The sequence below is a fragment of the Streptomyces sp. NPDC060027 genome (assembly GCF_042737005.1).
Lineage (GTDB): Bacteria > Actinomycetota > Actinomycetes > Streptomycetales > Streptomycetaceae > Streptomyces.
Map to the genome: position 1 here is coordinate 1 of NZ_JBHWVI010000018.1, position 54,885 is coordinate 54,885.

Annotated in this window: 52 protein-coding genes and 4 pseudogenes (1 of these 56 only partly in view); 29 read left to right on the top strand and 27 right to left on the bottom strand. The window is 71.0% G+C overall.

The genetic code is table 11. The features are described from left to right. Positions 1-372: 372 nt before the first annotated feature. The 3 genes from ACFWBT_RS07135 to ACFWBT_RS07145 form a co-directional block, all read right to left on the bottom strand. Entirely contained in the window at positions 373-798 is a 426-nt protein-coding gene (locus tag ACFWBT_RS07135; protein ID WP_385696958.1) for a GNAT family N-acetyltransferase, read from the bottom strand. Between the two features lie 442 nt (positions 799-1,240). Continuing rightward, positions 1,241-2,830 (bottom strand): D-alanyl-D-alanine carboxypeptidase/D-alanyl-D-alanine-endopeptidase, encoded by a 1,590-nt coding sequence (gene dacB, locus ACFWBT_RS07140; protein ID WP_385696959.1) that lies wholly within the window; start codon positions 2,828-2,830, stop codon positions 1,241-1,243. Between the two features lie 410 nt (positions 2,831-3,240). After that, the gene (locus ACFWBT_RS07145) at positions 3,241-7,893 is read right to left on the bottom strand and encodes a HEAT repeat domain-containing protein (protein ID WP_385696960.1); all 4,653 of its coding nucleotides are present in this window, start codon (positions 7,891-7,893) and stop codon (positions 3,241-3,243) included. Positions 7,894-8,407: 514 nt separating this feature from the next. Between ACFWBT_RS07145 and ACFWBT_RS07150 the strand changes: the two genes are divergently transcribed. Then, positions 8,408-9,286, top strand: a complete 879-nt coding sequence (locus ACFWBT_RS07150) for an ABC transporter substrate-binding protein (RefSeq protein ID WP_385696962.1) — start codon at positions 8,408-8,410, stop codon at positions 9,284-9,286. A gap of 55 nt (positions 9,287-9,341) precedes the next feature. Here ACFWBT_RS07150 and ACFWBT_RS07155 read toward each other — a convergent pair whose 3' ends face one another. Continuing rightward, on the bottom strand, positions 9,342-12,122 hold the full coding sequence (locus tag ACFWBT_RS07155) for a SpoIIE family protein phosphatase (protein WP_385696964.1): 2,781 nt from the start codon (positions 12,120-12,122) through the stop codon (positions 9,342-9,344). Positions 12,123-12,309: 187 nt separating this feature from the next. Further along, complete coding sequence (locus tag ACFWBT_RS07160) at positions 12,310-13,215, bottom strand: hypothetical protein (RefSeq protein WP_385696966.1); 906 nt, start codon at positions 13,213-13,215, stop codon at positions 12,310-12,312. A 250-nt stretch (positions 13,216-13,465) separates the two neighbouring features. Between ACFWBT_RS07160 and ACFWBT_RS07165 the strand changes: the two genes are divergently transcribed. Both ACFWBT_RS07165 and ACFWBT_RS07170 read left to right on the top strand, forming a co-directional pair. Then, positions 13,466-13,846, top strand: coding sequence for a hypothetical protein (locus ACFWBT_RS07165; RefSeq protein ID WP_385696968.1), 381 nt, complete (start codon positions 13,466-13,468; stop codon positions 13,844-13,846). Positions 13,847-13,946: 100 nt separating this feature from the next. Then, a complete protein-coding gene (locus ACFWBT_RS07170; RefSeq protein ID WP_385696970.1) occupies positions 13,947-14,204 on the top strand; it encodes a hypothetical protein in 258 nt (85 codons plus the stop codon). Positions 14,205-14,239: 35 nt separating this feature from the next. Here the strand turns inward: ACFWBT_RS07170 and ACFWBT_RS07175 are convergent, their stop codons facing one another. Both ACFWBT_RS07175 and ACFWBT_RS07180 read right to left on the bottom strand, forming a co-directional pair. Then, entirely contained in the window at positions 14,240-14,983 is a 744-nt protein-coding gene (locus ACFWBT_RS07175; RefSeq protein ID WP_385696971.1) for a hypothetical protein, read from the bottom strand. A 212-nt stretch (positions 14,984-15,195) separates the two neighbouring features. After that, entirely contained in the window at positions 15,196-15,768 is a 573-nt protein-coding gene (locus tag ACFWBT_RS07180) for a GNAT family N-acetyltransferase (protein ID WP_385696973.1), read from the bottom strand. A gap of 187 nt (positions 15,769-15,955) precedes the next feature. Here ACFWBT_RS07180 and ACFWBT_RS07185 point away from each other — a divergent pair, with 187 nt between their 5' ends. Then, positions 15,956-16,513 (top strand): pyridoxamine 5'-phosphate oxidase family protein, encoded by a 558-nt coding sequence (locus tag ACFWBT_RS07185; RefSeq protein WP_385696974.1) that lies wholly within the window; start codon positions 15,956-15,958, stop codon positions 16,511-16,513. Between the two features lie 66 nt (positions 16,514-16,579). On the opposite strand, the gene ACFWBT_RS07190 is transcribed toward ACFWBT_RS07185, so the two are convergent. The 3 genes from ACFWBT_RS07190 to ACFWBT_RS07200 form a co-directional block, all read right to left on the bottom strand. Next, positions 16,580-17,524: a hypothetical protein gene (locus ACFWBT_RS07190; protein WP_385696976.1), complete on the bottom strand. Its 945-nt coding sequence runs from the start codon at positions 17,522-17,524 to the stop codon at positions 16,580-16,582. After that, positions 17,521-18,084, bottom strand: a complete 564-nt coding sequence (locus ACFWBT_RS07195) for an RNA polymerase sigma factor (protein WP_385696978.1) — start codon at positions 18,082-18,084, stop codon at positions 17,521-17,523. Before ACFWBT_RS07195 ends, ACFWBT_RS07190 begins: the two co-directional genes overlap by 4 nt. Positions 18,085-18,343: 259 nt before the next feature. Next, positions 18,344-19,258, bottom strand: a complete 915-nt coding sequence (locus ACFWBT_RS07200; RefSeq protein ID WP_385696980.1) for a MerR family transcriptional regulator — start codon at positions 19,256-19,258, stop codon at positions 18,344-18,346. A 103-nt stretch (positions 19,259-19,361) separates the two neighbouring features. On the opposite strand from ACFWBT_RS07200, the gene ACFWBT_RS07205 reads away from it, so the two are divergent. Together ACFWBT_RS07205 and ACFWBT_RS07210 are read left to right on the top strand one after the other, a co-directional pair. Continuing rightward, on the top strand, positions 19,362-20,882 hold the full coding sequence (locus ACFWBT_RS07205) for an alpha/beta fold hydrolase (protein WP_385696982.1): 1,521 nt from the start codon (positions 19,362-19,364) through the stop codon (positions 20,880-20,882). Between the two features lie 34 nt (positions 20,883-20,916). Beyond that, positions 20,917-21,177: pseudogene (locus ACFWBT_RS07210) on the top strand (HAD family hydrolase); the annotation flags it as partial. Here ACFWBT_RS07210 and ACFWBT_RS07215 read toward each other — a convergent pair. The 3 genes from ACFWBT_RS07215 to ACFWBT_RS07225 all read right to left on the bottom strand — a co-directional run bounded on the left by ACFWBT_RS07215 (position 21,167) and on the right by ACFWBT_RS07225 (position 24,063). Further along, positions 21,167-21,748 (bottom strand): GNAT family N-acetyltransferase, encoded by a 582-nt coding sequence (locus ACFWBT_RS07215; RefSeq protein ID WP_385696984.1) that lies wholly within the window; start codon positions 21,746-21,748, stop codon positions 21,167-21,169. The pseudogene ACFWBT_RS07210 and the gene ACFWBT_RS07215 sit on opposite strands and share 11 nt — an antisense overlap. A 122-nt stretch (positions 21,749-21,870) precedes the next feature. Further along, a complete protein-coding gene (locus tag ACFWBT_RS07220) occupies positions 21,871-23,010 on the bottom strand; it encodes a winged helix DNA-binding domain-containing protein (protein WP_385696986.1) in 1,140 nt (379 codons plus the stop codon). A 237-nt stretch (positions 23,011-23,247) separates the two neighbouring features. After that, positions 23,248-24,063 carry a DUF427 domain-containing protein gene (locus ACFWBT_RS07225; RefSeq protein ID WP_385696988.1) on the bottom strand — a complete coding sequence of 272 codons (816 nt, stop codon included), beginning with the start codon at positions 24,061-24,063 and terminating at the stop codon, positions 23,248-23,250. A gap of 419 nt (positions 24,064-24,482) precedes the next feature. Here ACFWBT_RS07225 and ACFWBT_RS07230 point away from each other — a divergent pair, with 419 nt between their 5' ends. Together ACFWBT_RS07230 and ACFWBT_RS07235 are read left to right on the top strand one after the other, a co-directional pair. Continuing rightward, positions 24,483-25,523, top strand: a complete 1,041-nt coding sequence (locus ACFWBT_RS07230; protein WP_385696990.1) for an MDR family NADP-dependent oxidoreductase — start codon at positions 24,483-24,485, stop codon at positions 25,521-25,523. A gap of 88 nt (positions 25,524-25,611) precedes the next feature. After that, positions 25,612-25,980 carry a MerR family transcriptional regulator gene (locus ACFWBT_RS07235; RefSeq protein ID WP_385696992.1) on the top strand — a complete coding sequence of 123 codons (369 nt, stop codon included), beginning with the start codon at positions 25,612-25,614 and terminating at the stop codon, positions 25,978-25,980. 90 nt (positions 25,981-26,070) lie between these two features. Here ACFWBT_RS07235 and ACFWBT_RS07240 read toward each other — a convergent pair whose 3' ends face one another. Together ACFWBT_RS07240 and ACFWBT_RS07245 are read right to left on the bottom strand one after the other, a co-directional pair. Continuing rightward, a complete protein-coding gene (locus ACFWBT_RS07240) occupies positions 26,071-26,922 on the bottom strand; it encodes an aldo/keto reductase (RefSeq protein WP_385696994.1) in 852 nt (283 codons plus the stop codon). Positions 26,923-27,149: 227 nt separating this feature from the next. Then, positions 27,150-27,292 (bottom strand): annotated as a pseudogene (locus ACFWBT_RS07245) (aldo/keto reductase); the annotation flags it as partial. A 254-nt stretch (positions 27,293-27,546) separates the two neighbouring features. Here ACFWBT_RS07245 and ACFWBT_RS07250 point away from each other — a divergent pair. From ACFWBT_RS07250 to ACFWBT_RS07270, 5 genes are all read left to right on the top strand, one after another. Then, positions 27,547-28,473, top strand: coding sequence for a helix-turn-helix transcriptional regulator (locus ACFWBT_RS07250; protein ID WP_385696996.1), 927 nt, complete (start codon positions 27,547-27,549; stop codon positions 28,471-28,473). Between the two features lie 618 nt (positions 28,474-29,091). Next, positions 29,092-29,598: a toxin gene (locus ACFWBT_RS07255; RefSeq protein ID WP_385696998.1), complete on the top strand. Its 507-nt coding sequence runs from the start codon at positions 29,092-29,094 to the stop codon at positions 29,596-29,598. A gap of 127 nt (positions 29,599-29,725) precedes the next feature. Further along, positions 29,726-30,904, top strand: coding sequence for an MAB_1171c family putative transporter (locus ACFWBT_RS07260; protein WP_385697000.1), 1,179 nt, complete (start codon positions 29,726-29,728; stop codon positions 30,902-30,904). A gap of 105 nt (positions 30,905-31,009) precedes the next feature. Continuing rightward, the gene (locus ACFWBT_RS07265; RefSeq protein ID WP_385697001.1) at positions 31,010-32,308 is read left to right on the top strand and encodes a hypothetical protein; all 1,299 of its coding nucleotides are present in this window, start codon (positions 31,010-31,012) and stop codon (positions 32,306-32,308) included. 447 nt (positions 32,309-32,755) lie between these two features. Continuing rightward, a complete protein-coding gene (locus ACFWBT_RS07270; protein WP_385697002.1) occupies positions 32,756-34,156 on the top strand; it encodes an FAD-dependent oxidoreductase in 1,401 nt (466 codons plus the stop codon). Between the two features lie 146 nt (positions 34,157-34,302). On the opposite strand, the gene ACFWBT_RS07275 is transcribed toward ACFWBT_RS07270, so the two are convergent. After that, positions 34,303-35,319 (bottom strand): NADP-dependent oxidoreductase, encoded by a 1,017-nt coding sequence (locus tag ACFWBT_RS07275; protein WP_385697004.1) that lies wholly within the window; start codon positions 35,317-35,319, stop codon positions 34,303-34,305. Between the two features lie 100 nt (positions 35,320-35,419). Between ACFWBT_RS07275 and ACFWBT_RS07280 the strand changes: the two genes are divergently transcribed. The 5 genes and pseudogenes from ACFWBT_RS07280 to ACFWBT_RS07300 form a co-directional block, all read left to right on the top strand. Beyond that, on the top strand, positions 35,420-36,337 hold the full coding sequence (locus tag ACFWBT_RS07280; RefSeq protein ID WP_385697006.1) for a LysR family transcriptional regulator: 918 nt from the start codon (positions 35,420-35,422) through the stop codon (positions 36,335-36,337). A 147-nt stretch (positions 36,338-36,484) separates the two neighbouring features. Further along, positions 36,485-37,189 (top strand): VanZ family protein, encoded by a 705-nt coding sequence (locus tag ACFWBT_RS07285; RefSeq protein ID WP_385697008.1) that lies wholly within the window; start codon positions 36,485-36,487, stop codon positions 37,187-37,189. 68 nt (positions 37,190-37,257) lie between these two features. Then, on the top strand, positions 37,258-37,953 hold the full coding sequence (locus ACFWBT_RS07290; protein WP_385697010.1) for a response regulator transcription factor: 696 nt from the start codon (positions 37,258-37,260) through the stop codon (positions 37,951-37,953). Continuing rightward, positions 37,946-39,055, top strand: a complete 1,110-nt coding sequence (locus ACFWBT_RS07295) for a sensor histidine kinase (RefSeq protein WP_385697011.1) — start codon at positions 37,946-37,948, stop codon at positions 39,053-39,055. The genes ACFWBT_RS07290 and ACFWBT_RS07295 overlap by 8 nt, the downstream gene beginning before the upstream one ends. Further along, positions 39,051-39,334, top strand: a pseudogene (locus ACFWBT_RS07300) (pyridoxamine 5'-phosphate oxidase family protein); the annotation flags it as partial. The gene ACFWBT_RS07295 and the pseudogene ACFWBT_RS07300, both read left to right, overlap by 5 nt. 84 nt (positions 39,335-39,418) lie before the next feature. Here the strand turns inward: ACFWBT_RS07300 and ACFWBT_RS07305 are convergent. Continuing rightward, positions 39,419-39,784 carry a YybH family protein gene (locus ACFWBT_RS07305; protein WP_385697012.1) on the bottom strand — a complete coding sequence of 122 codons (366 nt, stop codon included), beginning with the start codon at positions 39,782-39,784 and terminating at the stop codon, positions 39,419-39,421. 116 nt (positions 39,785-39,900) lie between these two features. Here ACFWBT_RS07305 and ACFWBT_RS07310 point away from each other — a divergent pair, with 116 nt between their 5' ends. The 5 genes from ACFWBT_RS07310 to ACFWBT_RS07330 all read left to right on the top strand — a co-directional run bounded on the left by ACFWBT_RS07310 (position 39,901) and on the right by ACFWBT_RS07330 (position 43,024). Further along, a complete protein-coding gene (locus ACFWBT_RS07310) occupies positions 39,901-40,797 on the top strand; it encodes a LysR family transcriptional regulator (protein ID WP_385697013.1) in 897 nt (298 codons plus the stop codon). Positions 40,798-40,835: 38 nt separating this feature from the next. Beyond that, positions 40,836-41,720, top strand: a complete 885-nt coding sequence (locus ACFWBT_RS07315; RefSeq protein ID WP_385697015.1) for a YrhB domain-containing protein — start codon at positions 40,836-40,838, stop codon at positions 41,718-41,720. Positions 41,721-41,856: 136 nt separating this feature from the next. Beyond that, entirely contained in the window at positions 41,857-42,213 is a 357-nt protein-coding gene (locus ACFWBT_RS07320; protein ID WP_266765515.1) for a PRC-barrel domain-containing protein, read from the top strand. Between the two features lie 25 nt (positions 42,214-42,238). Then, positions 42,239-42,412: a hypothetical protein gene (locus tag ACFWBT_RS07325; protein WP_266754609.1), complete on the top strand. Its 174-nt coding sequence runs from the start codon at positions 42,239-42,241 to the stop codon at positions 42,410-42,412. A gap of 87 nt (positions 42,413-42,499) precedes the next feature. Further along, positions 42,500-43,024, top strand: coding sequence for a hypothetical protein (locus ACFWBT_RS07330; RefSeq protein WP_385697016.1), 525 nt, complete (start codon positions 42,500-42,502; stop codon positions 43,022-43,024). Positions 43,025-43,039: 15 nt separating this feature from the next. Here the strand turns inward: ACFWBT_RS07330 and ACFWBT_RS07335 are convergent, their stop codons facing one another. Genes ACFWBT_RS07335 through ACFWBT_RS07345 form a run of 3 tightly spaced genes read right to left on the bottom strand, consistent with a single transcriptional unit; the run spans position 43,040 to position 46,571 of the window. After that, positions 43,040-44,548, bottom strand: coding sequence for a pyridoxal phosphate-dependent decarboxylase family protein (locus tag ACFWBT_RS07335; RefSeq protein WP_385697018.1), 1,509 nt, complete (start codon positions 44,546-44,548; stop codon positions 43,040-43,042). Then, positions 44,548-45,912 (bottom strand): MFS transporter, encoded by a 1,365-nt coding sequence (locus ACFWBT_RS07340; RefSeq protein WP_385697020.1) that lies wholly within the window; start codon positions 45,910-45,912, stop codon positions 44,548-44,550. Before ACFWBT_RS07340 ends, ACFWBT_RS07335 begins: the two co-directional genes overlap by 1 nt. Then, positions 45,909-46,571, bottom strand: coding sequence for a TetR/AcrR family transcriptional regulator (locus ACFWBT_RS07345; protein ID WP_385697021.1), 663 nt, complete (start codon positions 46,569-46,571; stop codon positions 45,909-45,911). The genes ACFWBT_RS07340 and ACFWBT_RS07345 overlap by 4 nt, the downstream gene beginning before the upstream one ends. Positions 46,572-46,784: 213 nt before the next feature. Here ACFWBT_RS07345 and ACFWBT_RS07350 point away from each other — a divergent pair, with 213 nt between their 5' ends. Next, positions 46,785-47,192: a YciI family protein gene (locus tag ACFWBT_RS07350; protein WP_385697023.1), complete on the top strand. Its 408-nt coding sequence runs from the start codon at positions 46,785-46,787 to the stop codon at positions 47,190-47,192. Positions 47,193-47,200: 8 nt separating this feature from the next. After that, positions 47,201-48,346: an RNA polymerase sigma factor gene (locus tag ACFWBT_RS07355; RefSeq protein WP_385697061.1), complete on the top strand. Its 1,146-nt coding sequence runs from the start codon at positions 47,201-47,203 to the stop codon at positions 48,344-48,346. An 84-nt stretch (positions 48,347-48,430) separates the two neighbouring features. Here the strand turns inward: ACFWBT_RS07355 and ACFWBT_RS07360 are convergent, their stop codons facing one another. From ACFWBT_RS07360 to ACFWBT_RS07370, 3 genes and pseudogenes are all read right to left on the bottom strand, one after another. Beyond that, positions 48,431-48,892, bottom strand: a complete 462-nt coding sequence (locus tag ACFWBT_RS07360) for an ArsI/CadI family heavy metal resistance metalloenzyme (protein ID WP_385697025.1) — start codon at positions 48,890-48,892, stop codon at positions 48,431-48,433. Between the two features lie 40 nt (positions 48,893-48,932). Next, positions 48,933-49,088: a hypothetical protein gene (locus ACFWBT_RS07365; RefSeq protein WP_385697063.1), complete on the bottom strand. Its 156-nt coding sequence runs from the start codon at positions 49,086-49,088 to the stop codon at positions 48,933-48,935. Further along, positions 49,075-49,551, bottom strand: a pseudogene (locus tag ACFWBT_RS07370) (NAD(P)-binding domain-containing protein); the annotation flags it as partial. The pseudogene ACFWBT_RS07370 and the gene ACFWBT_RS07365, both read right to left, overlap by 14 nt. 260 nt (positions 49,552-49,811) lie before the next feature. Between ACFWBT_RS07370 and ACFWBT_RS07375 the strand changes: the two are divergent. Then, positions 49,812-50,180, top strand: coding sequence for an ArsR/SmtB family transcription factor (locus tag ACFWBT_RS07375; RefSeq protein ID WP_385697027.1), 369 nt, complete (start codon positions 49,812-49,814; stop codon positions 50,178-50,180). 71 nt (positions 50,181-50,251) lie between these two features. Here ACFWBT_RS07375 and ACFWBT_RS07380 read toward each other — a convergent pair whose 3' ends face one another. Both ACFWBT_RS07380 and ACFWBT_RS07385 read right to left on the bottom strand, forming a co-directional pair. After that, a complete protein-coding gene (locus tag ACFWBT_RS07380; RefSeq protein WP_385697028.1) occupies positions 50,252-51,043 on the bottom strand; it encodes an aquaporin in 792 nt (263 codons plus the stop codon). Positions 51,044-51,080: 37 nt separating this feature from the next. Then, on the bottom strand, positions 51,081-51,395 hold the full coding sequence (locus tag ACFWBT_RS07385; protein WP_385697030.1) for an ArsR/SmtB family transcription factor: 315 nt from the start codon (positions 51,393-51,395) through the stop codon (positions 51,081-51,083). A gap of 177 nt (positions 51,396-51,572) precedes the next feature. Here ACFWBT_RS07385 and ACFWBT_RS07390 point away from each other — a divergent pair, with 177 nt between their 5' ends. The 3 genes from ACFWBT_RS07390 to ACFWBT_RS07400 all read left to right on the top strand — a co-directional run bounded on the left by ACFWBT_RS07390 (position 51,573) and on the right by ACFWBT_RS07400 (position 53,481). After that, a complete protein-coding gene (locus tag ACFWBT_RS07390; protein ID WP_385697032.1) occupies positions 51,573-51,992 on the top strand; it encodes an arsenate reductase ArsC in 420 nt (139 codons plus the stop codon). Positions 51,993-52,165: 173 nt separating this feature from the next. Beyond that, positions 52,166-52,906 (top strand): DUF4142 domain-containing protein, encoded by a 741-nt coding sequence (locus tag ACFWBT_RS07395; protein WP_385697033.1) that lies wholly within the window; start codon positions 52,166-52,168, stop codon positions 52,904-52,906. Positions 52,907-53,073: 167 nt separating this feature from the next. Next, positions 53,074-53,481 carry a hypothetical protein gene (locus ACFWBT_RS07400; protein WP_385697034.1) on the top strand — a complete coding sequence of 136 codons (408 nt, stop codon included), beginning with the start codon at positions 53,074-53,076 and terminating at the stop codon, positions 53,479-53,481. Positions 53,482-53,575: 94 nt separating this feature from the next. Here the strand turns inward: ACFWBT_RS07400 and ACFWBT_RS07405 are convergent, their stop codons facing one another. Together ACFWBT_RS07405 and ACFWBT_RS07410 are read right to left on the bottom strand one after the other, a co-directional pair. Continuing rightward, the gene (locus ACFWBT_RS07405) at positions 53,576-54,220 is read right to left on the bottom strand and encodes a nitroreductase family protein (protein WP_385697036.1); all 645 of its coding nucleotides are present in this window, start codon (positions 54,218-54,220) and stop codon (positions 53,576-53,578) included. Then, positions 54,217-54,885 carry the 3' portion of a hypothetical protein gene (locus ACFWBT_RS07410; RefSeq protein WP_385697038.1) on the bottom strand. 231 nt of this gene lie beyond the right edge of the window, so the window shows 669 of its 900 coding nt (coding positions 232-900); the start codon falls outside the window, past its right edge; the stop codon is at positions 54,217-54,219. The genes ACFWBT_RS07405 and ACFWBT_RS07410 overlap by 4 nt, the downstream gene beginning before the upstream one ends.

Sequence of the window (54,885 nt, forward strand, 5' to 3'; positions counted from 1 at the left end):
CAGGCATACAGCAAGACATCTCGCTCGGCCCCTGCCCAGAGCTGATCCAACTCCCAGCCCTAAACGCCTATTAGGCGTACGCCTCCCGCAAGAACCGCGCCTTCCTGCGCCGCCGCGGGGTCCGTTGCACCATCGCGGACAAGGCTGACCAGGCGCGCAACCGCCAGAAGGTCGGCTCCCGTGGCGGCCGGCCGCCACATTTCGATCCGGCCGACTACCGCGAGCGCCACGCGGTCGAGTGCGGCATCAATCGCCTCAAACGCAACCGTGCTGTGGCCACCGGATATGACAAGCTCTCGGTCCGCTACGAGGCCACCGTGCTGGTCGCGGCCATCAACGAGTGGCTGTAACCAGCGCCACCACACCGCTTGCCTACAGTGTGATCCAGTATCGGCGCTTGATGCCCTCGTCGGTGGTGCGGACGTCCTCCAGAACGCCGCCATTGCGCTCGATGGTGCGCGCCGATGCGGCATTGTCGTCGTCGCATGTGATGAGGACGCGGCCCAGACCGAGCGCACGGGCTTCGGGGAGAACAGCCCCGAGAGCCCACGTGGCCAGGCCGCGCCTTCGGGCGGAGGGCCGGATGCTATATCCGATGTGCCCGCCGCTATGGAGCAGAAAGGCGTTCAGGCGGTGCCGCAGATCGATGGCTCCCAGATAGCTGTCGCCCTCGACGATCCACCAGTGGGTGGCGTGGACCCACCCACCTCTCAGGGCAACTGACCTGTCCGACTGCTGCTGCAGTTGCTCTACCCACGCCGAGAAGACGGCGGGGTCGTCGAGGTCAGCCTCGGGCATGAGGCCCAAGCCAGAACCGGCTTGGTGAGCGCCTGGAGACCACTCGTCACGCGCCGCAAGCCATGAAGGCTGAAGTCGACCGGTAGGTGGGATCAGTTCAGGCATGTGGACGACGATAACACTCGCACACCCCATGTGATCAGGCATTTTATGCTGGACCGTGGCCCGCGACCACGTCACACTCGATGGCGCATGATCATCCAGAATCAAGATCTACTTTCGATACACGGCCTAGCGGCCGGGCGGCCGAGAGATCACCAAGCGACGCGTGGCCGACGCCATCGCCCAAGAAGCCAACGGCCAGGCTTGAGGTCTGCCGGGAAGGACTCCTGCCTCCCGGGCGCCGCACCAACGCCGGAGTGTGCACAGCACACTGGGGTCGCCTCGTTTTCGAAACGGACCCCGCTCCCCCGGGCGGTGGTGCGGCGGTGCCGGCGGAGCGCTATTCGTGTGCCGAGGCCTGCTCCTGGAGGAGGGCGGTGATCTGGTTGACGTCGTTGAAGATGCTGAGGAAGCTCTGCAGGTCGGGGGTGGCGGCGCCGTTGACGCCGACGAAGAAGGTCAGCAGACGGCCGTCGTCGGTCCGCAGGTAGCCCGCCTCGTTCTGGGCGGTGGCCGCGAGCTGCTGGTTCAGCTGGTCGTCACCGATGATCGTGCCGGGCTTGGCGAAAACCTTGCCCTTGGCCGGGCAGTTCGTGGTGCAGGAGATCCCGTTCGAGCCGTCGACGCCGAGGATCGGGAGCAGCTTCCGGAAGGCCGTGGCGTCGGGGGTGTGCAGCCAGTAGGTGAGGAGCTCGACGAGGCCGTTCGGGGTGACCCGCTCGGGCGGGGTGCCGCCGCGTCCGTCGGAGAGCTGGAACTGGGTCGGGTCGACGTGCGCGACGTCGGTGAGGAAGTCGTGCTCGATCGGGAACGCGTCGAAGCAGTTCTTGCTGCCGCGTGCGACGGCCATGTTGCACAGGGCCAGGTTGGCGCCGAGGTTGTGGCTGACCTTGAGGATCAGCTTGGCGTACTGGCTGTAAGGCGGGGAGACGTACGCGGCGACACGGGGGGTGTTGCGGTAGGAGGCGGGCAACTGCTTCTGCGGGTTGGGGCCGGTGGGCGGCGCGGTGACGGTGACGCCGGCGCGGGCGAGGGCCTCGATCAGCGCGGTGCGGCCGAAGGCGTTCGGGTCCTTGATGGCCGAGATCCGCAGCAGCGGCTGTGAACCGGCGGCGATGGTGCCGGAGAGGTGGATCTGGGTGCCGTCGGGCGAGGCGGTCACGTTGACGGAGGTGGCCTGGCCGCTGGAGACCGTCTTGACGGTGGAGGTGACGTGATACGGCGAGACCTGCGGGCGCCAGAACAGCTTTGCCGGCCGCCCGGGTGTGGTCGGGGTCGTCAGCAGGTCGATCAGGTTGTCGTTGAGGATCAGCGGAGTGGGCTGCGGGTTCAGCGCCGGAGGGGTGAACAGGCGGGGGTCGATGATGACGTTGCCGTCGACCCTGGTGATGCCGGCCTTGCGGATCTGCCGGGCGATCTGGTCGATGCCGGCGAGCGGGTTCTCAGGGGTGAGGGTCGCGCCGGGGAGTTCGGCCTCGGTGTGGTCGATATCGGTGTAGTCCACCGAGCCGTCGGGCTTGGTGCGCCCGCCCATGGTCAGGTCGCCCTGGGCGACCAGCGCCAGGTTTCCGTGCAGCGTCGACCCGGTGCGGGTGCCGGTCGCCATCACGGGAGTGGTGAAGCGGTGGTTCGGGCCGAGGGTGTGCCAGGCGGTCGAGATGGTGACCAGCTTGACCGTCGAGCCGGGGACGAAGAACTGGTTCGCGAACCGGGAGTGGATCACCCGGCCGCTCTCCGGGTCCGTCTCCAGCACGGCCCACTGCGCGTGCTTGTATTCGGGCTTGTGCATGATCGCCTCGATGGCGGGCCCGAGGCCGTCGTCGTGCGCCGCAGCCGGGGGGCCGGCGGCTGCCGCCCCCGCCAGAACCAGAAGTGTCGCACCAACAGCGGACCAGGTCCGGAGCCGGCCACCACAGATCATCGGTCTCATGCATTCCGCCGTTTCTGGAGTCGAAGAAGCCGAGTCGGACAAGCCCGCATCGCACGGGGCCGACTCGCACGGGCCCTACTCGCCGGGGGCTTCTGGCGGGGCGCTCCTGGCGGCATCGTAAGAACACGAACCGCGCACATTCCGCTGCTCGGCTCCGTGCCGACAGCGCGTGGGACAACTTCATCCGGTCGGACGATCGCCGAGGCCGAGGACGCTGGGAATCCGCACACAGCGAGCCACCTGTGCAACAGACCCGGCGGAGCGTACTCACAGCGGCGATGACAGAAAGGCCTTGGGTGAACTGGGGGTGCACGGTGATTCGCCCTGAGAGCGAAATCCCGTTTCCTGCCCTGCTTCGCAGGAATCCGACGTGGCCCGCATGCCTGGCACTCCGCACTCCACCATGCTGATCACCTCGCTTCGGCGGTCGCGATCTGTTCGAGGACTGCTGTGTAGAGAGACCGTTTGTCGGGACGGGCGTGAACGGCGGCATGTCTGAGAGCGGGGATCGCCTGCGTGCCCATTCCTGTCAGCCCCTCGGCCGCGCTCTTGCGGACGACGGGATGGGAGTGCTCCAGCATGCGCGTCACGGCGGGGATCGCGGGTGCCCAGGTCGCGTGGCAGAGCGTCCGGATCGCCGTGCGCACCAGGTCCGGCTGGGAATCGTCCAGCAGGAGCGACGTGTGGTGCAGGTAGGTCTGCCGGTCCAGCATGGCCCGCGAGGTCCGGTGGGCGTGCAGGCGGACCTTGGGCTTGTGATGATGCAGCAGCTCCCCGATCAGGTCCCGCAGGCCGGGGTCCTGGTCCGCGTCCGGGCCGCTGTGTCCCTCGGCCAGTCGCGTGAGTGCTTGGCGTATCTGCACCGGGTCACCGGTACGGGCCAGGTTCAACAGCTCCTGCCGGGACGGGGGTTGTGACGCTCCTGCCGGCGCGGCCGGGGCACGCTCGCGGAGCGCTGCCAGCGCGGCGGCGTCCTGCCGTACGGAGTCCGGGCGGCGCAGCGGACCCTCGACGAGGAGCAGCCGGTCCGCGAGGTCCTCGCGCCCTTCGGCGAGCAGCCGCCGGCAGGTCTGCGTCAGCGCGGGGGTGCGCAGCAGGGAACGCCCGTGGAGCAGGTCGAGGAACCCCCAGGCGCCGGCGTCGAGGCGGTCGGCGAGGCGCTCCGCCAGCACGTCGGCGGGAACTCGGCGCAGCGCCCGCCCGGCTGCGGAGCTGCTGGACGGCGGGTCGTGCTCCCACCATTCCAGCAGCAGCGGGACCAGCGGTTCCAGCTCCCACGGGTCGAGCCTGCTTGCTGCGAGAGCCACCCTGTCGTGCAGGATGCCGTCCGCGCGGAGTTCCGTCTCTTTGATGGCGCTCAGTGTGCGGGCCAGTTCGGCATCGACGGGTACGTCGATGCGGCCTCGCAGAAACGCTCGGAGCACGAGAAGCCTGGCCCCGGGCTCGGGCCACTCCAGGAGCGCCAGGGCGGCGGTGTGCCGGCGGTCCGGAGCGGTGGCCTGCAGCATGGCCAGCAGGCGCTCCCGCAGTGCGGTCGAACGGGGCTGGTCGAGGTCGTCGATGTGCACGGTCCGCGGTCGTGGCGCCGGCGCGTGGGTGGTCTCGGCGATGGTCCAGGGTGGTGCGTCGAGGGGCTGGATGGCTGTCATCCAGTCGATGAGGGCGGCGCGGACCTCGGGGCCGGCGGCGGCGTAGACCTCGATCAGTGCGGTCAGGCGGTCCCGGGAGCCTGGGATGTCGCCGTGCCGGCGGCAGGATCGGCGGAATTCCTCCAGGGCGCTCGGTGTGCGCGCTGCGGCATCCAGCGCGGCCCGCCACGCCTGGGTCTCGGCCTTGGCTGGCGCGGTGGTGGCTGCGGCGGACTGCGGGGCGGCGAACGCGTCCCGCAGCACGGCGGTCTCGGCCTGCCAGGGGTCGGCGCCCAGCCGGGCTGAGGCGAGTGCGTGCTCGAGGTCGGCGTGGACCAGCACCGCGCCGAGGCTGCGGAGCAGCGTGAGTGTGGACGGGCCTGCCGTGGGTGCGGGAGGCAGCGCGCGTACCGCGTCGGCGACGGCCGACTGTTCGACGGCCGGCAGGGTGGGCGCGACCGCTTGGAGTACCGCGATGAGGTCGTGCCGGTCTGTGGCCGGGGCCCCGTCGAGCCCGTCGAGCCCGTCGAGCCCGTCGAGCAGGACTCTGGTGGACCGGGCGAAGGCCGTCAGTTCCTCGGTCGTCCACGGTGCGGGGCAGAGCAGGAGCGTGAGCCGCAGTACGCGGCCTCGGACAGCGGGTTCGGAGCCGGCCAGGCGGAGCCAGTCCGCCAGCATGGGCCGCAGCGCCCGCAGCCGGGTGGGGTGCGGCAGTTCAGGCCTTTCGGCGATGCGCAGCGCGACCGACGGATTCCAGCCTTTTGCCGTCAGCGACCTGACGTCGAGGTCCGCGTCCCTTGCGATGTCCACCGCCGGCCGCGGCGCGGCGGGCGTGGTGATCCGGTGCTTGGCCATGGCCGCCGACAGGTCCTCGATCGTCCCGGAGGCGAGGCCGACCCGGCCGGCCGCCACCAGGGCGAGCAGGCTCGGTGCCACCCGTGCTGCCTGGTCGTCCAGTGCGAGGACCGAGCGCGCCGGCAGTGTGCGGTCGAGGCCTTCCAGCAGCAGTTCGCGGGCGCGGCCGTCTTCGCTGTGTTCGGCGGCGGCGAGGACGGTCGCCGGGTAGGCGTCGCCGAGGATGGCGCGCAGCGCCTCGATGAGCGTGCCGCGCAGGCCCGGATTGTCGTGGCGCCCGAGCCAGAAGAGCAGCGCCGGTACCGCCGCGGGCGTGCCCGCGCGGACCAGGACCTCGGCGGCGGTCTTCTTGATGTTCATGTTCGGATGGCCGAGGCATGCGGCGATCGTGGTGCAGGCCCAGCGGGCCCGCGCGTGACCGAGGGCGAGCAGCGCCTGTCGGACGGTCTGGATGTCCTGGGCGGCGGTCAGTGCGATCAAGGTCGCCGACAGCGCCTGCGCGTCGTCCCCGGTGGCGTCGCGGGCGAGCAACGCGATCACGTGCTTGCGCACGTGCCGGTCGCGGTGCCGCAGCAGGCGGTGCGCTCGCGCGCGGGTGCGCGGGCAGGGGGCTCGGAGCAGGAGTTCGAGCAGGATCGCCTGCTCGCCGCTCGACAATCCGGGCCGGTCCAGCAGATCCAGCGCCATGGTCGCGACGAGCGCGTTTCCGGCCTCGGGTGCGGTCGCCGCGTCGAGCAGACAGGACGGCCTGATCCGTCCCCGCTCGTGGAGACGACGGCCCAGGCCGTGTACGGCATCCAGGATCTCCTGGGGGACCACGGGCTCCCCGGCCGGCGCCGCGCTTTCGAGTCGGGGGGCGGCTGCACCCGACTGCCGGGACGCCGCCAGCTCGGCCACGATGCGCAGGAGCAGATCCGCGATGGCCGGCAGCGTGCCGGCGCCGCCGTGGGCGGCCAGCGTGCACAGTGCCGCCACCGGTTTGTCCGGGTCCAGATGGGAACTCAGGAGTGCCAGTTCCTGCTCGTCGGGGCCACCGAGATCCGCCGCGATGCGCGCCGGCAGATCGGCGGGGTCGAGACGGACGAGGAGGGCACGCCGCTGTGACGGGTCATGGGTCAGATGCCACAGCACCTCAAGGGCGCGGCTGCGCACCGCGCGGAGGTGAGGTGCGATCACGCTCGCGCTCCCCTGCGTGGTGAGGGCGAGCCCTTCCCGCAGCGCTGTCGTCGTCCGGTGCCCGCCGATGGCCTCCAGGGCGTTCAGGGCCGCTGCGGGCGCCGATGGCAGGAGGGCGATCACGGCGTCTTCGGCATCCGCGTGGCGCAGGGCACGGATCGCGTCGAGAAACGGCCCCGGCGCGGGAGCCGAGGGAAGAACCCGTGTGATCGCGTCCCCGATCGGAAGCTCCCCCGCCCCTTGTTCGGCCAGGGCGACCAGCAGCGCGAGCCGTCGCGGCCAGCTCGGATCGTCGGCGGCCGCGTCCACCAGTACACGGAACATCGCCTGCCGGCAGGTGAACAGGATCGTCGCGACCTCCTGGGGCGCGATCGAGTGATCGGCCAGTGCCAGGCCGATGACGGACGGGACGTGCGGACCGTCCGGGAAGTGCCCGCGCCGGTGGAGCCCGCGCAGGCAGGTCACCGTCGGCCCGCCGAACAGCAAGGGGTCCCGTGCGGCGATGACCGTCAACGCGCCGATGTCACCGCGGTCCGCCAGGTCACCGAGCAGTTCCATTCCGCGCCGGCGAAGACGCGGCGGCAGATCCGGGTCGTCGATGACCTGCCGCAGCAGGCCACCGTGCCCGTGACGGGCCGCGGCCACGAGTGCGGCATCGGCCGCCTCGGGCCGTGTGATCACCGAATCGGCAGCGAGAAAGGGAGACAGGCGTCCCGGCGGCAGGGAGTCCAACGTCGCCCACGGCTCGGCGAGTTCACCCAGTACGGCGACGACGACGTCCGCGTTGCCGGCCCCGAGCAGGCTGATCACCTGGCCGCGGACCAGTGCGGGAGCCAGCAGACCGGAGTGCAGCCCCTGCCGGGCCAACCGCAGCGCCGCGGCCTGCAGCACCGGGTCGCCGCTGTCCACCAGCTCATTCACGAGCTGGACGGGCCGGTGCGCGCGGGTGACGGTCGTCTCCCGTACGGCCTGGTACAGCAGTTCGCCCGCGGACTCCTCCCGGATCACCGCCGGCTCGTTCAGAAGTTCGGCGCGCAGCCAGGCGATCCGTACCCGTGCCGGCAGCTCGGCGGTGCGCCACGACGGCCAGCGGCGCCCCCGGAGATGGGGCCCCAGTCGTTCATAGAGCCGCGCCAGGACGAGCGCCGCCTCCGGCGGCCCCTCCACCGATACCGGCAGCAGCCCCGCGAGTTCGGCCGTCCGAGGCCCGACGCCCGTCCGGCCCGACGTGACGCGCTCGGTCAGCAGGACCAGCCCCAGGTACCGCAGTCGGGGATCCTCGTGCCGGACGAGACGCCCGAAGACGGACGGCGAACAGAGCTGCGCGTCAAGGTGGCTGGACAACCAGTCGACGTCGGCTCGGCGCATCGCATCGTGGAAGGGCTTGTCCGCCGGCGTCGTCATCGTCGGATGCTAACCGGCACATTCCGACCGTCGCGAGCGAGCGGGCCTCACCGAGTTGTTCGGCGGTCCTGCCGGCCCCGGCGTCGTCGCCGCGCAGGACGCACAGGTCTGGCGACGGTGGCACCCGCGAGACCTCCTCGCGCGCAAGCCGTGACGGCAAGCCCCGGGCCGGACACCCATCCCGGCCCGGCCTCCTCCGGCTTTCCGGACCGCCCGGCCAGGACGAGCCCGATCGGAGGAGCGCCCGGTGTCGGCCCGGGGAGTCCCGTCCCATGGGCGACCCGCTCCGTGACCTCTCCCGGCAGCTGCCCGGCCGATCACACCGGGGTGGGGCACCACCGGGGCACGGCACGACCCCGGGAACGGCTCGCGCTTCCGGCGGGCCGGTGCGACAGCGCCGGAAGACGGGCGACCCGACCCGCGTCCCGAGTCCTCACCACGTGGCTCCGGCGGTCGTATGGTTCGGGGTGATTTATGGTGACTCAAGGAGTATGCCCCTACCGGAGGTGCAATGATGCGCGCCGCGGCAGCGATCGTCTCTGTGGCCGTCAGCGGGGCGCTCATCGTCGCGACAACGGCTTGTGACCAGGGCGGGTCGGATCCGCCGAACGCCCACTACGGCGACTGCCAGGTCTCGGGACATCACGGGGAGTTTCACCTGTCACCCAGGACGGCGGGCGCCCTCACGGTCAAAACGACGCTACCGGCGCCCGGCTGGTGGAACGGCGACACGCCGGACTCCGTCAAGAGCGGCTACGAGTACTGCATGGCAGCCAATATCGCCTACCGGTCCGGACTCGACCGGGTGAAGGTGGAGAACGCGCCCTTCCCGGAGGTCGTGTCCGGCCGGACCAAGGACTTCGACCTGGCCCTGGCGCAGATCACGATCACCCCGGAACGGAGCAAGGTCGCCGAGTTCTCCCCGCCCTACCTCTCCTCGACCCTGGGAGTGCTGATCAGGGACGGTGAGAAGGTCAACCAGGACAACATCCGCGACGCCCGCATCGGAGTGGCCGAGGGCACCACGGGCGAGGAGTTCGTCGAGGACAGACTCAAGCCGACCAAGCCCGTCACCGCCTTCCCCAACGACCCGGAGATGGTCACGGCGCTGGAGGAGGGCCGGATCGACGCGGTCGTGCACGACACGACGATTCTGCTGGCGTATCCCCAGGAGCGGGAGGCCAGGGTGCGCCTCGTGGGCCAGTACAGGACCGACCAGGGTTACGGCGCCCTGTACCCGATGGGGTCACCCAACAAGGACGAACTGGATCGGATCATCAGGCAGCTGATCGACGACGGGACGCTCGCCAAACTGTCGGCCGTCTATCTCGGGGCCGCCTTCGGCCAGGACCCGGCCAAGATCCCGTACTTCTCCGTCGACGCCGGCTCGTGAACGCTCCGGGCGTGCGCACACCCAGGGCGTGCGGCGGTCCGGTTTCCGCCCCGCGTCACAGGTCCGCCATCAGGAGAGCGCCCAGGTCCCCGGCCGATCCGGCGTCGAGCGCCTGCTCAGCCCAGATGATCTTGCCTCGGTCGGTGTACCGGGTCCCCCAGCGGCGGGACATCTGCGCGACGAGAAACAGACCACGGCCCCCCTCGTCGGTGAAGGCCGCGCGGCGCAGGTGCGGGGAGGTACTGGTGCCGTCGCCGACCTCGCAGATCAGGCTGTCGCGGTCGCGCAGCAGCCGCACGCCGATGGGGCTCCCTCCGTACCGGATGGCGTTCGTCACCAGTTCGCTGAGGATCAGCTCGGTCGTGAAGGCGGCCTCCCCCAGCCCCCAGGTTTCCAGCCTGCGGGTGGCCTCGGCGCGGATCCGGGCGACGGCCGCGGGGTCGTCCGGCACCTCCCACTCTGCGACCTGCTCCGGGTCGAGCAGCCGGGTGCGTGCGACGAGCAGGGCGACATCGTCACTCGACCCGGTGCGCAGCATCGTGTCGAGCACCGCCTGGCAGGTGTCGTCCGGAGTGGTGCCGTCCGCATGGACGATCGCCTCCTTCAGCATGCCGAGCCCGACGTCGATGTCACGGCCGCGGGCCTCGACGAGGCCATCGGTGTAGAGGACCAGCCGGCTGTCGGCGGCCAGCCGGAGTTCGGCCGTCTCGACCGGCAGACCTCCTCCCACGCCGAGTGGCGGGGCGACGGGGATGTCGGGAAAGGTCACGAGGCCGTCGGGCGAGACCAGCGCCGGACCGGGATGGCCGGCCCGGGCGAGAACACACCGCCCGGAGACCGGATCGTAGACCGCGTACAGGCAGGTGGCACCGGTGACGGCCTCGGTGTTGCCCTCGGCTGCCGCGTCCTGGTCGATCCGGGTGACCAGGTCGTCCAGGTGGGCGAGAAGCTCGTCCGGAGGCAGGTCCAGGGCGGCGAAGTTGTGCACCGCGGTCCTCAGGCGACCCATCGTCGCGGCGGCGTGCAGACCGTGTCCGACGACGTCGCCGACCACCAGGGCCACCCGGGCCCCCGGCAGCGGGATGACGTCGTACCAGTCGCCGCCCACCCCCGCCTGGGCGGGCAGGTACCGGTGCCCGACCTCCAGGGCGGACAGTTCGGGGAGTGCGCCGGGCAGCAGGCTGCGCTGGAGGGTGACAGCCGTGGTGTGCTCGCGGGTGTACCGGCGGGCGTTGTCGATGCACACGGCCGCCCGGGCGGCGAGTTCCTCGGCGGGCGACAGGTCGTCCGACTCGAAGGGGTCCTGCTCCGAGCGCCAGAAGTCCACGACCCCGAGCAACTGGCCTCGAGCCCGGAGCGGCACCGAGATCATGGAGTGGATTCCGTACTCGATGACCTGCTGGGCACGCTCCGGGTCCTGGGCGCGCCATCCGTCGGCCATGGCGAGGTGCGGCACCAGGACCGGTCGGCCGGCGGTCATACCGATGGCCACGGGGTTGCCGGGCACGTACGGCATACGCGTCCCGACGGGGTACAGGGGCGCGTCGTCCCGGATGCCCTCGGCTGCGATGCGGTGCATTTCCATGTTCGCCCCCGTCGGTTCACCACCGCGCAGTACGGGCTCCCCCAGCTCGATGGTGGCGAAGTCGGCGAAGCGCGGGACCGCCACCTCGGCCAGTTCCTCGGCGGTGCGCGTCACGTCGAGGGTGGTACCGATCCGCGTGCTGGCCTCGTAGAGCAGTTGCAGGCGCCCGCCCGCCACGTCCGCCCGGCCCGCGAGGGCGCGCAGCTCCGTGGTGTCCCGCAGGGTGGCCACGCTGCCCCCCTTCGGACCCACCGGCCGCACGTTGACCGCGAGCAGGATGTCCCCGGCCGGGAAGACCGTGTCCGTGGCCGCCCGGCCCGATCCCAGCAGTGCGGCCAGGGCCGGGCTCAGCCCGAGTTCGGTGACCGGCCTGCCCTCGGCCTCCTGCGGCAGCGCGACCAGCCGGCGCGCCTCGTCGTTGACCAGCAGCAGCCTTCCGTCACCGTCCAGAATGATCACGCCTTCGCGGACCGCGTGCAGCACCGCGTCGTGGTGCTCGTACATGCGGGTCATCTCCACCGGTCCCAGGCCCCCGGTCTGGCGCCGCAAACGCCCGCTGACCAGTGCCGATCCACCCGCGGCCAGCAGCAGTGCGACACCGCCGGCGGCGAAGATCACCGGCAGTTGGTCCTGCACCACACCGGCCACCTTGTCCACCGTGACCCCCACGGTGATGAGGCCGACGGCGGTCCCCTTGTCGTCGAAGACGGCCACCGTCGAGTCGACCGCCTTCCCCAGACTGCTGTCGAACGTGGTCTGGTGGGGCTCACCTCCGAGCGCCTCGCCGTAGGAGGTGGAGACGTGCTTCCCGATCTGTTCCGGGTCCGGGTGGGTCCACCGGAAGCCGTAAGGGCTCAGCGCCACGACGTAGTCGACGCCGGTCTTCTTGCGCACCACCTCGGCATGTGGCTGGAGTGCCGCCGTCGGGTCCTTGCTCTTCATCGCCTCCGCGGTGCCCGGGGCGTTCGCGAACGTCTCGGCCACCGTCAGTGACCGGTCGCCGGCCTCCCGGATCGCGCGATTGCGGTCCTGGAGCACGAGCGCCACCACGGCTGTGGCGATGAGCAGCAGGACGACCACCAGTTGCAGGAGGAAGACCTGACCGGCGACGCTGCGCGGCTTCAGCAACGACCGCACACGCCGGCCGGCTGAATGGTGACGGGCTTCCGGGCCGGCTTCCGGCGGCCCGGGCTTCGGCGGCACGCGGTCGCCCCCGCGGATCACCGGGCCGTATTGCCCAAGTTTGCCCATTTTCTCAGTATCGGTGACCGGCCCGTCGGGCGCGGCTCAGGACGGGCCCGGGCTGGTCCGCTCGGGCCCGGTGCCGCGGCAAGCGGGGAGCCGTGCATGGGGCCGGACTGGAACGAGGAGCCGGACTCCATGGACAGGCAGCCCGTGAACATCTCGCCTGAGTGATCACCCCCGGGCAGATCGTCGGTCAGGCCGGCCCCGGCCTCGGCAGCCTGCGGGGTGGTGTGGTCGCCGGATGAACCTCGGGCCGCCCGTTCGTCGGCGGGAAGGCGACACCGGTCGGGGTGTTGAGGCCGGAGAAGGGAAGCGTGACCTGTCCACCGCCCGCCTCGCGGACTCGTACCACCCGGTTGTTGAAGCCGTCGGCGACGTAGAGACTGCCGCGGCCGTCGAGAGCGAGGCCCAGCGGATCGCTCAGACCGGTGACAGGCACCGTGCTCTGCGCACCACTGCCCGCGGACACCTTGACCACGCGGTTGTTGCCGCTGTCCGAGATGTACAGGTCCCCTGCGGCGTTCAGCGCCAGCCCGGTCGGCTGGGACAGGCCGACGGTGGGGACGGTGGTCTGACCGCTCCCGTCCGCGGCGACCTTCACGACGCGGTCGTTGACGAAGTCGGAGATGTACAGGTCCCCGTCGCTCTCCAGCGCCAGGCCCCAGGGATGGAGCAGCCCTGTGGTGGGGACGGTGGTCTGACCACTCCCGTCGGAGGGCACCTTCACCACGCGGTCGTTGAAGCTGTCGGCGATGTAGAGGCTGCCGTGGGCGTCGACGGCGAGACCCAGCGGGCGTGACAGTCCGACGGTGGGGACGGTGGACTGCTCCCCGCCCTTCGCATGCAGCTTCACCACCCGGTTGTCACCTGTGTCGGACACATAGAGATCGCGGTCGGCGTTCCAGGCCATACCGGTGGGACGCACCACGCCGACGAGAGGCACGGTGCTCTGACCGCCCCCGTTCGCCGGCAGTCTCACCACCCGGTCGTTGCCGTAGTCGGACACGAACAGCGGTGGTCGGGACCGTGGGTGCGCATCCGCCTGTGCGGCTCCCACCGGTCCGGTGGGCAGTGCGCACAGCACGAGGAACCCGGTCACGGCCGCCAGCCGCCGGACCCTTCCCCTTCCCCTCCCGCGACCGTCGGCCGGCGAAGTCTCACGCGTTCGTGGTTCCGCTGTCGTGCGCTTCACGATTCACCCATTCTGGTCTCGACGGTCGGCGCTCTGTCGAACCCGTCTGCGGAAACGGTCACCGCCGCTCAGGCGCAGGGCTGCACCCGCATGCACCGCATGCATCCGCCGGTTCGGCGAACGGTGGCCCAGCGGCCGAGACGCCGTCGTGGGTTCCGTGAGCGACCAGGTGGGCCACATGATCGGATGCCTTCCCCCTGGCGAGGCGTATCCCGCTGCCGTCGCCCGCTCGGCCGACCGCGAGTCCACAGCCCGGCCGTCGGCCGCCCTGCGGGTCGGCACGGTCACCTCGACGTCCTTCGCCTCGCGGGCCCTGGTCCGCGGCGCCGGTCGTGTTCGACGAGACGGTCGGCAGCCTGGATCTGGTGCCCTGCGGCAGCGGCCGGCCCGGCAGTCCGCGGACACGGGGCACACCCCGCCCGGCCGCATCCCCGCCCTGGGTCAGCCGCTCGGTGCCGACGGGAGACAGGTCGCCGCGCCGGATGCCGACCGCGCGGGCGAGGGCACCGAACCGCAGCCGCGCAGGACCGGGCACTGACGGGACGCGTCTCTGCCTCCCGGCACGGCGGAGCCGGTGCAAGGAGACCCGCCGTGCGCCTGCGCAACGGTTGGCGGCAGAGGCACTTAAATACCGGAGCATGACTACCGAGCCGCAGCGCTTCACCATCCTGCTCGTCCCCGAACACATCGAGAACACGGACGCTGTCTCCCCGCAGGACTCGGCTGTGCGAACGGCAGTCGTCGAAGCGACCGGCGAGACAGGCGGGACGGGCTACCCGCGCTACGCCGGGGAAGGGATCGTGGCCGACATCGACCCCCGTACGCGTACGGTCGAAGCGGTGCTGGTCGATGGCTCGGAGCTGGACTACGGGCTGAACGCCAGGGTCGCTTCCTGACCGGGCCCCGACTCCCGGAGGTCGCACGAGAACCGTCAGTATCTGGCCCTGAACAGAGCTCGCTCGCCGATGAACTCCCCCGTCATGGCCGCTGCCGCGAGCCGGTCCGCGAACCGTTCGTAGGCCGCGTACTCGTGGTCGGACAGGCGGACGCCGTGCGCGGCGTCGCCCGGCCGGTCGGTTGCCAGGGCGGCGGCCAGAATGGAGACGTCGTCGTCGGAGGTGAGCGTGAGTACCGCCACCGTGCGGTCGATCGTCCCGAGATAGTCACCGGGGCCGGCGACGCTCTCGATGTCCACCGAACCGTCCGCTCGACGGGTCACGACCAGGGAGGGGTGGGCCTCGGCGCCGGTGCGTACGGCTCGGCGAACGCCCTTGAGCGCGCGCAGATCGTCCTCCGCCACGGTCACGGGATGCAGCGGGATCAGCGGCCTGCCGTCCGGAGCGAACAGGGCACTGTCCCGCGTGGGGTCCTGGGAAGTGTCGTGCACCGCCCATCTGCTGCGCAGTGCCGTCGGGAGCGCGTGGTGGATCCGGCTCCAGGCGTCGAGGCAGGTGGGGGCGTCGAGTTCGGGCACGTGTTCCAGCCCTGGCGGGTAGGCGACATCGATCTCCTCGTCGACGAGGCGCCGGCGCATGGACCAGGCCGCGTGATACGGCGCCAGCACAAGGTCGTGGGTCAGGTAGAAGTCGTACAGCCACGTCGGGTCCTGCGGGATGAGCAGAACCGTCGTGTTCGTGCCGCCTGAACGCATCGGGCGAGAGCGCGTGGAAGGCATGCAAGTTCCTCTCGGACATGGGTGGTCGACGGCGTACGCGGAAGTCCACACCCGCGACGCCTGCAGCCTCACGTTATCGTCACTGAGACGATATATCCAGGCGTGCGAGAAACCCGGGAAACACCTCGGCGGCGGCTGACGCGATGACCCCAACCGCTGCGGCCCGGGCGGGAGTTGCTTCTGAGCCGCTCGCTACGCCGGTGGCCCGGCCGTCAGCGCAGGTCGAGTCGCATCAGGACGCGCGGGTGACCGGCCAGCACCGAGGTGGTGTCGGCGGCGTGGACGAAGCCGGCGCGTTCGAAGTTCTTCCGCAGCCCTGCGTACGCCATCGTCAGGTCCACCTTCGCGTCGCCGTTGTCGAGCGGGTACGCCTCGACAGCCGGCGCGCCGTGCGACCGGGCGAAGTCGACCGCACCCGCGATGAGGACGTGCGAGATCCCCTTCCCGCGGTGGCCGGGGCGTACGCGGACGCACCACAGCGACCACACCGGGAGGTCGTCGATGTCCGGGATCTTGCGACTGCGGGCGAAGGGGGTGTCCGAGCGTGGCGCCACGGCGGCCCAGCCGACCGGCTCGCCACCGTCGTAGGCGAGCACCCCTGGAGCAGGCTGCCTTCGGCACAGCTCGGCGACGTACTCGCCGCGAGCCGGACCACGCAGTTCGTTGTTGAGCTTGGAGGGGATGCGGTGGCTCAGGCACCAGCAGACGGTGGCTGTCGGTGACTTCGGGCCGACCAGCGTACGGACATCCTCGAAGACCGAAGCCGGACGCACGGCGATGGTCATGCCACCACCGTCTCACAGGCACGACTGGTCGCACAGGCACGACTGGTCGCACCGCACATCCCGCTGTCCCTGCCCCGTGCGTCCGCTGCCCCCGATCGGGCGGGCGCGCAGACGAACAATCAGGCACGGCGATGATTTCGGCGCGGGCGACCGGTCGTTATCGGGGAGAGAGAAAAGGAGATCCACCATGCCGACGCACAAACCCGCCCAGCGACCCACGACCGAGCTCGACGCCCGCTACAGTTCCGCGCTCAACCCCCGCCCTGGTGCCGCGGACGTCACCGCGACCGAGTGGGCGCAGGCCCAGCGGCGGCTGGCGGCCGCCGAGATCTACTGGGTGTCCACGGTGCGGCCCGACGGTCGCCTGCACGTCACTCCGGTGATCGCCGCCTGGCACGACGGGGTGCTGTACTTCTCCACCGGCAAAGGAGAGCAGAAGGCGAAGAACCTCGCCCATGACGGCCACTGCGCGCTGACCACCGGAGGGAACTCGCTCACCGAAGGCCTCGACCTCGTGATCGAGGGCGAGGCGGAGCCGGTGGCCGATCCGGCGGTGCTGGAGGCGGTGATCGCGGCCTACGAGGCGAAGTACGGGCCGCACATCACATCCCCGGAGGGCACCTTCCACGGGATCGGGGACGCCTTCCGGAAAGGCGATGCCATGGTGTTCGCGGTGGCCCCGACGACGGGGTACGGCTTCGGTCGCGACGACGGGGTCTACACCCATACGCGGTGGGCGTTCTGAGCGACTGCGATCCCGTCGAGGCGGGAACCGTGGACGGCCGGTTCCGCGGTTCCCGCTGACGACGGCTCAGCGCACGCTGTCGGCCGGCCCGGTGTACAGGAACGTGGCCCGGCCAGTGATGTGGTCCGCGTCGTCGGCCCGCACGCTGTTGCACTCCAGGATCTGCCCGTCGGACGGCCTCACGATCCAGTTCGGATCGTGGGGGCTGTGCGCGAAGTTCTTGGACCACTTCCAGGAGATCTCGGTGCCGATCCGGCCGGCTCCGTCCTTCACTCGTTCCGTCACCTTGGCACCGGGCGTGTCCGCCAGAACGCGGAAGAGCGCGGCGCGCAGTCGCGGAGAGGCGGGCGCCTCGGTCAAAAGCTGAGCCGACTGCCGGACCGTCCGCTCGGCGGCGGCGGGTCCCTCGGCGCCCTCGGACAGGACACGGCGCAGTGCGTCCGGCCGGGTGGGGAGCTTGTCGAGGCCGTCCCAGCTCACCTTCCGGTCGCCGACACTCCAGGTGACGCCGCCCGGCGGAGCCTTCTTGGTGATGGTGCGGCCGTTCTGGGTCTTGATGACGAGCTTGTCCCGGCTCAGGTAGGTGTCGTCGGTGTGGGTCCGGTCGCCTTCCACCCAGGACTTCACGGTGGTCTTCCAGTACGGGGCGTTCCGCTGACTCCCGGAAGCGGCGCGGTCGGCCATGGTGTTGAAGAGGTCGGCCGCCGAGGCACTGGCCGCCGGGTCGCTGCCGACGCCGACCACCGGGAGGACGGCCACACCCGCCGCGACGGCCGCGACCGCGGCGGCGCAGGCGACGAGTCGGCGCCTGCCGAAGCGGGGCGCCACCACGACGGTGGCTGAGGTGGTGGTGGGTACGGCGTGCTCGGTGTCCGCCGCGATCGCCCTGCGGACGAGGGACTGGGCCGTCGCCAGCACCGCGGGGTCGGGCGGCCCGGTCCGGCCGGCGTCCTTGAGGGCCGTGGCGCCGGGGAAGTCGAGTACGTGGGTGTCCTGGTCCTTGTGCGTCATGCGAAGTCTCCCGTCAGGTTCGTGAGCGTGGTCCCGGACAGTCCGACGCGCAGTCGGGTGCGGGCCCGGTGCAGACGGGAGCGGGCGGTGCCGGCGGGGATGCCGACGACGGCCGCCGCCTCGGTCGGCGTCAACTGCTCCCAGGCCACGAGCAGGAGCAACTCGCGCTCCGACTCGGGAAGCCGGGCGAGCCCGCTGCGCAGTTCGGGCCCCATCGCGGCGGCGTCCAGTCGCTGGTCGACCGCCTGCCACGGGTCACCCTCCGAGGCCTCCGACGACGGCTGCGGAGCGCCGGTCGCCCGGGACACGGTCTGCCAGTGCCGGGCCAGTACGTTCCTGGCGACGCCGAACAGCCAGCCTCTGGCCGAGCCGCGCGCGACGTCGTAGGTGTGGCGGGTGGCGTAGGCCTGCAGCCATACCTCGGAGAGAAGGTCGTCGGCGGCTGTCGGCGCACGGCGTACGAGATAGCCGTGCAGGGCGACGGAATGCCGATCGACCAGGGGCTCGAATGCCGCCGGTTCGCGTGCGGCGCGAACCAGCAGATCCTCGTCCGGGTCCATGGAATCTCCTGTCCGAGTCCACCGGGTGGCGGTCTCATCCCGTACTTGCACGGAAGCGGCGCGAGCGTTCGCACGGCCGCACATCGGTGCGTCGGGCCGCCGCCCCGGTAGTGGCCGGCCCCGAGGGAGCCGACAGCGCCGGCCCGTTCGCTGATGGGTCGTCACCGGCCGGACGGTGCTCGGGGCATCCGTTTCATCCGCGGGTCCCTGACGGCGGAGGCGACGGCTTGTGGGGCCGCCACCCGCCGTGCCGCCCGGTTCAGCCCGCCGTGTGGGCGATCTGTTCGTCCAGCGCCGCACAGAGCCAGTCATGGGTGGCGCCGGGGGTCGGTTCCGACGGGCCGGTGAGTTCGGCGGTGAGATCCCAGTAGCGGTCGATACGGGGGTCCGCGGCCAGCAGCCCGCTCAGCCGGCGCCGGAAGACAGGTGTGTCCCGCGTCCCGCGCGAGCGCGCGTAGGCGGAGACGAAACAGTCGAGTGCCTCGCCCTCGTGGGGTGACCGCTCCGCTCGCACCTGGCGCGCGGCCAGCCCGTATGCCTCGCCGAGACCGTCGTAGAGCACGGCCGGGCGGCCCCCGTCTGGCCCGTGTGCCGCGGGCTGGCCCTGACCGGTGCCGGGGCAGGGCGCGGTGACGAAGGCGTACAGCCGGGTGAAGGCCAGCACCTGGGCCGGAGTCGGGCCCTCGGGGAGCTGCGGAACTGCCTGATCGACGATGGCGGAGACCAGCCGGGCCGGGAGCCGCGGCGGCAGCCAGCGCCGCCAGAAGCGTGCGAGGGGTGCCGTGCTGGGCGGGACGGCCACGGCACCGATCAGCCGCAGTCGCTCGGCGCGTTCCTCGGGGGCGCATTCCTGGAGGAGTTGGAGGGCGGCCTCCTGCCAGCGCAGCGCAGCCAGCCGCGAGCCGATCTGCCGCAGCTTCCCCGCGACGACGTCCTCCAGCGTGTCCTTCTCGTCCAGGATCCGGCCCACTTCGGGAACCGGCAGGTCGAGGGTGCGCAGGGAGCGGATCAGGTGCAGCCGGTCGAGCGCGTCGGGGCCGTAGCGGCGGTGGCCACCGGAACTGCGGGCGCCTTCGGGCAGCAGACCGCGGTCCGAGTAGAAGCGGACGGTCTTGACGGTGACGCCCGCGCGCTCGGCGAGCTCTCCGATGCTCCACATGCTGTCAGGCGGCACGACTTGAACCTCCCTCAGGGGGAGTTCCTACCGTACCGGCGAGCGCGGAGCGACGGTACGGCCGGCTCCGCGGGGACCACAGTGTGCAAGGAGGCAGTGAGTGATGACGGCATTCATCCTGGTGGCGGGCGTCCACACCGGCGGCTGGGTCTGGCAGGAAGTGGCCGACCGGCTCCGCGGGGCGGGGGCGGAGGTGTATCCGGTGACGCTCACCGGCATGGGTGAGCAGGCGCGCGCGGCGGGACCCGACACGGACCTGGAGACGCATGTCCACGATCTGCTGCGTGTGATCGACCAGGTGGACGCGGCGGAGGTGGTCATGGTGGGTCACTGCTACGGCATCTACCCGGTGCTCGGCGCCGCCGACCGGCGTCCGGAGCGGATCGCGCGGATCGTCCACTTGGACGCGGGCATGCCCCGGAACGGCGACCAGGCCCTGACCTTGGTACCCGAACAGGCGCTCCGTGAAAGGCTGTTGAACCGGGCCGACGCTGCCGAGGACGAGGGGCGCATCCCGCCGCCCTCTCGCGACGAGTGGCACCGCTGGGGCAGTGTCGAAGGGCTCCCACCGACCGTGCTGGCGCGACTGGCCGAGAACGCCGTCCCGCAGCCGGTGGGCACGCTGACTCAGCCGCTCCGGCTTTCGGGCGCTGTCTCCGAGCTGCCGGCGACCGGCGTCCTCTGCACCGCCAACGGTTCGAGCATCGCCATGGTCGAGGGCCTGGTGGGCCTGGGAGACCCCCGCTTCCAGGTGCTCACCGACCCCCGGGTCAGCTTCTTCGAACTCCACACCGGGCACTGGCCGATGCTCTCCCGCGCCGACGAAGTGGCCGAGGTACTGCTCCGGGCCGCCGCGGGAGAAGGGCACCGGGTGTCGGTGACCGTGAGCGAGCAGCCGGCACACCTTCGCCCGTTCCTGATGGACGTACCGGAGCGACCTCGCGAGCGGGTCGGACGGGTCGATCTCCACCTTCCCGACGCCCCGGCCGAGGACGGCTCTCCGTGGCCCGCGGTGGTGTTCGTCCACGGCGGCCCGGTCCACCCCGACGTGCGGCCGACACCGAGGGACTGGCCGGCCTTCGTCGGCTACGGCCGCTATGTGGCGAGCATGGGAGCAGTCGGCGTGACCCTGGACCACCGGCTGCACGATCTCGCCGACTACGGACGGGCCGCCGATGACCTGGCCGAAGCGGTCCACCTCGTACGGGCCGATCCACGCGTCGACGAAAGCCGTGTGGCGCTCTGGTACTTCTCCGCGGGCGGGCTGCTGTCGGCGGACTGGCTCGCGGCGCCCCCGCCGTGGCTGCGGTGTGTGGCGGCGACCTATCCGGTCCTCGCACCGCTGCCGAACTGGGGGCGGGTCGATTCCCGGTTCCGGCCGGCGGACGCGGTGCGAACCGCCGGGCGCTTGCCGATCGTGGTGACCCGGGTGGAACTGGAGCGTGCGGAGATCGCGGTGACGGTCGAGGAGTTCCTGGCCGCCGCCAAGGAGTGCGACGCCGATGTCGAGGTGATCGACGTACCGCTCGGCCACCACGGCTTCGAGACGACCGAGCACACCGAGCAGGCGAGCCGCGCGGTGGAACGCGCGGTGCGGTCGGTGCTGGGGCACCTGAGGCGCTGAGGCACCCTGACCCGCGCTGCCCTGACATCTTGCGGGCCGGATCTTCAGCGCCACCGACGTCGCCCGTGGCAAGCCCGCCCCGGACCTGTTCCTGCATGCTGCCCAGCGAATGGGCGTTGATCCGGCAGCCTGTGCGGTGGTCGAGGACAGCGGGCCCGGCATCCAGGCCGCCCGCGCTGCGGGCATGCGTGCCTTCGGCTACGCCGGCGGACTCACCCCGGTCGAACAGCTTGAAGGTCCCGGGACCGTCGTCTTCCACGACATGGGCGAACTGCCGTCCCTGCTCAGCGAATAGTGGCCTTCCGGCGGCCTTCGATCGGTACCACAGGATCGGGCGATGCCTGCTCGCCGTGAACCGGCACCACCTTTTCGAGAAGAGTGAACGACTTGGGCGCACCGCCGGGCTGCGGTTTGCCCGCCTTGTGGCCGACGACCTGGTAGCCGGCGTTCAAGTAGTACGCGTTCAGGCGCGTGTTACCGGCCAGGCAGTCCAGGCGCACCACGTCCCGCCCCGCCGCGGTCACACGGCGCTCGGCGGCCTGAAGGAGCAGCCGCCCCGTCCCCGGCGGGGCGCTGCTTCGGTCCACCATCAAGCGGTGGATATAGCCGGCCACTGGCGGTTGCGGTCCCCAGGCGTCCTCGTCCGTCCACCACAACTCCCAGGCCCCGGCCAGGCGGCCGGCGGCTTCCGCGAGCCAGACCTCTCCGCTCGTCATGACTCGGCGGAAATGGCCCGTGTCCAGCTCGCCAGGCTGCCACTGGTCCGTGATGCCCTGAGCGAGCATCCAACGAGCAGCGTCGTCACGCAGGCGAACGATGGCAGGAAGGTCGTCATCAGTAGCGACGCGGAATCGTAGGTCACTCACGCCACGATCTTCGCACGGAGCAAAACTGTCTTGGCCATGCGGGCGCGGGTACGGCATGCATTTTGATCAACAGGAGCCTGAAGGTTGCCTCGTGACTGATGATCAGAGCCGGGAGCGCGCGGTCAGAACTTGACCGTCGTGCTCTCGACACCGGCGAATCCCTTGTCCCACCAATGTCCGTAGCGCCGGTAGACGGCTGGATCCCGGTCCGCGAGCAGCGTCGCCAGCTTCTCCGCCTCCTCGGTCAGACCTTGCCAAGCGGCCTTGCCGAGTTCGCGGAAGGCGGTCAGCTCCAGCCCGCCGTCGGCCGCGCGCCACACTCCGGCGACCTGCCCGTCGACGAGCAGGGTGGGCAGCATGTCTCCATTGCGCCGGACGACCAGCGGCCGGTACGCCTGGGGCATGACCCGCCCGGGGACGGCGTGGGCCAGCAGCGTGCTGTCCCACATCGGCAGCAGCCTCGGCGGCGCGTGGGTGTCCTCGGCGGGCACCGTGGCGCCTGCCAGGTCGAACAGGACGGCACGGTCCGGGCCTGTCACCCGCACCACTTGGTCTCCGAGTTCGTGCAGCGCCTGAGTGATCACCTTGCGCCCCAGCAGGGTGAACCGGGCGAAGTCCTGGGCCGACGCGGGTCCGAACGCCCGGAGGTGGGCGAGCAGCAGCCGCTGGACCCCCGCTGCCGCGTCCGGTGGCCCGGACCCCGGGGCCGCGGGGCTCGCGAGGTAGGTATTCGGCAAGGTGAAGGACCACGCGCCGCCGGTCGGCACATGCTGAATCGGCGCATAGGTCCGCAGCGCCCACCACACGCGGCGCGCGTGCTCGCCGAAGCGAGCGGTGACCTCCTCCTCCACCTCGACGCCGGTGCGGGGTCGCGCCAGGAACTCGGCAAGCTGCGGGAGCAGCGCGTCGGCGTCGGCATCGGTCAGCTCGGTCGAGGTGAAGCGCCGGTCGTACAGCCGCGACGCCCGCAGAGTGCTCCGCATGGCGGCGTGGTAGGGCGCGTAGTCGTCGGCGTGCACGGCGTGCAGGGTGATCCGCATGAGGGTCGCCTTCACGATCCGGCGATCCGTGAACGCCGCGTCGAGATCCTCGGGCACGAAGTCCCGCACGCGGTTCCACAGTGCCAGGTACGGCGACGCGGGTGACTGCGTCTGCAGAGCGCAGACTTGGCGGACCGCCTCCGCCACGTCGAGGCGCCTGCGTTCGAGCAGGAGTTGTCGGTCCAGCGTGGCCAGGGCGAGCTGTCGCGCGGAGAGGATCACGCCCGGATTATGCCTCCCCAGGACGTCTCGCGCGTCGGCCTTCCGTCATCCCCGGGCTCCGGTCCTGCCGCACCACCGCGCCGCGTCTCACAACAGGCTCTCTCCCACGGACCTGCCGGTGCCCCAGGGCCATGGTCGTCGGCGGCCTGCTCTCCTGCGGTCGAACTACCCGTTCACCAGGGAGACTTGGGGGGGCGGCTTCCTCGTGCGCGTGCCGGCCCAGCACCACGGGTGCCGTCATTTCGGCGTCTGCTCCGCAAGCCCTTTGGTGAAGGGAGTGACGGGACGCTCCAGGCCTTCGCCGTCCACGGTGATGTCGACGGCCTCGTTGTAGAAGGCCAGGAGGTTCTTGACCGCGCCCACCGCGGGCAGGGGCTCCTGGTAGCTCCAGACGATGTTCGGCGGGACGTCGGCCTCACCTCGCCACGACCAGTACTCGGCCGTGCCCTTGTAGGGACAGCCGGTGCTGTGGTCCGTGGGCACGAGGAGCTCCAGACGGACGTCCTCGCGCGGAAGGTAGAACCGCGTCGGCAGGCCCGTCTCGAAGAGCAGGACCGGGCGGTGGGTGTCGGCGACGAGTGTGCCGTCGATCTCGACCCGGACGTGGCGGCTGCTGGGGACGGCGTCCACCCGTTTGTGCGGGTCGCGGGGGTGGATGAAGATCTCTTCCTCCTCCTCGTACCAGTGGTCCAGTCCCCGGCCGACGCGGCGGAACCATTCGAAGGCGATGTGACCGGCCAGGTCGGCGGCGGGGAACGTCCACGCCGCGTTCTCCAGCAGCTCACCGTCGAGCGCGAGGTCGTAGAAGATCCGTGACCCGGTGTGCGTGCCCGTCGGCGGGTTCTTCGCGGGGCGGAGGAGGTCCGCGCGGACCTCCTCGCGCGGGAAGGCATACAGCGGCACCGGTACCGCCGGCTCCCACACGAGCACGGGGTGCCTGCTGTCGACGACGGTGACATCACCCGTGCGGCCGCGCACCCAGCGTTCGCTGGGCTCCCACAGGAGGCCCTCCGGGGTTGTCCGGACGGCTCGCTCGGTGGGGAATCTGGTCATGACCGGCTCTCCTTCGGCTCGCTCACACGGGGACTTCGGCGAGGTGGCCGCGCATCTCGCGCCGACGGGCGGCCGTGAGGGGCGGCCGAACACCCGCGGGGACTCGGCGGCGTGTCCGCCGGCCCCCTTCCACAGTGCGTCGGCGTGTCTGCCGGCTCCCTTCCACAGTGCCACGGCTCGGGAGCCGGAGCCGTCCGGGCAACGGTCCCCCTAGGCCGCCTTGCCTTTGACGTGCGCGTCAGGGATTAGCGTGCGTCGACCGGTACGGCCGACGGGTCCGGTACGGCCGACAGAACCCGTACGGCCGACAGAGCCGGTACGGCCCGACAGTCACAGCCGGACCGGCCGTGGCCCGGCGGGCGCGGCCGTGGCCCGTACCGGCGCCCGTCGCCCTCTCACCCGACACCTGGAGTCGCTCGATGACCGCCGAACCACCACCCACGACCCGGGAGATCCGGCTCGTCCACGCGCCCGAACACCTCCCCCGCCCCGACCACTTCGCCCTCGTGGAAACGCCGCTTCCCTCGCCCGGACCGGGCCAAGTCATCGTCCGTAACCGGTACTTCCTCGTCTTCCCAGGGCTGCGCACCCTCATCGGGCGCGCACCCGAGGGCGTGCCCCTGCCGCCCGTCCACGTCGGCGACGCCCTGTTCGGCCCCGCCGTCGGCGAGGTCGTCGCGGTCGGCCCCGGCTGCGGGCTGCGCCCCGGAGACGAGGTGACGCACCTGCTCGGCTGGCGCGAACACGCTCTGCTGCCCGAGGCCGAATGCGCGCCGCTGGGCGACGCGCTGCCCGATCCCGTGGCGTATCTGTCGTCGGGGGCGGCCGCCTACGCGGCGCTGACCCGGCTCGCCGCGCTCCGCCCCGGCGACACGGTCCTCGTCACCGGAGCCGCGGGAGCCGTGGGAAGCCTGGCCGGGCAGGTGGCCCGGCTGCTGGGCGCCGCGCGGGTCATCGGCAGCACCCGCTCGGCCCACAAGGCTGAACGCCTCCGGGCCGATCTCGGCTATGACGAGGTGGTGGTGACGGGCGCGGCTCCGTTCGCCGAGCAACTGGCCGCAGCGGCGCCGGACGGCATCGACGTACTGCTGGACACGGTCGGCGGCGAGCAGTTGACCGCCGCCGTGGGTGCGGCGCGCCGCGGCGCGCGGTTCGCGCTGGTCGGCGCGCTCTCCGGGCAACTGTCGTCTGATCCGGGTGACGACGGCGCCCAGGCACCGGCGGAGATCGACACCTTCCGCGTCATCACGCTGGGGGTCACGTTGCGCGGATTCAGCAGTGCGGATCTCGGCGAAGCGGCTGAGGAGTGGAACAAACAGTTCGGCGACTGGTTGCGCTCCGGCAGCATCGTCTTCCCGTACGTACGGATCCCGGGCATCGATCGAGCGCCCCGGGCGTTGCAGGAACTGTTCGAGGGGCGGCACATCGGAACCGTCGTCGTGGAACTCCTGCCGGGGTGACCGCGGGACGACTCCGCGGTGCCGGGGCCCAGGCACCGCCGGTTCGCGGCGGTCGGCAGCGCGGCACAGGGTGGAGGCGGGCGGCGGGATGCGGATCGGGGATGCGGCGGCAGCGGCGGGTACGACGCCACGGGCACTGCGGTTCTACGAGGAGCGCGGTCTGCTGCCACCGCCGCGGCGCACGGCGGCCGGGCAGCGCGAGTACGGTCCGGCCGAGGTGGCCCGGGTCAAGGTCATCCGGGAGCTGCTCGCTCTCGGGCTCACGGTGGAAGACCTGTGCGGCCTGGGCGACCGCATCCGACTCCTCGTCGACGAACCGCGTCAGCGGTGCGCGGGTGACGCGGACGGGCCCGGTGCCGGGGTCGTGCACCGCAGGCTGGCCGTCCTCGACGCCGAGATCGACCGCCTGACCCGGCTGCGCGCCCGGCTGGCGGGGCGGACGGGCGACACCGAGTGACGGCGCCTGCACGACCTGCCTCGCGAGCGGATGTCTCTCTGTCCTCGCGCCGGGACATCCGCGTCCGCCGCGCCCCGCGCTCCGGGTGGTTCAGGCGTCCAGGCGTCGTTCGGCCAGCCAGGCGACCATCTTCGGGTCGTGGTGGTCGAAGAACAGGGTCTCCCCGGTGTCCAGGCCGGCGATGGCGGTCATCTGTTCGTCGGTGAGTTCGAAGTCGAAGATGTCGATGTTCTCCGCCATGCGCTCGGCGCGGACGGACTTGGGGATCGCCACGACGTCGCGCTGGGTCAGCCAGCGGAGCACGACCTGCGCCACGGACTTGCCGTGCTTCTCACCGATCTCGCTCAACAGGGGGTTGGTGAACAGGTCGTTCTTGCCCTCGGCGAAGCCGCCCCAGGACTGGATCTGGACGCCGTGCTCCCGCATGAGGTCCTGGTCGGCGACCCGCTGGAAGAACGGGTGGGTCTCGATCTGGTTGACGGCGGGCGTGACCTCGTTGTTGGCGATCAGATCGACGAGGCGGTCGGGGTAGAAGTTGGCGACGCCGATCGCCTTGGCACGGCCCTCACGGTTGAGGGTCTCCATGGCGCGCCACTGGCCGTAGACATCGCCGTACGGCTGGTGCATCAGATACAGGTCGAGGTGGTCCAGGCCGAGCTTGCGAAGGGAGTCGTCGAAGGCGCGCCGGGTGTTCTCCTCCGCGGGTGCGTCCTGGACCCACAGTTTGGTGGTGACGAACAGGTCCTCGCGGGCGATGCCGCTTCCCTTGATGGCACGGCCGACGGCCTCCTCGTTGCCGTAGGCGGCGGCCGTGTCGAGCAGGCGGTAGCCGGCGGCGAGGGCTTCGGTGACGGCCCGCTCGGTCTGCTCCGGCGGAATCTGGTAGACGCCGAAGCCGAGGACGGGCATATCTACGCCGTTGTTCAGCGTGACGGTCTGCATGGAGATCTTTCCTTGCTGTTCAGGTGCGTGGGGGGTGGTTCGAGGGGAGCCGGGCGGTCTGCGGTCGAGCCGGGCGGCCCGGTCAGCGTTCGAGCATCTGGCGCCCGGCCTCGTCGTGGGTCTCGCCGGCGGCCGGGGGCAGACTGCCGAGCCTCGTGAGCTGCTCGTCGGTCAGCCGGATGCCGTCGGCGGCGGTGTTCTCCTCGACCCGGTGGACCCGCTTGGTTCACCCCCAGTTCCAGGGCCCGGTGCAGCGTGCGGATGGACTGCGCCTCGTCGGTCCCGGAGCCGGTGTAGCCGTGGGACATCCCCATCGCGCGCCGAGACCGATCCGGGAGACCTCCAGGTCACGCAGCTTGATGTAGCGCATTCACTCTCTCCGGTTCCTCGCCTTCCGGCGGTTTCACTGTGGCCCCGTCGCCCGGCCCACGCCCGCCGTGGGCGACTCCTGGGCCCTGATCCGGCTTCCGGCCCGCACTGCGGCCGTGCTCACGGACCCCGCGGGGCGTCGTGCGTCCACCCTCGCGCACTTTCCGACCGGGTGGCAGGCCGAGCTCTTCGGGGGTAGTGGCAGGGCCCCTCGCCACGCTGCCGAGCAGGTCGGTGCGGTGTGACACTGAAGCCATGGCACCTGAGCACACTCCCACCAGCAGCGGCGGAGGCGAGGGCGCGGAGCTGGGCCGGTTCCTGCGGGCCCGGCGCACACAGACCACCCCGGAGCAGGTCGGCCTCACGGTCGGCACCGGGCTGCGCCGCACTCCGGGGCTGCGCAGGGAGGAGCTCGCGACACTTTCCGGGATCAGCATCGATTACTACGTACGGCTGGAGCGCGGCAAGGAGACCCGGCCCAGCCCCGCCGTCCTCGACTCGCTCGCCCGCGCCCTTCAGCTCGACGACCAGGAGCACCAGCACCTGCGGGAGCTGGCCGCCCGCGCCGCGCGGTACGCCCCCGAGCCGCCGCCCCCACCGAGCCGTACCGTGCGCCCGCACCTGAAACTGCTGCTCCAGGCCATGCGGCCCAACCCCGCCTACATCGTCAGCCGCAGCATGGACGTCCTCGCCTGGAACCCAGGCGGACTCGCGCTGTACGCGGGCCTCGACGACTGGCCCGCCAAGCAGCGCAACCTCGCGCGGTACCTCTTCCTCCACCCGACCGCCCACGAGCTCTTCCCCGACTGGGACAACCAGGTCCGTTCCTGCGTCGCCCGGCTGCGCGCCATGGCCGGCACCGCGCCCGACGCCCCCGACCTGACCAACCTCGTCGGTGAACTCCTGCTCAAGAGTCCCGACTTCGCGAAACTCTGGGAGCGCTACGAGGTGACCGGCCGCAAGCCTGTGCACAAGACGTTCCACCATCCTCACGTCGGCACGATCAGCCTCGTCCCCCAGTCCATGCACCTGGAAGGCACCCCCGGCCAGCGCCTCGGCGTCTACACCGCCGAACCGGGCACCCCCGACCACGACGCGCTGCTCCTGCTCGACATGACCGCACCCCCGTCGCCACCGCACGCCGCCCCGTCGGACCAGGGCTCGTCCCGCCGACAGCCCTGACGCCCAGGGGTCCGGTGGTGCCGACAGCGGCAGCCTCGTCCATGGGGACATCTATCAGCCAGTCATATCCCTTATCCGGCCAAGTTGTTCGCGCTCACGCGGCCCAACAGTGCCTGGTCAAAGGGACTTGGCCGGCTCAGGACAGCGGCCACTCACACCCGCGCCCTCCGGGAGATGCGGAAAACTTAACATCCCGGGCGAGGCCGGATAGGCTCCGTAGACCTCAACTCCTCATCACTGCAAGCGCCCTGGAGAAGGCTCGGTGGCAGCGGAACCTCACGCCCAACTCGCCGAACGGCGAGCGGGAGCCAGCCGTGAGCGGCCCCCATCGATGTTGCGCCCGACGGCGAGCCGGCCTGCCGCCGCCCTCGGCCCCCTTGATGGAATCCCGCGTCCGTCCGCCACGCACCTTCCACGCGTCTCGCACCGGTTGCCGGGTGCTTCACGCGTCCCCCAGCGGTCGTCGTACGCGGGCGACAAGGGCCGCCGAGGTGGCGCTCGTCGGGGAGTACGGCGACCACGATCGACCGGGCAACATCCTCAGGCCCTCGGGGCAGACCTTCGTGCCGCCCGGAACCGGAAGAGACCACGGGGAGAATGGTGCGTAGGAACAAGGAGATGCGCAGGCTTGCCGACGCGCTCATCGATCCGATCCGGGTGAAGCTTCCCGCGGACCCCGAGGAATTGTTCGCCGCGCTCGTCACGTCGGTCAACGAGTGGCGGGGACGCGAGGTCGTCGTCCACAAGGCCGCCTTTCCCCCGAACACCGCGACCGGGCTCTGGCTCGAGCGCGACACCTATGACGACGTCATCATCGAGGAGCGTGCCGCCCTGTGGCACCAGATCGTGATCCTCGGTCACGAGGTGTGGCACATGAGCCAGGGGGACGCGGCACCACCGCACCGGCTGGGCGCTTCCCACGACTCCCGACCGACCGCTGCCCGAACGGACTTCAGCCTGCGGACCGAGCAGGAGGCCGACCTGTTCGGCATGCTGCTCGGGCGACGTCTCCGGGCGCTGCTCGAGGCGTCCGACCACTCCGTGGGCGCGTCCGGGACCGACGGCACCGACGACCTCGCCGGCCGCATCGGTGCCGCCCTCAACTACCGCGGGCCTCGACGATGAGCGGTCTGATCAACTGTGTGAGCCGCGGAGTGCCGGGGCTCGCCCTCACCGGCGCGGCAGACGCACCTGGTCCAGATCGGCCCATGTCGGGGCCGCACTGGGACACCGGCGGCCCAAGGTCTGAACTGTGAACGCCTCGCCCTACTACATACCCGCGCTCGCTCTGTGGGCCGGCCTCGTCGCGAAGCTGCCCGATCTGGTGCGCACCTGGCGTGACCCACTGGTCCGGTCGGTCTGCTGGGTGATCTTCCTGGGCGGCGCCGGATTCATTTTCGCCGCCCCGCCCACCGTTGCCGCCGTGAACCACGCCAGCGGGATCCCGAATCTCGCCGCTCCCCTCGACTACGCCATCGTCAGCGCCTACAGCGCCTCCTGCCTGGTGTTGATTCTTCACTGGCGTGGAGGCTCAGCCGGCCATGTGCGGCGTCTGGCCCGGCGCTGGCAGATCGGCTACACCGTCCTGATCACGTTGCTCGTCGTTCTCTTCATCATGGGAGATGCCCCCTTCGAGCGGCGTACGGACCTTGACACCTATTACGCGACCACGCCTTGGATCGGGCAGATGATCGCGCTGTACCTGCTCGGCCACATGATCGCCGCGGTGGCAACCACGGCGCTGTGCTGGCGCTGGGCTCTACAGGTCCGCGGATGGCTGCGAGCCGGCCTGTGGCTCCTCGTTGCAGCGTGGCTGTTGAACCTGTCGTTCAGCACCTTGAAGCTCATCGCGGTGGCGGCGCGCTGGACGGACAACAACTGGGATGTCCTGAGCACCATCCTGGCGCCGGGCCTCGTGGGGTTGGCCGCCACGGTCGCTACCGTCGGATTCCTGGTGCCCCTCCTGGGCCCGCGGGCGATCGGGCTCTGGCGCGCCGGCGTGACCTGGTGGCGGCTCGGTCCCCTGTGGCATGAACTCAGCAGTGCCTCCCCTCGTAGCTCGCTCGCCGCCCCGATCCCCTGGTATTCGTCGTACGCCGTGCGGCTCACCCAGCGTGAGGCCGGCATCCAGGACGGGCTGAACCTCGTCCGCCCGCATCTCGATGACCGGGTTCGCTCGCGTGCGCAAGAGGCGGCCCGGGCCGCGGGCCACGGGACCGTGGATGCTTCACGCATCGGCCTCGCGGCCATGATCGCCGCTGCTGTCCGCGCCCGGTCCAACGGCGTTTCCGCCACCTCCGATGTATCCGACCACTCCGCCGGCCTCGCGGCGCGCGCCACCTTGGTGGATGTGGCGCACGCGTTGCGCACGTCGCCCATCGTCGCGACAGCGCGTGCCGCGGCCGTGGTTGACGAAGGCCTCAGGAAGTGAGTCCTCCATCTTCCACGTCGGGTCACTCAGTCACCCCCTCCCTCCTGGCCGCCCGCCGTTCGGAGGGCCGATCCTGGCCGGCTGCCACGAAGGAGGGGCGAGCTAATGGACAGTGGCGTCGTCTTCTACGTTCCAGGCGTTCTCCTCCTGCTCGTCGCGGGACTGAAGCTGCCGACAGGCACGGGAGTCCGGCGGGATTCCCTCATCGCATCGAGCAGCGCGATCCTTCTGGTCGGCTCCTCCGTGTGCATCCTGTCCGCCCCGCCCACGATCCGGCTCGTCAACGACGCGACCGGCGTCGCGAACTTCAGCGCCCCGCTGGTCTACACGGGCATGACCGCGCTCAGTGCGAGCTACCTCACGCTGATGATCGGATGGAAGGGCGGGCCACCCGATACCCGCCGGCACGCCGCCCGGCTCGTACTGGCCGTGTACGGGCTGGTGATCGCCGGGATCTGGGTCTTGTTCGCGTCGGCCGACGTGCCCGTGGAACGGGCCCAGGACCTCGACACCTACTACGCGAACACGCCCTGCATGCGCGAGATGATCGTGTTGTACATGGTCGCGCACACAGCCGCCACCGTCGCCCTCGGCGTCATGAGCGTGAGCTGGATCCGCGAGGTGCATGGCGTCACCCGCGTCGGCTTGGTCCTGCTCGTCGTCGGCCTCACGTTCGACGCGAGCTACCAGGTCGCCAAGTACACGGCCATGGCGGCCCGCTGGGAGGGCGTCAATTGGGATTTCCTCTCCACCGACGTATCCCCTCCGCTGGTCATGCTGGCCGGCATCACCTGTGCCTGCGGTTTCGCCGTGCCGAGGGTGGGGCCGCCGGTGGTCGACAATCTCCGTGCCTGGAGGCGGTACCGGCTCATGAAGCCCCTGTGGGCGGAGATGCAGACGCTGCGTGCACCGGCGGAGGGCGCCATCCGCTGGTGGGATCCGCCCGTCGTCCGCCTGGCACGACAGGAGATGGCGATCTGGGACGGTGTCCTGGCCTGCTCGCCCTATCTTGACGACGAGGTACGGACGACCGCGTACGCCGAGGCATTGGCATCACTCGCGGCCGATGGTCCTTCCGGAGTGCGAACGCTTCTGCGGGCGACAGCCGGTGCGGTCACCCAGTCCTTCCGAGGCGCGCCGCGCATGCCGACGGCGCCCGCGGGCGACGGTGCGCCCCAGCATGTCGCCCATCAGGCCGCGCTGGTGGCCGAGGCAGCGATGCTGGCCGCGGCCCGCGTCCAGGTTTCCCACCCGGGCGACGCCGGGTTACCGGTGCGAGTGGGGACGCTGCAGTCCCTCTCGAAACCGCAACTGATGGTGCTTCTCTCGCGGGAGCTGTCGTCCTCGCCCATCGTGACCGAGGCACGGCGGCAGGCCACCGCCCAGGCCACGCGTCAGGAGTGACGCGAAGGGGCGCAGCACGGGCCGTGCGGTAGTGATCGGGGAGGCCTGGCGGACATGCTCACCGGCGTCGCCCGGCGTGTTGTTCGCGGCCGCCTGCGGTTCACCCGGCACGACCCCTGACCCGCCCTCGGCGGACGGACAGGCAACGGGCGGTGGTCAACTCCGCATCTCTCACTGAAGAATAGGGCGCCGTATCGACGTCCCGGCGCATACGACCTGGGACAAAGACGGCCGCACGGCTCGCTGGAGGGGGAAGGCCGACAAGGTGGGCGACGTGAGCAGCGGCCCGGCTGCGCCGCTCCCGGCGTCCCGCCCCAGGCGGTGGGCCGGCTGCCTGCCGACCAGTCAGCCACTTCGAGCGACCCGGTCGCCGGTGATGCGCAGCACTGTACTGCTGGGCGACGTCCGACCTCTGTTCCCTCCCTGCGAAAGAAAAGAGTGCACCTCATGTCGTCGTCTGCCGGAACTGCCTCCCGCCGCACCGCGGTGGTCATCGGAGGGGGGATGACGGGCATGCTGGCCGCGACCGTGCTCGCCGACTTCGCGGACGTTCGGATCATCGAGCGCGATGTGCTGCCCGAGGGCGCACAACCCCGCAAGGGACTGCCGCAGGCTCGGCACGCTCATGTGCTGTGGTCCGGCGGCGTGAAGGCCCTCGACGACCTCTTGCCCGGCATCATCGAGCAGCTTGTCGCCCGCGGTGCCCACACACCGCGCATCATGACCGACTTGGTGTCCAAGGCCCCGTCCGGCCAATGGTTCCGCAGGTTCAACCACGCCCGCCACACCAGCCTTCTGTGCAGCCGCGACCTCCTCGACGCCGTGATCCGCGACAAGGTTCTGCAGGACGAGCGCATCACCCTCCTGCAGCGGTCCGAACTGCTTGCCCTGCAGGGTGACGGGGACCGCGTGACCGGTGTCAGGATCCGCGCGGATCGATCCGAACAATCCATCCCGGCCGACATGGTGATCGACGCCAGCGGCCGCGCCAGCCGTGCCCCCGCCTGGCTACAGGATCTCGGGCTTCCGCCGATCCGCGAGCGCACCGTCGACGCCGGCATCGGCTACGCCAGCCGGATATACCGCGCACCCGGCAGCACGGCGGAAGGCTTCCCCATCGTCAATGTCCAGGCCGATCCCCGCCGAGTTCCCGGCCGGGGTGGCATCATCACCCCCGTCGAAGGCGGCCGATGGCTCGTGACGCTCTCCGGAACCCGCGGCGGGCAGCCCAGCAGCGACAACGACGCGTTCCTCTCCTTCGCCCTCAGCCTGCCTCACCCCGTCATCGGAGAGCTGCTCGCGGGCGCCGAACCGGAAACCGACGTCGTCACCACACACAGCACAGCCAATAAGCGGCGCTACTACGAGAAAGCCGTCCGCTGGCCGGACGGCTTCGCCGTGCTCGGCGACGCCCTGGCCGGCTACAACCCCGTCTACGGCCACGGGCTGAGCGCCGCGGCGCAGAGCGTCATCGCCCTGCGCCACATCCTGCAGCGGCACGACGTCCACGCACCCGGTACAGCCCGGCGCATCCAGAGGGCTGCGGCACGCCCGGTCGAGAACGCCTGGAGCCTGGCCGTCGGCCAGGACGTGTTCTACCCGGGTGCCAGTGACCAGCCTCCCACCCGCCTCGAGAAGGCCCTCGCTGCGTTCGTCGACAAGGCCGTCGACGCCGGCTCCCGCAACCCCTATGCCCTGCGCATACTCCTGGACGTGATGAGCATGGAGAGTCCGCCTGCCCGACTGCTCATGCCCGACATGCTCGCCCTGGTCTATCTCGGCCGGAAGAGGCCTTCCCTGGTAGCCCCACCGCTGACGGAGGACGAACGCAAGGCCGCCACCCCGTGAACGCGTCGGTGTCGGAGGTCCGTTGAGCATGGCACCCCCAGCTGCCGGCCCGATCGCCTGCCCGGGCACGTGGTCGCGGAAGGAATTGCGGCAGGGGGCTCGACCCTGCCTCGGGGCCCTCGTGACACCCGAGTCCGAGTGTCGGTTCACGGACGGGATCGCGTGCGGTCGCGCACGATGATCTTGCCGGTGTTCTCGCCGCGCAGCATGCCGAGAAAAGCGTGAACGATGCCCTCGAATCCGTCGACCACCGTCTCGTCCAGTGCGAGTCGTCCGCTCTGCAGATGCGGTACGGCGAAGTCGTACAACTCCTCCTGCAGGTCAAGGTAGTTGCTGACCAGGAAGCCTTCCATGCGGAGGCTCTTCTCCACGATGTCCGCGTAGTTGAAGCGGGGCGCCGGTGCGTCGGGGGTGTTGTACTGGCTGATCGTGCCGACGCGCACGATGCGCCCGAACGTGCGCAGCGCCCCCATCGCCGCGGCCAGTTGCTCGCCGCCGACATTGTCGACGAACACGTCGACGCCGCCCGGCGCGGCCTTGCCGAGCAGGTCGGCGGCGGGTCCGTCGTGGTAGTCGAAGACGGCGTCGTAGCCCACCTCTCGCGTGAGGTGGTCGGCCTTCGCCGCGGAGCCCGCGCTGCCCACCAGCCGTCCGGCGCCGAGGAGTCGGGCGAAGCGCCCGGTCGCCGTGCCGACCCCGCCCGCGGCGGCCGACACGAACAGGTCCTCCCCCTCCTGGAGCCGGGCGATCCGGGTCAGCCCCACATAGGCGGTCAGGCCGGTGCCTCCGAGGGTGCTCAGGTACGCGGTCAGGGGCACCCCCTCGAAGCGGGGCAGCCGCCGGATCTCCTGAGGCGTGGCCACCGAGTGGGTCCGCCAGCCCTTCCGGTGGAACACGATCTCGCCCTCGGCCAGTCCAGGCGTGCGTGAGGCGACCACCCGGCCGATGGTGCGGCCTTCCAGCGGTGCGTCGAGCGCGAAGCCGCCGGGCACGTCGTCCATCATCTCGCGGTGGTAGGGGTCGACGGACCAGTAGAGGTTCTCCACGAGCGCGCTGCCGGCGGCGGGTTCGGGCGGCGTGGACTCGACGAGGGCGAAGTGTTCGGCAGTGGGAAAGCCGTGCGGGCGGGCGGTCTGGTGGACGGTGAGCGCGGTCTCGTTCATGTCCGGACCGTAGGGCGGGAATGCCGTGCCCGGGCAGGCGGTTGGGCTCATGCGACACACCGTTCCATGAGCAGTTCTCATACGTTGAGGTGAGCGCCCCGTGGCCCGCACGATCGACTCCGATCTCGCCCCGCACGAACTACGCGTCCTGGTGGCGGTCGCGGACACCGGCGGCTTCTCCGCCGCGGCCGGCACACTCGGTCTGACCCAGTCCGCGGTCTCCCACTCGGTTCGCGGCAGCGAGCGCAAGATCGGTGCCGTCCTCTTCGACCGTGGCCGCACCGGCGCCCGCGCCACCCCGGCCGGGGACAAGGCCGTCGCGCACGCCCGCCGCGTCCTCCGCCTCCTCGACGTCCTGACGGCCGAGGCACGTGGCGCGGCCCGGCCCGATGCCGCGGAGGGCCCCCTGCGGATCGCTGCTTTCCGCAGCGCTGCTCTCCACCTGCTGCCGCCGGTTCTGCGGCGGCTGCGCTCCCGGCACCCCGGGATCGAGCCGCAGGTGCGGATCGTACGCGAGGTGGGGCGCGGCACGGCGGGCGAAGTGGCCGACGGGAAGGCCGACATAGGCATCGCCACACTGGGCGGCGCCGCTCCCTTTCCGCCCGGTCTGATCGCGAGCGAACTCTTCGCGGAGCCGTACGTCCTGGTGCACGCGGCGGGCCACGCCACCCCGCGCTCGCTGCCGTTGGTCGACTGGGCCGAGAACTGCGGCTCGTACACCCGCGCCTGGTGGTCCGCTCAGGACTGGATCCCCACGGCGACCATCGAGGCCGAGGACGACGGAGCGGTGCTCTCCTTGGTGAGCGGAGGCCACGGAATGGCGATCGTGCCCGCACTCTCCCTGGCCGGAGCACCGGACTCGGTCGGCATCACCGGTCTCGGGCCCGACCGCCCGACCCGCCAGGTCGGCTACGTCACCACCTCGGAACTGGCCGGATCGGCAGTCGTACGCGCCTTGGTCAGAGAACTGCGGGCAACGGCCTCGCGGGGCGTGGGTCTTCCCGGCCCTGGGGCCTGATCCGGTCGAGGGCGTGGCCTGGGCGCCCGGCGGGACCATCTCACCGCCGGCTCGCGCCGGTTCCTTGATACCGGGGGGTCTCGTGTATCGCTGGCGTATCGAAAATCGCATACGCCGTCGCAACGGCCCTCCGTCTCCAATGAGGGCATGGACCACAACGTATCCCCGTCGGCACCGCACCGCCGCATGGGCCGGATCGTGCTTCTCGGCCTGGCGATCCTCGGGTTGGCGAGCGCCGCGTTCGTCGTGCGGCGGCCGCTCATGATGTCCGCTCCGATGTGCATGGCCGGGCGGTGGCACGGCTGCTTCGATACGTTCAATGGTGTGGTGCTCATGACGTTGGTCGCGCTGCCGTTGGCCGCGCTGGTGGCGTGGGCTCTGGCGCGTCGTCGGCGTGCCGTCGGCGTCACATCGGCGTGGCGGATGTCGCTGGCCGAGGTGGGCATGGTCCACGGGACGGTGCCGTTCCTCTGGCTGACCATGATGCCGGGCGGCGGGGCCGGGGTCGTCCCGGCCCGGGTGAGCCTGGTACCGCTGCGGGACCTGGTCACGATGGGGACGCTCGGGATCGTCGGCAACCTGCTGGTCTTCGCGTCGCTGGGGTTCTTCGCCCCGATGCGGTTCGCGACGCTGGCGTCCGTGCCGCGGATCCTGGCCCTCGGGGCGGGCTGCTCGGTCCTGGTGGAAACCGCACAGTACGTCCTGCGGCTGGACCGGGTGTCCTCCGTGGACGACGTACTGGTCAACGCCACCGGCGCCGTGCTGGCCGCACTGGCGTCGCGCCGCTGGTGGCGCACCGCGGCGCAAGCGCCGTCGGACCGGCCTCGCCCCGTGCCGGCGCCGGCGAGCTGAATCGCGTCTCCGGTGTGCACCCGTCGTTGCATACGTCGGCGATATGACGTGCTGCTTAGGCTTGGGACATGCGCGTACTGATCGTGGAGGACGAGCCCTACCTGGCCGAGGCCGTCCGTGACGGTCTGCGGCTGGAGGCGATCGCCGCCGACATCGCCGGCGACGGCGACTCCGCCCTGGAACTGCTCAGCGTCAACTCCTACGACCTCGCGGTTCTCGACCGCGACATCCCCGGCCCCTCCGGGGACGAGGTCGCCCGGCGCATCGTCGCCTCCGGCAGCGGCATCCCGATCCTCATGCTCACCGCTGCCGACCGGATCGACGACAAGGCTTCGGGGTTCGGTCTCGGCGCCGACGACTACCTCACCAAACCGTTCGAGCTGCGGGAGCTCGTCCTGCGGCTGAGGGCGCTCGACCGCAGGCGCGCGTACACCCGGCCCCCGGTCCGCGAGATCGCGGGCCTGCGGCTCGACCCCTTCCGCCGGGAGGTCTTCCGCGACGGACGCTATGTCGCGCTGACGCGTAAGCAGTTCGCCGTCCTTGAAGTCCTCGTCGCCGCAGAGGGCGGGGTCGTCAGCGCCGAAGAGCTGCTGGAACGGGCCTGGGACGAGAACGCCGACCCCCTCACCAACGCCGTGCGCATCACCGTCTCCGCGCTGCGCAAACGGCTCGGCGAACCATGGATCATCGTCACGGTGCCCGGCGTCGGCTACCGGATCGACACCGGCGTGGACAGCACCCACCCCGGCGGCGCCGATGAATAGGCGCCCGGGGCGCAGCGCCCGGTTGAAGCTCACCCTCAGCTATGCCGGATTCCTCTTCGTCGCCGGCACGCTCCTGCTGGCTGTCGTGTGGGTATTCGCTCTGCGCTGGCTACCGACCAACGACCCCAGATCCCTCCAGAAGAGGTTCGGAGCCGTGATCATCGTCGGGCCCAGTCGCGCCGACCTCCTGCGCGGCTTCGCCCCCGCCGCGGCCACAGCGCTCGCCTTCCTCCTCATGTTCGGCCTCCTGGGGGGATGGATCCTCGCCGGCCGGATGCTCGCACCCCTCACCCAGATCACGGACGCGGCACGGATGGCCGGGAACGGATCGCTGTCCCACCGGATCCGCATGAAGGGCCGTCAGGACGAATTCCGTGAACTCTCCGACGCGTTCGACTCGATGCTCGAACAGCTCGAGTCCCACGTCGCCGAGCAGCGGAGGTTCGCCGCGAACGCCTCCCACGAACTGCGCACCCCGCTGGCGATCTCGCGGACGCTCCTCGACGTCGCCCGCAAGGACCCCACGCGCGACCGGGACGAACTCGTCGAACGCCTGCACGCTGTCAACACGCGGGCGATCGACCTCACCGAGGCCCTCCTGCTGCTCAGCCGCGGCGACCGCGGAATCCTCACCCGCGACAGCGTCGACCTCTCCCTCCTCGCCGAGGAAGCCGCCGAAACGCTGCTTCCCCTCGCCGAACAGCGTCGGATCACGCTCGACGTCACCGGCGGGGCGGCCCGGACCAGCGGCTCCGCGGAGCTCCTGCTGCGGATGATGACGAACCTCGTCCAGAACGCCATCGTCCACAACCTCCCCGCCGGCGGCACCGTGACGGTCCACACCGAGGTGCACGGCGACACGAGCGTGCTGAGGGTCGAGAACACGGGCCGTCCGCTCCCACCGGAACTGGTACCGACCCTCACCGAACCCTTCCAGCGCGGATCGGAACGCGTACACACCGACGAGCACGCGGGCGTCGGGCTCGGCCTGGCCATCGTGCAGAGCATCGTCCGCGCCCACGACGGAACCCTCGACCTCGTCGCCCGCCACGGCGGGGGTCTCCTCGTCACGGTCCGGCTTCCCGGCACGCCGCAGGGATGACTCCGTCCTGCTGCTCACCTCGGCGGACTCGGATCTCGTCCGCGCCATCGACGGCGTCGTGGTCGCCTTCGAGGCGGACGAGTTCGATGCGGCGACCCGGTCCGGCTGGAGCGTGGTCGTCACCGGACGGGCCACCGTCGTGACGGACCCCGCCGGCCGGGAGGGCTGGCGCAGGTCGGCCTCACTTCTTGGATGCCCTTGCGGAACGCCGTGTTCTTGCGGATCGCATCCGAGATGGTCACCGGACGCGAACTGCGGGGAACCCGCGGCGCGGTGTGACGGCGTCATGCCTCCACCGGATGGACGACGCAGGCCGGTTCCGGTGGTGGGCAGCGTGGTGCGAGCGGGACGCCACCGACGGGCTCAGCGGACGGGCGCGACGAACTCGGGCTGGTCGAGCAGGCGCAGCCAGCTGCCGTCGGGCTGGCGCCGGACGACCTGCGCCCGGGCGCCGGCCCCGTCCTTCGGCGGGGTCGAGGTGAGGGCGATGCCGTCACTGATCAGTGTCGGCAGCGGTTGTTCCGGCTCGAAGCGGGGCCGGTTGGCCAGCACCTTTTCCCACAGAGCTCGGATAGCCTCCCGGCCCACCGTCCGGTCACCGGGCGGGTAGGCCATCACCGCGTCCTCTTCGTAGAGGGCGGCGACTCCGGCCGCGTCACCGGCGTTGGACCGTTCGACGAACAAGCGCGTGATGTCTTCGGGTCGCATGGCCTTCTCGTACTCCGGCATGGGTACCTCCTGCCGTCGGGCTTCGGTGCTTCCGAGCGTGGTCGTGGTTCCCAGCGTGGTAGCCCGCCGATCAGAAGTCCAATAGATGGATTCACTGAAAGCTAGAATCGACAGTTATGGAACTGAGGCAGTTGGAGTACTTCGTCGCGGTCGCCGAGGAGCGGAGCTTCACCCGGGCGGCCGAGCGAGTCCACATCAGCCAGCCCGGTGTCAGCGCTCAGATCCGGCGGCTGGAGCGGGAACTCGGTGCCGATCTGTTCGACCGGTCAGCGCGCACCGCCACCCTCACGGCAGCGGGCAAGGCCGCGCTCGAACCCGCCCGCGCCGCGCTGGCCGCGGCCGGGGCCGTGGGCCAGGCCGTGGACGAGGTCTCCCACCTGATCCGCGGTCGGCTCACGATCGGGATGGTCATGGGCTGCACCCTCGCGCCGCTGTTCGACGCCCTCGCCGCGTTCCACCAGGCACATCCCGGTGTGGAGCTCTCGCTGCTGGAGGACAACTCCGACCGGCTCGTCGAGGAGGTACGCGCCGGCGCCGTCGACGTGGCTCTCATCGGGACCGTGACCGCCGACCCGGAAGGGCTGGAGTCGCTCACCATCCTGAGCGAGCGGCTCGTCGTGGCGGTCCCGGCCGACCACCCTTTGGCGAAACAGCGGCGGGTCGCTCTCCGCGACGTGGTCGCCCATCCGATCGTGTGCATGCCGCGCGGCACCGGGCTGCGCTCAGCATGGGACCGCGCCTGCGCCGCGCAGGACCTCCACCCCGTGATCGCGTTGCAGGCCGGCGCCGCGGACGCCATCGCCGGCCTCGCCGCCCGTGGGCTCGGCGCCGCCATCCTCAGCGACTCCATGGCCGCGAGCTACCGCGACCGGCTCACCGCCCGCACCATCGACGACGCCGAAACGCCGGCGCTGCTCGCCCTGGTCTGGAAGAGCACGAGCAGCCCCGCCGTGCGCGAGTTGCTGGTCCACACCCGGCAGGCCTTCACCAGCCCAGTTCCTGCGGGCCGTTGATGTGCGAGCGGCGAAATTCGCTGGTAGGACCGGGCGGCATGGCTGATGCTGGCCGGATGATCACCCGCGAGTTCGCCGTCCTGCTGGTCGAGGCACAGTTGGAGCGTGACTACCACGCGGAGCTTGCGACCTACGGCACTTCCGTCCGTGTGGCGGTGTCCCGGGTCATGGAGCACGCGCTGGGCTGGATGGTCTCCTGGCAGTCCGAGGACTACCTGCGCACGCCGGACCATCGACACGCCTTGGTGGGCAACGGCCCCTACCTGGTGGACAAGGAGGACGGCAGCCTGCACCGCGTCCCGGTGGTGAACGCCGTCACCGGGGCCTGGGAGAACGACTACCTCACCCGCGTGAAAGGGCAGTACCTGCCGGGCCCGGTCGACGCGCTGCACGACGAAGTGCGCTCGATCGCCGACACGCAGGGCAGAGTTCACGCCCTGCGCCTGCTGCGTCGACGAGTCGGCGGCCTCAGCATCCGTGACGCGACGGCCTACGCGGACGCGTTGAAGGCGGGCCAGAGCCCGCCGGCCGACCTCCTCGCACAGGCCGTCGAAGCTCTCCCGCGCCCCAGGGGGCCTGTCGCGTCGGGCGTGGAGACCGTCACCGGGCCCAACACACCGATGACAACGCCCTTTCCGGCACCCGCGCTGCCAGGCATCGCCCCGCACCGGCGCCGACAGACCGCCGAACGGTGCCGAACGCATGCGTGGGCCAATTCCGCGAACTCTCCGCCGACTACGACCATGCGCCGAGCATCCACGACGCCGCCACCCCCGAACCCCGTCCCCAAGAAGCCGAGTTGGTCGCCTACCTCCGGACCGGTTCCGTTACCCGGCCCCTTACGCCTCCGATCGCTGCACGCGGCAGCACCGCGAGGCACTGATCCCGGGGAATGGTTCGAGCAGGCCCGGGCCGCGCCATAGATGTACCGAGCCCCCGGCCGCAGGCCGCTTCGTACCGCCGTCTCAGCACGCCGCGCGGTGCTTCCCGGCGGGGCGACGCAAGTGGCCGGGCATCAGGTCCGCGATCGGGGGTACTCCCCCACTGTGGAGGTTCATGATGTTCGAGGCAGGTGACATCCGCGAATGGCGTGGTCACGACGTGGTGGACCCCGGTGGCCACAAGATCGGCGTTCTCGAATCCGTCTACGTCGACACGGCGACCGACAGTCCGTCCTTCGCGACGGTGACCGTGGGCCTGCCCACGCGCCGTCGCCTGGTGTTCGTGCCTCTTGACGGCGCGACCGTCGGGCCGGGCTACCTGAAGGTCGTTCACGACAAGAATCTGGTGAAGAAGGCCCCCTCCATCGACACGGACGGCGTGCTGCCCGCCGAGGAGGAACCAGGAGTGTTCGCGCACTACGAACTCGACTACATGACGGGCGTCAAGGGCGAGCGCCGCCTCGCCCGTCGCTGATCCGCCGAAGCCGCCGGGAGAACCGATGAGCCTTTTTCTGTTCCTGCTCCTTGTAGCCCTCGTCCTGGGCATCATCGGGTTCGCCGCGCACGGACTGTTCTTCCTGCTGATCATCGGCTGCCTCGTCCTGCTCGCCGATCTCGCCTACGCCGGCATGCGCTTCCGCCGCGGTGGCCGAAAGCATCGCATGGCCCGGTGAGCCCGACGGTCCAGCCCGACAGAGCCAGGCAGGACGATCCTCCGGGATTCGAACCCGGACAGCGCCTCACCGCTTCACACTGGATCCATGTCTGCGCTGTGGAGCTTGCTCGCCGCCCCTGTCGGAGCGGTCGCGACGACGCTGATCGGGGTCTTCGCGGGAAGTACGGTCAGCCGGAGGGCGCAGGACAGGCACTGGGTCCGGGACCAAGTGACGGCGACCTGCGCGCGCGTACTCCGTGAGTCATCCGGTGTACTCGTGGGTCTCAGCGAGATGGAGGCCAGTCGCTCCGACTCCGTTCCTCAAGGTGTCGTCATCCCTACGACCATTGACTGGCGGCCGTGGAACGAGGCGGTGAGCATGGTCAACCTCGTCGCCGACAAGGACATCGCGGAAGCCGCGCACGCCCTGGACGAGCAGATATGGCGTCTTCACACCATGGTCAAGCGAGGCCTGCCGCCCGGGGAGAACTGGTTCGCTCTTCGCGCACGCGTGGAATCGGCGCAGAACGACTTCATCGTCACCGCGCGGCAGCGGCTCTCGCTCGCCGGGGATCCGCTTCAGCGCTTCTCCGGGCGACCGGCACCGGACGACCCGATCTGGTCCTCATGATCCGGCGCACCGGAGTCAGGGCCGCGCAGAGCCTCCCAGGTACGGGCTGTAGAGCGCGGACAGGAAGCGGGTGACGATGATCTCTCGGGTCGCCGCCGGGAGGGCGTCCAAGAGGCGGTTGACCGGGGCCATGCGGGCCGCGTTGTCGCCGGTCAGGTCCACACCCGCGGCGGGGAGCAGCGCCGCGAAGGACGCGTTGTCGAGTTCGGTGAGGTCCACCTGCTGGAGCAGGTCGACGATGTCCGCAGGGGGCGTCGGAGGGCCGAGCGGACGGACGACGTCGACGCATTCGCGCAGGACCGCGAGCAGGCTCTCGACGCCGTGCTCGCTGACCCCGGTGAGGGTCAGGTGCAGGTTGGCCGGGAGGCCGTCGAGGCTGAGTTGGGGCTGGAGGAAGAAGCCCCGGGCGCGGGTCTCGTCGGCGAGGGCGAAGAGGTCGAGCGGGGTCTCGGCGGTCGGGTCGGTACCGATGGCGACGAGCGTGGCTTCGGGGGTGCCGAGGACGGTGAGGCCGTCGATGCCCTCGACGCCGGTGATCAGTCTGCGGGTGGCGGACAGGGCGGCGCGGCCGAGTTCGCGGTAGCCGTCGGCGCCGAGTGCCTGCAGCGTGGCCCACGCCCCTGCCAGGGGTCCGGCTCCCTTGCTGCTCTGGATGGTGGAGTTGACGACGCTGTAGCCGGGCCAGGTGGCGCAGGCGTAGTAGGCGTTCAGACGCAGGGCCTCGTCGCGGAACAGCAGCACGGAGGCGCCCTTGGGGGCGTAGCCGAACTTGTGCAGGTCGCAGGAGAGGGAGGTGACGCCGGGGACGGAGAGGTCGAAGGCCGGGACGGGCGCGCCGGCCTCGGCGAGCCAGGGCAGCAGCCATCCGCCGACACAGGCGTCGACGTGGCAGGGGATGCCGCGGGCGGCGGCGTCGGCCGCTATCTCGGCGATCGGGTCGATGACGCCGTGGGCGTAGGACGGGGCGGAGGCGACGACGAGAACGGTGTTCTCGTTGCAGAGCGCCGCTACGGCCGCGGGGTCGGCCCGGTAGGTCACGGGGTCCACGGGTGCGCTGCGCACGGTGACCCGCAGGTAGCTGCCGGCCTTGTGGAAGGCGGCGTGGGCGGTGACGGGGACGACGATCTCGGGGGCGAGGACGTCCGGGCGGGCGTCCCGGGCGGCCTTCACCGCCAGGATGATCGACTCGGTTCCGCCGCTGGTGAAGATGCCCGGGGTGGTGTCGTCGCCGCCGAGGCGGACGGCGGTCGCGCCGACGACCTGGCGTTCCAGGGCGACGATGCTGGGGAACGCGGTCGGGTCCAGGCCGTTGACCTCCATCATGGTCAGGTAGGCCCGCTCGGCGGCTTCGCGTACTTCGGGACGGCCGCTGTCGTAGACGTAGGCGGTGGTGTGCCCGCCCCGGGTCGGCAGGTCCGCGGCGGTGAGGACGGCGAGTTCGGCGAGGAGGTCGGCGCCGGTGCGGCCGGTCTCGGGGAGGCCGGGGTGGGCGGCCCGGGCGGGGGCCTGCTGAGGAGTCGTCATCAGATGGATTCCGTTTCTTGCCGGTCACGGCGGCGGCCGTAGGCGCGCAGGGCGGGCAGGGAGAGCAGCATGAGCAGGGCGGGGATGAGGCTGAAGCCCAGCAGGATGCCGGTTCGCGCGGTGGCGGTCTGAGCGACCGGATGGTCCAGGGTCGAGGAGACGAAGCCGGTGGCTGTCAGGGCGATCGCGTACGCGCCGGGCCCGGCCGCGAGGCCGACGGTCTCGCCGGCCGTCCACAGTCCGGTGAAGGCGCCGGACTGGGCGTGGCCGGTCCTGGCCGTGTCGGCGTGCACCGTGTCGGGCAGCAGGGAGAGCGGGAGGACCTGCAGGGCCGCGTAGCAGATGCCGAGCAGCCCGCAGAGCGCGAGCGTCGCGACGACCGCGCCGGTGTCGCTGCCGCTTCCGGCGGCCGGGAACAGGGCCGCGGCGCCGACGGCGTAACCGCAGGTCGCGACCGTGAGGCAGCGCAGCCGCCCCCAGCGTCCGGCGGCCTTGCCCCACAGGGGAACGGCGACCGCGCTCGGTGCGACCAGGCAGACGAAGAGCACCGAGGTCAGGCCGTAGCCGCCGAGGCGGTAGGTGGCGACGTAGGGTGCGGCGGCGAGCATGATCGCGACGGCGGCGGCCTGCAGCACGAAGGAGGCCAGCAGCGCGAAGAACGCGCGGTTGCCGCGTGCGGTACGGAAGGCCGCGACGAGGCCGAGGGGTTCGGGTCCGGGGTGGGAGCGCACCCAGCGGGTACCGAGGGCGGGCACCAGCAGGACGGCCGCGATGACGAGGCCCACGGTCAGCCCCATCGCTCCGTATCCCGTCCGGCCGCCGCCCGCGGCGGTGACCACGGCGGGGGCCGCGCCGCCCGCGACGAGGATGCCCAGGGTCAGGAAGACGATCCGCCAGACCATGATCCGCGTGCGGACGGCCGGGACGGAGGACATCTCGGCGGGCAGGGCGACGTACGGAACCTGGAACAGCGAGAAGGCGCTCGCGGCCAGGACGAAGGTGACGGTCACCCAGACGACCGCACCGGTGCCGGTCATCGGTGACAGGAACATCGCCGCGAACGCGGCCGGCAGGGCGAGCGCGCCCGCGACGAGCAGCCGCGTACGTCGGCCGGTGCGGACGGCCTCGCGGTCGCTGGCGGCACCGACCAGCGGGTTGAACACGGCGTCCCAGGCCTTGGGCAGAGTGACCACGAGTCCGGCGATACCGGCGGGGACGCCCAGCGCGTCGGTCATGAAGTAGAGGAGCAGCAGGCCGGGGACGGTGGAGAACACGCCGGTGCCGACCGAGCCGAGGCCGTAGACGAAGAGGCGGCGGCGGGTGAGTTCGGGGGCGGAGCTCCCGGGGAGCACGGCGGTCGTCATCCGTGCCCCTGGTCGCCTGGTTCGCGGGCGCCGAGCCCGAGATCACGCAGCACGAGGGCACGCAGGTGCGCGCGGAAGCGCGGGACCTCGGCGCGGATGCCCGAGCGGCAGAAGCCGTGGGTGTTCCAGAGCACCGTCCAGACGGTCATCTCGATGTCGGCGGGCGCGGCGGTCCCGGCGGGCTGTGCGGCCGGGACGACCTCGCGCACCGTGTCACGGACGGACTCGATCAGCGGCCGCGCGTAGGTGGCCTCCAGATCCGCGAACTCGGCCGCGTCCGAGAGCCAGCGGCGCATCCAGAGGGCCGGGATGTGGGGCTGGTCGAGACAGAAGTCGAGGTACCGGTCGACCAGTCCGGTGACGGCCGCGACCGGATCGGTGGGCGCGAGCGCCCGGAACGCGACCAGCGCGTCCGTCAGCACGCGCTGCTCGGCGAGGTGGGCGCGCAGCATGACCTCGCGGTAGAGGTCCGGCTTCCCGCCGACGTGGTAGGCGACGGTGGCCATGTTCAGCCCCGCCTCGGCGGCGATCCGGCGGGTGCTGGTGCCGTCGTAGCCGTTGTCGGCGAAGAGGGAGGTGGCGGCCGCGATGATGCGTTCACGACTGGCATCGGCGGGCGGTGGATCGGGGGTCGGGGAGGCGGGCGGCGACTCGGACATGGCGGGGAGATTACGCCGCCGAAGGCCGCTGATCAATCGATTGATGGAGAAGATGTCGACGGCCTCACCCTGCCGCTCCGCGAAAGCCCCCAAGTGGCAGGAAATCGGATGCGCCCAAAACGGTCGGACAGTGATGTCGAAAACCCGTGGCTGGCTCCGTCCCCGAAGTGAAAGCGGCCAGAATGGGCCGCACCAGCACCGAGGAGAAGCACGATGGCCAAGTACCTGTTGCTCAAGCACTACCGCGGCGCTCCGGCTTCGGTCAACGACGCGCCGATGGACCAGTGGACGCCGGAGGAGATCTCGGCCCACCTGCAGTACATGAACGACTTCGCGGCCCGGCTCGAGAAGACCGGCGAGTTCGTCGACAGCCAGGCGCTGGCCCCCGAGGGGACGTTCGTCCGGTACGACGGCGAGGGTCGCCCGCCGGTCACCGACGGACCGTTCGCCGAGACCAAGGACGTCATCGCCGGCTGGATGGTGATCGACGTCGACACCTACGAGCGCGCGGTCGAGTTGGCCGGGGAGCTGTCGGCCGCCCCCGGTGCGGGCGGCAAGCCCATCCACGAGTGGCTCGAGCTGCGCCCGTTCTACGGCGTGTCGCCCACCATCACGGAGTGACCTCTCAGATGAACGAGGTTCTGCTCCGGAGCCTCACGCCGAGTGTGCTCGGCATCCTCGTCCGCCGCGGAGCCGACTTCGCGGCGGCCGAGGACGCCGTGCAGGACGCGCTGGTCGAAGCGGTCCGCGTCTGGCCGGCCGATCGGCCGCGGGATCCGAAGGGCTGGCTCGTCACCGTGGCCTGGCGCAAGTTCCTCGACGCGACCCGGGCGGACACTGCCCGCCGCCGGCGTGAGGACCTCGTCGAGGAGGAGCCGGCGCCCGGGCCCGCGCCCGCGGTGGACGACACGCTCCGGCTCTACTTCCTGTGCGCCCACCCGTCGCTGACGCCCTCGTCCGCGGTCGCGCTCACGCTGCGCGCCGTCGGCGGGCTGACCACCCGCCAGATCGCCCGGGCCTACCTGGTGCCCGAGGCGACCATGGCCCAGCGCATCAGCCGGGCCAAGCGCACCGTCTCCGGCGTGCGGTTGGACCAGCCCGGCGATGTCGCCACCGTGCTGCGCGTCCTCTACCTGGTCTTCAACGAGGGATACTCCGGCGACGTCGACCTCGCCGCCGAGGCCATCCGGCTCACCCGGCAGCTCGCGGCCGCCATCGATCACCCCGAGGTGGCGGGGTTGCTCGCCCTCATGCTGCTGCACCACGCCCGGCGCGCCACCCGGACCGCGCCCGACGGCGGTCTGGTGTCGCTGGCCGAGCAGGACCGCGAACGGTGGGACACCGCATCGATCGCCGAGGGCGTCACCATCCTTCAGACCGCCCTCGCCCGCGACCGGCTGGGTGAGTTCCAGGCCCAGGCCGCCATCGCGGCCCTTCACGCCGACGCGCCCACCGCCGGGGAGACCGACTGGGTGCAGATCGTCGAGTGGTACGACGAGCTCACGCGCCTGACCGACAGCCCGGTCGTGCGGCTCAACCGCGCGGTGGCCGTCGGCGAGGCCGACGGACCGCGCGCCGGTCTGGCGGCGCTCGCGGCGCTGAAGGACTCCCTGCCTCGCCACACCGCGGTGGCGGCGTACCTCCACGAACGTGACGGCGACCTGGCGACGGCGGCACGGCTGTACGCCGAGGCGGCCCAAAAGGCACCCAACCTCCCCGAGCGCGACCACCTGACGCGCCAGGCCGCCCGACTCAACGCCCGCCGGCCTCACTGACGGTTCGTCAACCGTCGGCGGTCAGCGGTCAGCGGTCAGCGGTCAGCGGTCAGCGGTCAGCGGTCAGCGGTCAGCGGTCAGCGGTCAGCAGCAGCTTGCCGCCGAGGCGGCCGACTCTCCCTGGGCGCCCTCGCTGTGCCCGGCGCAGCAGGTGCTGCTCCGCTGCTTGGCCAGGGTGCCCGCGTCGGCCTTCACGACGTAGACCTCCCAGGGTTCTTGCCCTGGACCGCGGACCCAGACCTTGTCCTGGAGGGCGTAACAGCAGGTGGTGTCGTTCTCCTCCACGGTGGCCAGCCCGACGTCGGTGAGCCGGGCGGTGGCCGCGTGCACGGCCTCGGTCGTGTCGACCTCGATGCCTAGGTGGTCCATGCGGGTCCCCTCTCCCTCGGCGCCCTCGACAAGGACGAGCTTGAGCGGGGGCTCGGCAATGGCGAAGTTGGCGTAGCCGTCGCGGAGTTTGGCGGGCGCTGTGCCGAACAGTTTGGTGTAGAAGGCGATGGACGCTGCGAGGTCGGGGACGCGGAGGGCGAGCTGTACGCGGGACATGGCGAGCCTCCTGCTGGTGATGGGTGGGTGGGTGGTTGGGTCAGCAACCGCCGGACGGGGCCGGAGAGCCGATACCGATGCCGATCTCGCGGGTGGCCGGGGCCGCGCAGCAGCCACCGCCGTCGCTGTCCTGCGTGGTGCCCGCGCCGTCGAACAGGCCGGAGCCGCCGCATACCCCCGTCTCCGGCAGGGTCAACTTCGCTGACCGCGTCGGCGGTGATCCGCCCTTCACCGCCGTCCGCGTGCCGGACGTGGACGGTGAAGGGCTGCTCGTCACGGCCCGCGTCGACGATACGGTCGCGGCCCTGTCGTGCCACCCCGGTCACCGTGATGCCGTAGCGGACCTTGTCGCCGAGGAGGTCGGCGAGCGGCTGGAGGTAGCGCTCGGCCCAGTCGCCGCCGGTCGCACAGGTGGCGCCGTCGGGGCGGACCCATCCCGTCGGGGCGAGGAGCTTCTCGGCGGCGGAGTCGACGACCTCGGCCCAAGGCGAGAACAGCCGCACGTGCGACCACGCGCGTACAGCACTTCCCGCTGACGATCCCGCTTCCAGGACCAGCGGTTCGATGCCGCGTGCGACGAGGTGAGCGGCGGCGGCCAGGCCGATCGGGCCGGCTCCGATGACCACGACGGGCAGATGGTCGGTGGTGGGCGCGTTCACGGGATCTTCTTTTGATTCGACGTTCGTCAATGTCTTGTGTCAACATAGACAGATGCCGAACCCGCACGGACGGCCCCGCGGCACTCCAGACAGGGGCAGCCCGGGACAGCCGGGCGCGCCGGCCGCGCTCCATTCCGGGACAGAGCGCGGCACGACGACGAAGGAAGAGGGGCGCCAAGAAGCGCCCGCTTCCCGACCGGGAACCGATCGCGCTTCGCGCACACCCGTCCCTCTGCTTCGACATGTGTCAACATAGACGTATGTCGAACATAAAGGTGTTGCCGCTGCTGGAGCCGGAGGCCTCCGTCGCCGAGGCTCCGTGCTGCCCGCCGCTGACCGAGCGGCCGCTGACAGCAGATGAGGCGGAGCGGACCGCCGCGATGTTCAAGGCGCTCGGTGACCCTGTCCGGCTGCGTCTCTTCTCCCTGGTCGCCTCGCACGAGGGCGGCGAGGCGTGCGTGTGCGACATCTCCGACGTGGGCGTGTCCCAGCCGACCGTGTCCCACCACCTGAAGAAGCTCAAGGAGGCCGGGTTGCTGACCTCCGAGCGGCGCGGGACCTGGGTCTACTACCGCGTCGAGCCCGCGGTGATGGCCGCGATGGGGCAGATGCTCGCGACATGGGGATGACCCCTCGGCCCGCCGGTTCGGCGCGGCCCGCCCGACAGCAGCGTCGCCCCACGGCAGCGTCGCGCGACGGGCTACTCGCCTTCACTCCGGCCAGGCAGGAAGATGAGCGCCACCAGCGCCAGCCCCACCGCGGCGCCGACGAACTGCACGCCGATGAACCCGGGGACCGAGCCGGGCGCGATGCCCGCGAAGGAGTCGGTGAACGCGCGGCCGATCGTCACCGCCGGGTTGGCGAAGGACGTCGATGACGTGAACCAGTAGGCGGCGCCGATGTACGAGGCGACCGCGACGGGCGCGAAGCGCAGCCGGTCGGTGCGGGCCAGCCCGAAGATCAGCAGGATCAGCCCGGCCGTCGCGACGACCTCACCCAGCAACAGATGGCCCGCCGAGCGGTCGTGCGTCGACCATTTCACCAGCGGCTCGGCGAACATCGCGTCGGCCAGGACGGCGCCCGCGATCGCACCGACGATCTGCGCGGGGATGTAGGCCGCCGTCTCACGCAGGGTGACTCCCGCTCCGCCGCGGCGGGCGGTCCACCACTCGGCCAGCGTGACCACCGGGTTGAAATGCGCGCCGGACACCGGGCCGAACAGGGCGATCAGAACACCGAGACCGAAGACGGTGGCGGTGGAGTTGGCCAGCAGTTGCAGGCCGACGTCCTTCGTCAGTTCGGTGGCCTGGATGCCGGAGCCGACCACGACCGCGACCAGGGTCGCCGTGCCGACCAGTTCGGCTGCCGCCTTGGCGATCAGCGGGGACGCCTGGGACGGAGTGGCGCCCGGGGCGGGCTGCGGCACGGTACCCGCGGAGACCTTGGGAGCCGGCTCGGCAAGGTCGTACTCGGTGGCCTCGGTGGCGGTCAACAGGGCTCCTCGATGCAGGTCTCCGCGGAGGCGGGGATCAGGGACAGGACCGCTTGATGTTGTTCTCGGCGGTGGCGCGCGCCGTCTCCGCCAGGTCGGCGAACTGGCCCGCGAGGGAGGCGATGACGTCAGGCCTGAGCCGGTAGTAGGTGAACCGGCCGCATGGCTCGGTCTCCACCACTCCCGCCTCGCGCAGCACCTTCAGATGGTTGGAGAGGTTGGTCTGACCGGCGCCCGTCTCCTCGATCAGGTGAGTGCTGCAGAGCGTCTCCCTGGCGAGCAGGGTGACGATCCGGAGCCGGAGCGGGTCGGCGAGCACCCGCATCAGATCAGCGTCGACTGACATCATCATGGACTGATACTGTCACATCACTCTTGACACCAGCCGCCCGCAGCGACCTCGGAACCCACATCGAGACGGTGGCGGGCATCCGAACCGCAAGGGGCCCCGGCCGAGCCCCTGAAGCTCACCCCAAACGATCCGCGCAACCCGCGCAACCCGCTCGATCACCCACCAAGGAAGAACCCGATGTCCTCCAGCCCGCTCGCCTCCGTGCTGTTCGTCTGTGTCCACAACGCCGGGCGCTCGCAGATGGCAGCCGGGTTCCTGAACCACCTCGCGGGCGACCGGATCGAGGTCCGCTCCGCCGGCTCGATCCCGGGCGACCAGGTCAACCCCGCCGCCGTCGAGGCCATGAAGGAGGTCGGCGTCGACATCGCCGACGCCGAGCCGAAGATCCTCACCACCGAGGCCGTCCAGGCGTCCGACTACGTCATCACCATGGGCTGCGGCGACGCCTGCCCGATCTTCCCCGGCAAGAAGTACCTCGACTGGGCGCTCGAAGACCCGGCGGGCAAGGGCGTCGGCGCCGTCCGCCCCATCCGGGACGAGATCAAGACCCGCATCGAGGCACTCATCGCCGAGATCGACGCTCGACAGGAGACGTGATCCCCGCAACGGGCAAGGGCGTGCGCGGAGTCATGGCCGTCGGGCGCGCCCCGCACCAGCCCGCTTGCGGCGCAGAACACCACGCGGCATGCAGTTTTTACCCAGCGCAATGATCAACAGACTCGTCTCGTCCGTATCTCCTGCCGTATTCGATAGTCACGTCAGGAGGCATCATGCCCGTCTCACGCAACTTGGCAGGAACGGTTTTCGTGGGCGGCGCGTTGACCCTGACGCTCGCCGCGCTCGCCTACCCCGCCATGCTCGGCGTCCAGACCACGTCCAGCGCACCCACCCGCATCATCGCCAACACCCGGTACGGCCCGCTCACCGAGGCCGACCGCGACTTCGTCGTGAAGGTCCGCTCGGCCGGTCTGTGGGAGTACCCCCTGGGCGAGATCGCTCTGAAGAAGGGCTCGACACCGGCGATGCGGGAGGCCGGCAAGCATCTGATCGTGGGACACGCGCGCCTCGACGAGCTGTGCCGCAAGATCTCCCCGGAGCTGGGGATCACGCTGCCCAACCAGGCCACGCCGCAACAGCAGCAGTTCGTGGCGACCTCGGCCGCTCAGTCGGGCAAGCAGTTCGACACGACCGCCGCCAACATCATGCGTGTCACGCACGGCCAGATCTTCCCGGCCATCGCCAAGGTCCGCGCCACCACCGAGAACTCTCTCGTCCGCCAGCTCGCGAACCTCGCCAACGACACGGTGCTCGACCACATCACCGTGCTGGAAAAGACCGGCACGATCAACTTCGGCCAGGTCCTCGCCCAGCAGAGCGCCCCGCCGACGCTCCCCAAGGACCAGGTCACCCCGCCCGCGCCGCAGCCGGGCTCCCCTGTCCTCGTCCTCGCCCCGCGGCCCGACCTCAACGTGAACACCGCCTCCCCGACACCCAGCCCCACGGTCGGCTGATCCGGCGCGGGCCGACGGCTTCCCGTCCGAGGAACGCCCGCCGCCCGCTGCCGCAACGGCTTCAGCGCCGAAGAACCCGTCGTGAGTACCGGCTGACATTTCTACTCAGGTGGAGATGAGTATCAGGGCTCTGACGCGCGTTCAGGTGGTTCCAGAACACTGGGGCCATGAGCAAACAAGTACGGAAACCTCTCCCTCAGGTCCTGGCGGCGCTCGTGCTGGCCGGGCTGACGACGGCGGCATGGGCCGGCTGGCTGGGCTGGGACCAACAGCGCGACGTGCATGCTGACGGCTCGACGACCGGCCCCTATGAGGCATGGCAGGTCATCGGGCTCGGGGTGACCCTGTTGGCGCTCGTGTACTGGGCCGCCTCCCGCTCGTACGTCCCGGCCGCGGTTCTCGGCACCACCACCGGACTGGCCGTCGCCGCCTATGTCGACTGGTCCGACGACAGCAGCGGGCTCTTCGCTGTCGGCGTGGGCCTGGTCGTGATCGGGAGTCTCGTCGTGACCGGCCTCCTCTCGCTCTTGATCGCTGCATGGAGGCCGAACACCGGACACGGCCAGCCCGGGTAACCGAACGCCCCTGCCGACATGCCTGCGTCCCGACTGCCGTCCGGCGAGAAGCCCGGTCCCGGTCCTCGACAACGCCCAGGTGGAATCTCGTACGTCAGGCGCCCTGCCAGCCGTCGTGGTGCAGGACCTGCTCCAGCGGCAGCCGTGGACCCGGCCGGAACGTGTCGCGCAGCGGGTAGGCCGTCGGCAGCAGCGCGCCCTGCCGGACCGTGGGCGGCAGACCCAGCAGGTCGGCGACCTCCCGCTCGCGGTCCAGGTGGACCGCCGTCCAGGCGGTGACCAGACCCCGGCTGCGGGCGGCCAGCGCGTAGTTCCAGGCGGCGGGCAGCAACGACGCCCACAGGCCCGCCTGGTTGCCCGTCGGCAGCCGGCCGCCGGGCACTTCGATGCAGGGGATCACGAGGACGGGCACCCGGTGCAGCCGGTCGGCCAGCGCGCGGGCGTCGGTGATCAAGGACCGCGTCGTCTCGGGCACTTCCGCGAGGGGCTCCAGTTTCGCGGCGTTGCGGTCGTGGAACGCGGCCCGGTACACCTCGGCGACGTCCGCTCGGATCCGCGGGTCGGTGAGCAGGATCCAGCGCCAGTTCTGCCGGTTGTTGCCGCTGGGGGCCTGCAGTGCGACGCGCAGACAGTCCTTCACCATGTCCGGGTCCACCGCCCGGTCCAGGTCCAGGCCACGCCGTACGCACCGCGTGGTGGTCAGCAACTCCTCGCAGGACAGCGGAGGTTCGTCGGTCACGGCAGCAGCACCGCCCCGACGGCCAGCGCGAGGTAGGTGATCACGACGAAGCCCATGGCAACCGGTACCGGCCACCCGCCGCGGCCGGCGGCCAGGAACCGCCGGGTGCCCCAGGCGGGCAGGGCGGCGGCCAGGCACGGCAGCAGCCGGAGTGGGCCCTGCGGCGCGAACAGCAGGACCTGGAAGCCGACCGCCCAGGCCGCGAAGCCCGCGGTGACGAGGGCACTGCGGCGCGGGCCGAGGTCCACCGAGTACATGCGGGCACCGGGTGGCGCCTCCCAGGACGTCTTGCGGGCGAATTCGAAGTGCAGGAAGACACCGGCGCACAGGGCGAGCAGCGCGGCACCGCGCCAGTCCGCGGTGACGGTCCCCGCGGCGACGAGCGACCCGTAGACGTAGCCGCCGAGCAGCACCTGCACCGGGTAGGTGATCGCCAGGTTGAGCAGCTGCCGGTCGCGTACCGCGGGCGACTGCCGTTCCAGTACGGCGAGGAACAGCCCGTAGGCGAGGGCCGCGAGGATCAGCAGGGCGGCCGTGGCGGACGTGGCCGCGTTCAGGACCGTCACCACGACGGCGATCACCGCCATCGCGCCCCGCAGTTCGGCCGCGGTGATCGCGCCGGTGACGAGCGGCCGGTCGGGGTGGTGGACACGGTCGTGGGCGAG

What these genes read in the sequence shown, in the direction of transcription:
- ACFWBT_RS07135 (WP_385696958.1), bottom strand. Translation starts at nt 798, where the DNA reads ATGCCCGAGGCTGACCTCGACGACCCCGCCGTCTTCTCGGCGTGGGTA.
- dacB (WP_385696959.1), bottom strand. Translation starts at nt 2,830, where the DNA reads ATGAGACCGATGATCTGTGGTGGCCGGCTCCGGACCTGGTCCGCTGTT.
- ACFWBT_RS07145 (WP_385696960.1), bottom strand. Translation starts at nt 7,893, where the DNA reads ATGACGACGCCGGCGGACAAGCCCTTCCACGATGCGATGCGCCGAGCC.
- ACFWBT_RS07150 (WP_385696962.1), top strand. Translation starts at nt 8,408, where the DNA reads ATGCGCGCCGCGGCAGCGATCGTCTCTGTGGCCGTCAGCGGGGCGCTC.
- ACFWBT_RS07155 (WP_385696964.1), bottom strand. Translation starts at nt 12,122, where the DNA reads ATGGGCAAACTTGGGCAATACGGCCCGGTGATCCGCGGGGGCGACCGC.
- ACFWBT_RS07170 (WP_385696970.1), top strand. Translation starts at nt 13,947, where the DNA reads ATGACTACCGAGCCGCAGCGCTTCACCATCCTGCTCGTCCCCGAACAC.
- ACFWBT_RS07175 (WP_385696971.1), bottom strand. Translation starts at nt 14,983, where the DNA reads ATGCCTTCCACGCGCTCTCGCCCGATGCGTTCAGGCGGCACGAACACG.
- ACFWBT_RS07180 (WP_385696973.1), bottom strand. Translation starts at nt 15,768, where the DNA reads ATGACCATCGCCGTGCGTCCGGCTTCGGTCTTCGAGGATGTCCGTACG.
- ACFWBT_RS07185 (WP_385696974.1), top strand. Translation starts at nt 15,956, where the DNA reads ATGCCGACGCACAAACCCGCCCAGCGACCCACGACCGAGCTCGACGCC.
- ACFWBT_RS07190 (WP_385696976.1), bottom strand. Translation starts at nt 17,524, where the DNA reads ATGACGCACAAGGACCAGGACACCCACGTACTCGACTTCCCCGGCGCC.
- ACFWBT_RS07195 (WP_385696978.1), bottom strand. Translation starts at nt 18,084, where the DNA reads ATGGACCCGGACGAGGATCTGCTGGTTCGCGCCGCACGCGAACCGGCG.
- ACFWBT_RS07205 (WP_385696982.1), top strand. Translation starts at nt 19,362, where the DNA reads ATGACGGCATTCATCCTGGTGGCGGGCGTCCACACCGGCGGCTGGGTC.
- ACFWBT_RS07225 (WP_385696988.1), bottom strand. Translation starts at nt 24,063, where the DNA reads ATGACCAGATTCCCCACCGAGCGAGCCGTCCGGACAACCCCGGAGGGC.
- ACFWBT_RS07230 (WP_385696990.1), top strand. Translation starts at nt 24,483, where the DNA reads ATGACCGCCGAACCACCACCCACGACCCGGGAGATCCGGCTCGTCCAC.
- ACFWBT_RS07235 (WP_385696992.1), top strand. Translation starts at nt 25,612, where the DNA reads ATGCGGATCGGGGATGCGGCGGCAGCGGCGGGTACGACGCCACGGGCA.
- ACFWBT_RS07240 (WP_385696994.1), bottom strand. Translation starts at nt 26,922, where the DNA reads ATGCAGACCGTCACGCTGAACAACGGCGTAGATATGCCCGTCCTCGGC.
- ACFWBT_RS07250 (WP_385696996.1), top strand. Translation starts at nt 27,547, where the DNA reads ATGGCACCTGAGCACACTCCCACCAGCAGCGGCGGAGGCGAGGGCGCG.
- ACFWBT_RS07255 (WP_385696998.1), top strand. Translation starts at nt 29,092, where the DNA reads ATGCGCAGGCTTGCCGACGCGCTCATCGATCCGATCCGGGTGAAGCTT.
- ACFWBT_RS07265 (WP_385697001.1), top strand. Translation starts at nt 31,010, where the DNA reads ATGGACAGTGGCGTCGTCTTCTACGTTCCAGGCGTTCTCCTCCTGCTC.
- ACFWBT_RS07270 (WP_385697002.1), top strand. Translation starts at nt 32,756, where the DNA reads ATGTCGTCGTCTGCCGGAACTGCCTCCCGCCGCACCGCGGTGGTCATC.
- ACFWBT_RS07275 (WP_385697004.1), bottom strand. Translation starts at nt 35,319, where the DNA reads ATGAACGAGACCGCGCTCACCGTCCACCAGACCGCCCGCCCGCACGGC.
- ACFWBT_RS07285 (WP_385697008.1), top strand. Translation starts at nt 36,485, where the DNA reads ATGGACCACAACGTATCCCCGTCGGCACCGCACCGCCGCATGGGCCGG.
- ACFWBT_RS07290 (WP_385697010.1), top strand. Translation starts at nt 37,258, where the DNA reads ATGCGCGTACTGATCGTGGAGGACGAGCCCTACCTGGCCGAGGCCGTC.
- ACFWBT_RS07295 (WP_385697011.1), top strand. Translation starts at nt 37,946, where the DNA reads ATGAATAGGCGCCCGGGGCGCAGCGCCCGGTTGAAGCTCACCCTCAGC.
- ACFWBT_RS07305 (WP_385697012.1), bottom strand. Translation starts at nt 39,784, where the DNA reads ATGCCGGAGTACGAGAAGGCCATGCGACCCGAAGACATCACGCGCTTG.
- ACFWBT_RS07310 (WP_385697013.1), top strand. Translation starts at nt 39,901, where the DNA reads ATGGAACTGAGGCAGTTGGAGTACTTCGTCGCGGTCGCCGAGGAGCGG.
- ACFWBT_RS07315 (WP_385697015.1), top strand. Translation starts at nt 40,836, where the DNA reads ATGGCTGATGCTGGCCGGATGATCACCCGCGAGTTCGCCGTCCTGCTG.
- ACFWBT_RS07320 (WP_266765515.1), top strand. Translation starts at nt 41,857, where the DNA reads ATGTTCGAGGCAGGTGACATCCGCGAATGGCGTGGTCACGACGTGGTG.
- ACFWBT_RS07325 (WP_266754609.1), top strand. Translation starts at nt 42,239, where the DNA reads ATGAGCCTTTTTCTGTTCCTGCTCCTTGTAGCCCTCGTCCTGGGCATC.
- ACFWBT_RS07330 (WP_385697016.1), top strand. Translation starts at nt 42,500, where the DNA reads ATGTCTGCGCTGTGGAGCTTGCTCGCCGCCCCTGTCGGAGCGGTCGCG.
- ACFWBT_RS07335 (WP_385697018.1), bottom strand. Translation starts at nt 44,548, where the DNA reads ATGACGACTCCTCAGCAGGCCCCCGCCCGGGCCGCCCACCCCGGCCTC.
- ACFWBT_RS07340 (WP_385697020.1), bottom strand. Translation starts at nt 45,912, where the DNA reads ATGACGACCGCCGTGCTCCCCGGGAGCTCCGCCCCCGAACTCACCCGC.
- ACFWBT_RS07345 (WP_385697021.1), bottom strand. Translation starts at nt 46,571, where the DNA reads ATGTCCGAGTCGCCGCCCGCCTCCCCGACCCCCGATCCACCGCCCGCC.
- ACFWBT_RS07350 (WP_385697023.1), top strand. Translation starts at nt 46,785, where the DNA reads ATGGCCAAGTACCTGTTGCTCAAGCACTACCGCGGCGCTCCGGCTTCG.
- ACFWBT_RS07355 (WP_385697061.1), top strand. Translation starts at nt 47,201, where the DNA reads ATGAACGAGGTTCTGCTCCGGAGCCTCACGCCGAGTGTGCTCGGCATC.
- ACFWBT_RS07360 (WP_385697025.1), bottom strand. Translation starts at nt 48,892, where the DNA reads ATGTCCCGCGTACAGCTCGCCCTCCGCGTCCCCGACCTCGCAGCGTCC.
- ACFWBT_RS07375 (WP_385697027.1), top strand. Translation starts at nt 49,812, where the DNA reads ATGTCGAACATAAAGGTGTTGCCGCTGCTGGAGCCGGAGGCCTCCGTC.
- ACFWBT_RS07385 (WP_385697030.1), bottom strand. Translation starts at nt 51,395, where the DNA reads ATGATGATGTCAGTCGACGCTGATCTGATGCGGGTGCTCGCCGACCCG.
- ACFWBT_RS07390 (WP_385697032.1), top strand. Translation starts at nt 51,573, where the DNA reads ATGTCCTCCAGCCCGCTCGCCTCCGTGCTGTTCGTCTGTGTCCACAAC.
- ACFWBT_RS07395 (WP_385697033.1), top strand. Translation starts at nt 52,166, where the DNA reads ATGCCCGTCTCACGCAACTTGGCAGGAACGGTTTTCGTGGGCGGCGCG.
- ACFWBT_RS07400 (WP_385697034.1), top strand. Translation starts at nt 53,074, where the DNA reads ATGAGCAAACAAGTACGGAAACCTCTCCCTCAGGTCCTGGCGGCGCTC.